Below are 57,128 nucleotides of genomic sequence, written 5' to 3'. Positions count from 1 at the left end.
GCTGCGCATTCTTTGTTATTACTAATTTCGTCAATATAACCGGATGACTGTAGTGCCGGGCGACCCTCTGGTTTCCAAGTGGCGACTCGATGTGGCGCATCGTGGCGGTAACCGCGGAGGTGCGGCACGGGGGAAGATCGGTGTAGGCGGGGAGCGGAGAATCATCCGTCTAGCCGGGCTCTCTGAGACTTTAGTGGCGTCCCTGCGGATTGGATGTGGACGTATTCCTCGTTGTGAGGTGAACCGTTCGGCTACTTCGGTGGCCAGGGCCCGTCGAGGAGCTTCTTTGCTTCGTCGACAATCAGCTGACCTATTTGGTGTCGGTCAATGGTCCAAGATGGTGTCCAATCGTCCCACTCGCTTACTTGGCCGACGAGTGGTCTGAGTGATTCGGGATATCCGAGTTCGTCCCACCCCTCCCACCAGATGAGGCGACCCGCATACTCGGGCTTAAGGTCCCCGTCTACCAGCGCCTGGCACAGCCATCTGACCAAGTTCCAGCGTTCGGGCGCCGTCTTCGCGGGCGTTGGCGGTGCGATGTTCAACTCGTTTACGACTGCGTTGAATAGATCATGCGCGTCGCCTTCCTCCCGTCGCGTAAGGCCAGCTAGGAGCGGCAGCGATGGAGAATCTACGCCATCCAACAGAGCGTTTAGAGCTGTTGCAATCAGCACGTCGGCGCCCACAATTTCCTCGTAAAGGGCTTCCCGGATGGCAAGCACGCGGAGATCGTTTCTATGCGTCATAGGACGAGTTTCGCAGAGGGCACGACGGCGTCGATCTTCGTCAGTGCGGACGTCTCCATGCTGGAGAATATCCCATGTGGATAGAACGAAAATGGTCGAGTCGGCCTGCGCTGGCGCTTTCAAGTTGCGCGGGTTCCGGAAACGGGGTCGGAACTGGTTCCGAACGACATCAGCCGGCGAGTATCAGGTGGTTAACCTTCAAAAGTCCCCGTGGGGGAGCGGAGACTACTATCTGAACCTTGGTTGGGACCCATCGGTCCCTAGTGGGGAGTTCCGTTCAGAAAACTTCTGCCTTCTGAGCCTTCGAGCCGAATCAACTGGCGTAATCCCTACGATCGATTTTGCTCGACCTGATGGCTTGGTCGCACGAGACCTTCCGGGAACCATCCTGCTCGACGCCGAAATGGGTGGTCGCATCCCCGAGGATTCGTTCCTCAAGCAGCTCACTGACGTTGTCATCAACCCGGTCGCAGACTTTATGGACAGTACCCCGTCCGTGGTCGATCTGGTTCCGCTGCTTTCTGCCAAGCCCCAGTTCGCTTTCGTTCCCGTGCGGGAAGAACTTAGCCGCCGAGGATGTGAGCGGCCCCAGCGCTAGGACACGGCGGGATTCATGGCAACCAGAAATCGTGGTCGTCCACAACCCGATTATCGGCGAGAGCCGTGGTGCCAGAGGCCTAGACCCTCAGCAGGGGCAGCGGCACGACGTAGTATTCCTTTGCTTTCCTGTTTGTTACGAAGGTGCGGCACCGGGACTGGGCTTCCTCTTCGGAATTGAACCGTAGTGCCTGGTTTTCTCTGGGGGTCCATTCGTCGCCGGGCCGGTTGGGATGCAGGTAGTAATAGAACGTCTGTCCCGTGTCCAAGCGCACGACTATGCCCCAAGCGGCGGGTTTACGCTTTCCCATTCCGGTCCTTTCGCTTGTTGTCTCTCAGCTTTTCCGGAGTGTGGTTCGTCCGCCGGCTGACGTAGCGGGTCCATGCGTCGCCGGCGTTGTCGGCGTGGATGAATGCTACTTGGTGGCTGTAGCCCAGGGCGTCGGCGACCAGCGGTGGCGGTGTGATCGTGAGGAGCTCATCGAGGGCGGTGTTTCGGGCGCCACGCAGGTCGATGCCGAGGCTCCGGAGTCTGTCCATGATGGTGTTCGGGTGAAGGTGTTGTCCTGCCCTGGTGCCTGGGAAAAGCCATGGGCTTTGGGTGTTTGATCCGGTTCTGAGGTTGGGCCGGCTTGCCAGGTGCTGGCGGATCAAGTCTGCTACGGGGGTGGGGACGGGCACTGGGTGAAGGCCCAGGGTGATTCTTATGTTGCCGGTGGTTTCGTTGGTCTCTATGGCGTCGGTCCGGAGTCTGGCGACTTTCACGAGCGGTTGGGCGTAGAGAAGCAGAAGGGCGCCGGCGACTCGGTAGGGCAGGGATTCGCTGGTGCCGGTGAGCAGTTCCCGCAGCCAGGCCAGGCGCTGGTCCTGGGTGATTGTTGGTCGTGTTTTCGGGGTGTAGTAGCCCAGTTCGACGCGGTGGTTTGTGCCGGTGTTCTTGATGAAGACGATGAACGTGCGGATTTGTTTTCTGGTTGTGGGTCCGGCGGCGAGCCAGGCTTCGATGTCTTGCTGGGTGCAGGTCGCTCCTGTTCGTTGGTGCGTTTCCCAGAGCCAGAGAAGGAATTTGATGGTTTCGGTGATCTCTTGTTTGGCAGAGTGCACCGGGCCGCGGGCGTTCTTCTCCGGTGTTGTGGTGGTCCGGATGCGTCGGAGGTGGTGCCAGGTCGCGAAGTGCTCGACTGGTTTAGCCACCTGCTCGGGCAGGGGGTCGAGTTTGGCTTTGATCCAGGCTTCGAACCGGGCCAGGTATGGGTCCTGGTAGGGGAGCAGGCCGTGGTGGACGAGCAGGGCGCGTAGGTGGTTTGTTGCTCGTTCGGCCGTTTCGGCGTAGGTATCGAGGCCTTCGTGGGTCAGGGGTGTTGTCCCGTTGGTGAGGGATCTCAGGAGGGCTTGGACTGTGGCGGAGCGTTTCCAGGTGATGATGCTCTCGGGGCGCTCGGCTTGGCAGAGAATGTCGATAAGCCGGGCAGCTGTTGCAGGTTCAGCGGGGTTTGTGGGGAGTAGCTGGGTGAGGTCGTCGCGGAGGGCGCAGCGGGCGCAGATGCCCGTTCGGTAGAACTCGCCTTCGTGGTTGCAGCGGGTGCAGTGGAAGTCGTGGGTGATTCCGGCGCAGGGTGCGCATCGTGGTCCGCCGCTGGTTTCGGGTGGGCCTGGCAGGAGCCTCTGTTGTCCGCAGTCGGGACAGGTCCCGTGGGTTCGGGTTGCAGTGGTGAAGCAGGGGCCGCAGATTTTCCCTTCGGGCCAAGTGGCGCGTGTTCGTCCGGCGCTGCGGCTGCAGCGGGCGCAGGTGGCGGTGCCGGTGGTGCGTGGCCTGCCGCGGGTGGTGTTGCGGGCAGTCAGGCCGGTGGGTTGGTCAGTTGTCATCGTCGATGATGCGGGCCCGGCGTGGGCGGACGGTACGGTTCAGGTCGACGACGTTGGGGGAGTTGGTGCCGGTTTTGCGGGCGCGGATGTCTGCGGCTGTGACGGTGATGAGGTCCTCGGGTCCGCAGGAGAAGATGTCGCAGATCGCTGCGATGACCTGTAAGGCGACGCGTTCGGGTTTCTGGTTGACCAGCCGATAGACCTGGGGCCGTGACAAGGTGATGCCGCGTTCGGCGAGCAGGGGGATGAGGTCGGTGGTGTTGTGCAGTCCCCGTGCTGCCATGAGCTCGGCGAGCCGCCATCTGTACTGGACTTCCCGTTTCACCATTGGCCTCGCATCTGCATGCCGAGGACGTCGTTCATGGTGCCGTCCAAGGCTGCCCGGAGGGCGGTGTTGCGGAAGTCGTCGCTGACGAACTGGTAGATCCCGGTGGTGGAGGCGTGTTCGTGGCCCATTTGATATTGCACGAATCTAGAATCCCACCCATCCTCGAGCAAGTGCGTCGCATAGGAGCGTCTGAGCGAGTGAAGGTCCAGCCCGTCCATCGGCATACCCAGTTCTTTCAGGTAGCGCCGCAGCCGTCGCAGCAGGGTCGATTCGCAGATCACTCCGCCCCGCTCACTGTGAAACAGGTCGAGGGTGTCGAGGGTTCCGCGGCCGTTGGCGAGCCAGTCGTCGATGACGCCGGAGGTCCAATCGAAAACTGTCAGGACGCTGCGGGATTTGAAGGTTGAGCCCTTGAGGGACTTACCGAAACGGACTTTGCAGATTCCTGTTTTCCCGAACCTTCGTGCTTGCGGGTTGGTCGCGAAATCGACAGTTTGCAGGTGTCGCAGCTCGTTGAACCGGAGTCCGTAGGAGTACGTGACTTTCAACATCACGGAGTCTCTGTAGGCTGCTTGCCAGCCCTTCTTGCCGGAGGCGGCGATGAGTTCAACCTGGTCATCTGCGTGGTCAAATAGCCGTTGCAGCTCAGCCCTGGTGAACGGCCTCTTCGAAGGCCGGCCTTCGTACTCCTGGGTGTGGGAAGCGGTATTCCAGTCGAAGAAAACCTGGGACGGGTGGGTGCCGAAACGTTCCTCGCAGACCCGGTCCCAGCCGTAGTCGGGGTTGGACACGTAGGAGCAGAACCGGCGAAGGGAGGACTGGTAACCGCGGATGGTCGACTGCTTCAACTGGTAGATCGAGCGCAGGTCACCGAAATACTCCTCGACATGCTCCGGCCCCCAGTTCCACGGAAACTCGTTCACATGTTTCACGAACCTCTTGACGCAGGCGATGCCCTTATCGATCGTGTCGAACTGCAGGTTCCTGGAGAGCTGCTGGTTGCGCCACCCGGTGAACATGTCCTCGAGCGTCTGCTCCTCGGGATGCAACAGGCGAACAGCACTCAGCTGCAGCACACGCCCGGAACCATCGACCGCCATTATTCGCCTCCAAAATCACCCGAGAAAACATGTCCAAAACTTGAATCAATGATTCATCAACTGCATCATCAAGACAAAACCGCAGTTCAGAGGCGCTTCTTGTGTCGTCATCCACGCGCAAAGCATCACGCCAGGTCACCAAAAGGATCTCAGGGTGAGAGCACGAGATCGCCTAGATTCAGCGGAACTACGGGGTGTTTGGGCAGATCCCGGCAGGATCAGGGGATAGGGCGAATTGATTCATCTGATGAGATACGCAGAGTACTACTTTACATAATGTAGATTATCGGCGTTCTAGACTATGGAGTAGGAGTAGCTTCGAGAACTCCGACTCTGGATGATTCCTAGTGCCTGCCTGCAACACAAACCCCGTCACTGCTGCACTAACTCTTCGGCGGTATCGCTGTGGTCACGTTGAGGAGATAAGTACGGTGGAAAGACAGCTGGTCAGAGACGCTCTGCGCATCGGGGTGTTGGTTCCCAGATGACTCGAGTTCTGGAATCAGGTCCACGAAGCGAACTACGCGTTCGGCTCAGTGAATCGGTGGGTGCATTGCTTTGGCTGTTGTGGCGGCCTTCTTCCATGACGATCCTCTTGGCATTGCTGGCGGTGCTGCTTCGCGTCTACGGCGTCCAGCAAGCCAATGACCTGTTCATTGACGAAGTAACGTATGCGGAAATGGCCAGGCAGATGGCGGAGGGCCAACTTCCGTCTATTCTGGGGTCTCCTTTCTTCCTTCATCCCCCGGGGCTGTTTGCGCTCGACGGAATGGTCATTGGAGTGTTGGGGCTAGGTGGCGGCCCCATGGACCTGGCCCTGCAGTTGCGGTGGGTCAACGCAATTGTGGGCGTCATGACGGTAGCCGTCTGCGTTCTGCTGGTGCGCCGGCTCGTCGGCCTGGTACCTGCAGTTTTCGCCGGTGCGATCCTGGCAAGTGACCCGTTTGTGCTGCGGATGGACGGCCGCTTGATGATGGAGACCCCAGCGGGACTGGCCGTACTTGCAGGTTGGCTGCTTGTCCTGATGGCTCTGGGTCAAGCGCCAGGTCGCCGGCGTGTGCTGCTGGAAGTTGCCGGCGGATTCGCTTTTGGACTGGCTTTGGTGACCAAGGACATGACTGTCATGTTCACGGTGGTTCCTCTCCTGTCTGCCGTGCTGTGGCGTCAAACGCTCCGAGCAATGACCGCCATGAGGATCTTTGCCTGTGCACTGGTCCCCTACCTGGTGTATCTCTGCGTGATTGCCTCTGCAGGTTTGCTTCCTGCGTTCGTGGACCAGAAGACAGTAGGTGTCCTCAGGATTACCGGTGTTATGCAAATGACCGGCTTCAATTCAGTGACGGGCACGGACCTTACCGGACGTCTCATGGAACTCGCCGGCCGGTTTGGCACCAGTTACATACTCCTTGGACTTTCGCTGGTGTCCGGCGCACTGGCGTCCTTGTCCCGGGTCCAAATTCGCCGCATCATCGGCGTGTACTCGTTCATCAGCGGCATCGTTGGCGCATATTCCGTCTTCTTCGGGGCTGCCGAGGAGCAGTTCGGCTATTGTGTGGTGCTTGCCTCCCTGATTTCCACTCCTGTCGCCGCGACCATGGTGCTCGAACGGCGACCCGCAGCCCGAACTTTTCTCGTTACTGCCGCGGCGCTGATGAGTGTCATCAGCCTTGCCCTCGGATTGCAGGCAAGGCTGACTGTTGATGACGGGCTGGTGCGCGCACGCGACTTTCTGACCACCCGGCTGCCTTCCGACTCACAGGTGGGCCTGACCACCGTGACTGAAGAATTCGCGCTGCTGCCACACAGTAACTGGGAGGTCCTGCCTTCCTTGAAGTCGCTAAGCGACCGGGGCGCTGAATATGTCCTGACCCAGGGCAGGCAATTGCGCGAGGGGTACGGCTACGCAGCTCCTGAGCTCGTGGAGTGGCTGAAGGCAAACGCTGAACCGGTCTACTCCTTTACCGGACCCACCTCGGGCGAGACTGTTGTCTGGCGCCTTGACCGATCGAAGCTGGACGCAGCAGTCGAAGCCGGGCACACGATCCCGCCTGCGACCGGCGGCTATCCGTAGAACGCCAGGTCAAACGACAGAGGTCATGCGCCTACGTAAGCGGCCAAGTGTTTGCCGGTCAGTGTTGCTTTTCCAGCCACAAGCTCAGCCGGCGTTCCTGCGAAAACTATCCTGCCGCCGTCGTGACCCGCACCAGGGCCAAGGTCGATGATCCAGTCGGCATGAGCCATGACCGCCTGATGGTGTTCGATCACAATGACGGATTTCCCGGACTCGACCAAGCGGTCCAACATGCCCAGCAGGTTTTGGACATCCGCCAGGTGCAAACCCGTGGTGGGCTCGTCGAGGATGTAGATGTCGCCCTTCTCGGACATCTGCGTGGCCAGTTTGAGCCGTTGCCGCTCACCACCTGACAACGTGGTCAATGGCTGGCCCAAGGTCAGATAGCCAAGCCCGACATCGGCGAGCCGGTCCAGGATCTTGTGGGCCGCAGGCGTCCGCGCTTCCCCCTCGCTGAAGAAGCCCTCAGCCTCGTTGACCGACATTGCAAGCACTTCTGCAATATTGCGCTCCCCCAGCTTGTACTCAAGAACGGAGGCCTGAAAGCGCTTTCCTTCACATTCCTCACAAGTCGATTCGACTGTCGCCATGACGCCGAGATCCGTATAGATGACGCCGGCGCCATTGCACGTTGGGCAGGCGCCCTCGGAGTTCGAACTGAAGAGGGCCGGCTTCACGCCGTTGGCCTTGGCAAAGGCCTTGCGGATGGGTTCGAGCAGGCCGGTGTAGGTCGCAGGATTGCTCCTTCGGGATCCTCGGATGGCACCTTGATCGATGACCAGTACGCCATCGCGCTTGGCCACCGATCCGTGGATCAGTGAACTCTTTCCGGATCCCGCAACCCCGGTCAGGACGCACAGGACACCAAGGGGAATATCCGCGTCCACGCTCTGAAGGTTGTTGGTTGAAGCGCCGCGGACTTCCAATTGTCCTTTGGCCTTACGGAACGTGGCCTTTATGGAGGCGCGGTCGTCAAGATGCCTCCCGGTAGTGGTGTCACTCCCCCGCAGCCCGTCCAGGTCGCCCTCGTAGCAGACCGTGCCGCCGCCGGTACCAGCCCCCGGACCAAGGTCGATGATGTGGTCCGCGATGGCGATGCTTTCCGGCTTGTGTTCGACCACCAGTACGGTGTTGCCCTTGTCCCGCAGTTGGAGCAGCAACTGGTTCATCCGCTCAATGTCGTGGGGGTGTAGTCCGATGGTTGGCTCGTCGAACACATAAGTGATGTCGGTCAGGGACGAACCCAGATGCCGGATCATCTTGGTGCGCTGGGCCTCACCCCCGGACAGGGTGCCGGCCGGCCGGTCCAGCGAAAGGTAACCCAGGCCGATGTCCGCGAAGGAGTCAAGGAGGTGCTGCAGTCCCTTGAGCAGGGGCGCGACTGAGGGCTCATCGAGCTGGCGGATCCACTCAGCGAGATCGGTGATCTGCATTGTGCACACGTCAGCGATGCTCTTGCCTTTGATCTTGGAAGACCTGGCCTCCGGACTCAGCCTGGTGCCCTCGCACTCAGGACAGGTGGTGAACGTGATGGCCCTCTCCACAAAGGCGCGGACGTGGGGCTGCAGAGCGTCAACGTCCTTGGAAAGCATCGACTTTTGGATCTTCGGGATCACGCCCTCGTAGGTGAGGTTGATTCCTTCCACCTTGACCTTGGTGGGCTCCCGGTAGAGAAGGTCGTGGAGTTCCTTTTTGGTGAATTTGGCGATCGGCTTGTCCATGTTGAAGTAGCCTGTACCGCTGAAGATGCGTCCGTACCAGCCGTCCATGCTGTAGCCGGGAATCGTGAGCGCGCCTTCGCTGAGCGATTTGCTCTCATCGTAAAGAGCAGTGAGGTCGAAGTCGTTGACCGAGCCCATGCCTTCGCAGCGTGAGCACATTCCACCGAGGCGGTTGAAGGAGGCTTTCTCCGTTTTGGTCTTGCCCTCGCCGCGATCCACAGTGATCGCCCCGCTCGCCTTTACCGTGGGGACATTGAAGGAATACGCGTTGGGAGATCCAATGTGGGGCTGTCCGAGGCGGCTGAAGAGAATGCGGAGCATGGCGTTGGCATCTGTGGCCGTGCCCACCGTTGAACGGGGGTTGGAGCCCATTCTCTCCTGGTCCACGATGATCGCCGTCGTCAGTCCTTCAAGCACGTCCACATCAGGTCGTGCCAAAGACGGCATGAAGCCCTGGACAAACGCGCTGTAGGTTTCATTGATCATGCGCTGCGATTCTGCAGCAATGGTGGCGAAAACCAGGGAGCTCTTGCCGGATCCCGAGACGCCGGTAAACACCGTCAGCCGTCGCTTCGGAATTTCGACGCTGACATCCTTCAGGTTGTTTTCGCGGGCGCCCTGGACCCTGATGAGGTCGTGGGTATCGGCAATGTTCATCGCGGGAGATTGCGTGTCCGAACCGGCAGCAATAGTCATGGTTTCTCCGTCCGTTGGGCGACACTGTCCAACAGTCCCCCGTCGGCGTCGCCTGGCTCTCCTTGACCGACCTCGGTCAATACGATTGATTCTGCCATTGTCTTCCCGGCTTTACTCACTAAGAATGAAGCATGCCGGTATACATGAGGTCCCTCGAAACCGCAGTTCCCCCTACGATTCTGGTCCAGGAGCAGGCGCGCGAGGTGTTTGCCGCCCAGCCGGGCCTGACGCGGCTGGGTACCCGGCTTGTCACCACATGCTTTGATTCGGCCGCTATCGACACCCGTTTCACCGCCGTTGAGGAGTTGAGCCTCGATGCCAACCCCGAAAATCCGAAGTTCTTCGATCCTGAAACCAACAGGGTCCTGAGCCCCAGCACCAAGGTCCGCAACGAAATCTTCGCCACCGAAGCAACCAAGCTGTTCGTCGAGGCCGGCAAGACAGCGGTCGCGCAGGCCCAGGGCATCGATCTGGATGACATCACGCACGTGATCACCGTGTCCTGTACCGGCTTCTTCAACCCTGGACCCGACTACAAGGTGGTCAGGGCGCTGGGCCTGAATCCGGCAGTTCAGCGCTACCACCTGGGCTTTATGGGCTGTTATGCCGCATTCCCCGCCATGAAGGCGGCAAAGCAGTTCTGCCTTGCTGACCCGGAGGCGGTTGTCCTGGTGATCTGTGTTGAACTCTGCTCGCTCCATGTCAGGACATCGAACGACCCGGACACCATCATGGGTTCGGCCATCTTCGGCGATGGCGCGGCAGCGGCGGTCATTTCCGCCAGGGAGCCGGAGGGCGAAGAGCCAGTGATCCGGCTGGACCACTTCGAAACGGTTCTGACGCCGGTCGGTGAGGAAGCCATGGCATGGAACATCGGAGACGAAGGTTTTGAGATGGTCCTGGGCTCCTATGTGCCCCACATCATCGAAGAACACATCACCGGCGCGCTGGAGCCCTTGCTGGCCAAGGAACCGGAACTGGCCGGTTCGCCCTACAGGGACATCACCCACTGGGCCATCCATCCCGGCGGGCGCAGCATCCTTGACAAGGTCGAGTCCAAACTGGAATTGACGCAAGAACAGTTGGTACCTGCACGGGAGACTCTCAGGGAATACGGCAACATGAGCAGTGCCACAGTGTTGTTCGTCCTGAAGTACATGATGGGACAGGCGGCCAGCCAACGCGAGGAGCGGATCTGCTCCATGGCGTTCGGCCCCGGCCTCACGGTGGAGACGGGCCTCTTCACGCTGGTCTCCCCCGCTCTGTGAGTCCCTGGGGGTCCCTCAGGGAAAGGGACCTGGACAGCATTGAGGACATGGACAGGCCGGACTGCGATCCGCTGCTGCTCAGCCGAACCTATGCCAGGTTTCCCGTCATCAACAGGCTGCTTTCAGGATGGCGCCGGACGTACAAGCGCCGCATCCGTCCGCTGCTGGCGGAGACGGGTCATGCATCCTTGCTGGACATAGGAAGCGGCAGCGGTGACGTGGCCCGCAGTCTGGCGCGATGGGCGCGCCAGGATGGATTCACGCTGGACGTGACTGCCGTCGATCCGGATCAACGGGCCCATGCTTTTGCGACGCACTTACCCGGGGACGAAAGGGTTACATATCGTCTGGCCCACAGTTCCGAGCTGGTTGCGGAGGGGCTGGCATTCGATGTCGTGATCTCCAACCACATCCTTCACCACCTGGATGCCCGGCAGTTCGCCGCGGTCCTGCACGATTCGGAACTGCTGTGCACGCGACTGGCGCTGCACAACGATCTGCAACGAAGCAACGTCGCCTACGTTTTGTTCCTGGCCGGATTTTGGCCTCTGGGCTGGGGCTCGTACATCGTCAGGGACGGCTTGCTGTCCATCAGGCGGAGCTACACGATGGCTGAATTGCAATCCGCCATCCCGCCCGCATGGACAGTCGAAAGCAACGGACCATGGCACAATATGCTGGTCCACCAGCACCAAGGATCGGGGAACCGCAACCGTGCTTGATGTGGTGATTGTCGGAGCGGGTCCGGTGGGCTTGTTTATGGGCCTGCGGCTGCTCCGGAGCGGCCACAGGATCCGTATCCTGGAACGCAGGAGTGCCGGAAGCGCACGTTCCCGCGCCATCGGGATCCATCCTCCGGCCCTGGCAGCGTTGGAGCGCGCGGGAGTCTCCGGGCAGCTGATGCAGGCCGGGGTCAGGATCAAACGGGGCGTTGCCTACAGCCGGGGTCGTAAAGTTGCCGAACTTCCCTTCACCGGGGACTCCGCGTTTCCTTTCATTCTGGCCGTTCCGCAGGCGACCACGGAGAAGGTGCTGGAGGATGCGGTGCTGGCAGCCGACCCGGCAGCGATCGTCCGAGGCATCGACGTCCGGGAAACCCGCGACGACGGAATTGCTGTTCGCGTCCTGGCCCACCCGACGCCGGGGAGCCGGGAGTACCGGGCCCGGCTGGTGATTGCTGCTGACGGCGCGCATTCATCACTCCGACGGCGTCTTGTCCCGGACATCGCACCACGGACTTATCCGGACTCGTACCTTATGGGAGACTTCCCTGACGCCACTGGGCATGGTGCTGATGCGGTGCTGTATCTCGAGCCGGAAGGGATCGTTGAATCATTCCCCCTGCCGGCAGGTGTCCGCAGATGGGTGGTGAGGCTCGGTGCGCCGGCAACGGATGCGACGGCGGCCGGGCTGGCTCGGTTGGTCGAAGCCAGGACGGGTGAGGTGCTGGAGGTAGCCGGCAATACGATGCTCAGCGCTTTTGACGTCCAGTCGCGCTTGGTCCGTCAGATGGTGCACGGGCGGGTGGTCCTCCTTGGAGACGCCGCCCACGAAATCAGCCCCATCGGCGGCCAGGGCATGAACCTAGGGTGGCTGGATGCTGCGGCCTTGGCTCCCATCGTCGATGCCGCATTGGCCGGAAACGGTGTCGGGAAGGCGCTGCAGGTCTTCGAAGGGGTCCGGAGGAAAGCCGCGGTCCGGGCGTCGCGGCAGGCCGGGCTCAACATGGCCTTGGGCCGGCCACTGCCACCAGCTGCCATGGCGGCGAGGAACAGGGTGTTTGCGGGTCTTTTGGAGATGCCCGGCGTGGCCGCGGTGGTGGAGCGGCGCTTCACCATGCGGTAACTATTCCGGTGCCGTGTAGTAGCAGTCGTAGGTGTCTTGGCTGATGATCAGGCCATCCCGTAGCTGGAAGATGGCCGTGCTCCTGGCGCGGATGGTGTCGCCGCGGTCCCAGTGCGGGAGATCCAGGAGCAGCGTTGCCGACCAATTCATCTCAAGGACGACACGGTCTTCCTCAGTGGTGGTGCGGACAATCTCGAAGCGCTGGTCCGCCACGATGTCCTGGCTGTGGTCAGCGCCGGAGAGGGTTTCCGCAAGGTTCCGTGTGGAACCTGTCTTGGACAGCGCGTGGGGCCATTCGGTGAGCTTGAAGTCCTCAGCCAGGAAAGGCCGCAACGCAGCTGAGCCACCGCCGGCTTCAACTGTTCGGACGAACCCGAGCACGTGTTCCAAAGGCGTGGGATTGGTCATTCTTCGAGCCTAGCCCACTGACAAAGACACCCACGGATATAGGCTCGTTCCATGACGCATCAACCCCATCCCGGAGCTTCAAGCCCCGCTGCAGATTTCAATCCCCTCCAGATCCGGGATGCCGTCCGACGGTTGCTCGATAGTGAGGAACTCCCCGCCATCGTCCAGGCGGGGCACCCGGTGTTGCGTCAGCATGCCGCGCCGTACGACGGCCAGCTCGACGACGTCGAACTGCTGGCGTTCATTGACCGGATGCGCGATGCCATGCATGCAGCCCCAGGGGTCGGCCTCGCCGCGCCCCAGGTGGGCATCCCTTTGCAGTTGGCGGTCCTGGAGGACAAATACGAGATTGATCCGGTGTCCGCCTCCGTGCGGCACAGGGAACCGCTGGAGTTCTTCGCCATTGTCAACCCGAAGTACCGTCCGTTGGGCACGGAAACCTCGGCATTTTACGAGGGATGCCTCTCAGTCCAGGGCTACCAGGCGGTTGTGGACCGACACAGCAATGTTGAGTTGTCCTTTGTGACCCCCGCCGGCGAGCCTGTGGAGGAATGGTTCTCCGGATGGCAGGCCCGCATTGTGCAGCACGAGACCGACCACCTTCATGGCGTCCTCTACCTGGACCGTGCCGAGATCCGCTCCCTGGCCAGCAACGCCGAACACACCGCGCGTTGGGCCTCGCCCGACATTGATGAGGCACGCCGGTCGCTCGGCTTCCTTCCCTGAAGCCTGGCGCCCCGCCGGTTCCCTACTCCGCAGCTTTGTTTCCGGCGGTCGGGAGGTACTTGGCCCACCAGCTGAGGATGTGCTCAAAGCGTTGTCGGCGGTGGTGCGGTGTACCCGAACGGGACAACTCGTGGTCCTCACCCGGAAAGACCAGCAGGGCGGTCTCAACCCCTTGCGCCTTCAACTGTGCATAGTAGCGCTGGCCTTGTTCGATAGGGCAGCGAAGGTCATTTTCGCTGTGCACCACCAGCGTCGGTGTTTGCACATCCGCGATGAAGGCCATGGGACTTTGGGCCAGCATCTGCTCCATTGACCCCCCGGTGTATTCCCTGCCAAAGAACCAACCAATGTCCGAAGAACCCGCAAAGCTGACCGGGTCCAGGAAACCCCGCTCCACGATCGCAGCCTTGAAGCGATGATGATGCGCGATGATCCACGCAGTCAGGTAACCGCCGTAGGAGCCGCCCATGATGCCCACATTCCCGGGGTCCAGGGATTTCCGCGATGCCAGGGCAGCGTCGAGGAAGGCCATCACATCCTGCATGTCCAGGGTGCCCATGCGCCCCTTGATGGCTCGCCCGTGCTCCTGGCCATAGCCGGACGACCCGCGGGGATTGCACATCACCACCGCGTATCCGGCCGCGGCATAAACCTGGGCCTCGTCGAAGAGCGCTCCCGTGTACTGGGCGAACGGTCCGCCGTGGATGTTCAGAAGGACCGGATGCGGTCCCGGGCCCTCCGGTATGACGAGCCAACCGTGGACAGCATGTCCGTCGCTGGATTCAGCCTCGAAATCCAGGGGCTCAATGACCGTGGAGTTGTTCCGAAGGGCTCCTGAGAAATCCGTCAGGAGGCGAAGCTCACCACGCTCCAGCGTTGCGACATCTCCAGCAGTGGACGCGTCGGAGAGGCTTACCGCGATTTCTCCGTTTGCGGCAACTGAAGCCCCGATGACAACCCGGGCGCCGTGCACCAGCGGGGTGATGTCGCCGTTCGCGATGACTTCAAGGAGTTCAACGCTGCCCAAAGCCGTGTTGAGGACCAGGACACGGTCCGGTCCGCTTGGTTCCAGGGGCCCGGAAACATCCAGGTGCTCCACATCAGTCAGGGCTACAGCCTCTCCCCCGGCCGACGGCATCACATAGAGCACGGAGTTCCGCGCCACAAAGTCCCGGCCGGTATCACCCAGTTCCTGGGCGATGTAGAACAACCACTTGCCGTCCGCGGAGGGGCGCACATCGGTGACGGTCTGCGGTGTCCGGTTGGCGGGTTCGACGACGACCGGCTCGCCGCCGGCAGCATCAACCCTGTAAACAGAGGTGACCAGATCGTCGTCGTGTCCTTCATGCAGTGCCGCTACGAAGTAGAGCCGGCCACCGTCCGCAGAAAACGCCGGCGATGTGTGGTCGGCGTCCCCAAAAGTGAGCTGCAGGGCGGCGGGCAGGCCGGGCAGCTCCAGAGTTGGCTGCTCGTGGGCCGCCCTGCCGCGCGGAAGGACTGCAGGTTCGCCGCCCAATTCGGGGACCTCGACGACAAACAGCTGTTGGCGCTGGTCGGCGGTGTATCCAACACCGTTCATCATGTAATGGTTTGCGGTGATGAGGCGGGCATCTTCGGCACCAGGGGCCACGTCGGCGACCGTTCCGTAGCGTCCCCGTTCGGGGACCCGCGCCAGGAAGGCGATTCGGTGCGAATCCGGCGCCCAAACGAAGCTGTCAACCCCCGCAGCTTGGTTCGTGATCCGCTGTGGTTCCCCGCCGGCCGATTCCACCACGAACAGCTGGGGTTTACCGCCGGGGTCGCTGCGCAGGAAGGCCAGGACCAGCCCATCCGGTGAGAATGACGGTGCAGTGTCGCGGAACCCCCGGGTGATGCGGCGCGGGTACTTGGCGTTGTCCAAAGGCACTGACCAAAGCTGGCCTACATAAGTGTCAGCGTCAAAATCCGGCCTCGTGACGGACACCACCGCCTTGGTCCCGTCGGGGTGGATCGCAGGGGCGGACACGGAGTTCAACAGGGGCAGCTGCTCGGGTTTCACGTTGGTGAGCCTAGCCCGGCGCCTCGTCCCGCGGCTCCAGACACTCCGTCCCACCGTAGGATTGAAGCCATGTTGTCCGACGCCGTCCCCGCCTTGCGCTGTCCCGTGTGCCAAGGACTTTTCGAGTTAAGGGAAGGTCGGCCGGCCACGCTTGCCTGCCGGAACGGACACCTGTTCGATGCCGCCAAGCAGGGCTACTTCAATTTCCTGACCGGGAAAGGCACCGTCTTCGAAGCCGATACGGCGGAGATGGTCGCTGCCAGGTTCCGGTTCCTGGAAGGCGGGCACTATGCGGGTCTGGCCACGGCGTTGGCCGGCATGGCGGCTGAGGCGCTTCAGGGGCCGGAGACACTGGTTCTCGACGCCGGAACGGGCACCGGACACTACTTGCGCAGCGTTATTGAAGCGACAGGCGCAACCGCCGTCGGCATGGATATTTCCAAATTCGCGCTTCGTCGTGCAGCCCGCCTCAACCCGCAAGCGGCCAATGTTGTATGGGACATCTGGCGTCCATTGCCCATGGCGGACAACTCGGTGGACGTGGTGACGGTTGTGTTCGCCCCGCGGAACCCTTCGGAGTTCGCGCGGGTGCTTCGGCCCGGAGGAAGCCTCCTGGTGGTGACTCCACGGCCCGGCCACCTGCAGGAGATCGCAGCCAGGACGGGAATGCTCAGCATCGAAGAAGGCAAGGAGGAACGGCTGGCGGAGTCGATGAGCGGGTATTTCGATTCTTCCGCGAGCCACTGCCTTGACTTGCCCTTGGTGCTGGATGGAAACGAGGTAGCCGACCTCGCCTTCATGGGCCCTGCCGGCCACCATTTGCAGCAGGAACAGTTGTCAGGGCTTGCAGCTTCCGAGGAGCCGGTGCCCGCCACCGCGAAGTTCCGGATCAGCGTGTTCACTGCGTCCTGACGCCCGACGACACGTCGGGCTAGGATGGAGGAACAGCGACTGTGATCCCGCTCGCGGGATCCGGGACCAAGGGGGAACGATGTTTGAATGGCTCGGCGAGAATTGGTGGGCTCTCTGGCTCACGGTCTTCCTCGCGTTCGCAGTGGTGGAGATGCTGACTCTCGACCTCTTCTTCATCATGCTGGGCGGCGGTGCGCTGGCAGGCCTGATAGCCGACTTCGCCGGCGCCGACTTCTGGCTGCAGATCGTCATTTTCTGCGTGGTTTCCCTTTTGATGATCGTTTTCGTGCGGCCAGTGGCTTTGAACCACCTGCGCAAGGGACCCACAGAACAGCTTTCCAACATAGACCGGCTCATCGGCCAGCCTGCCCTCGTCATTGAAGCCGTGAGCAGCACCAGCGGGCTGGTAAAAATCGGCGGCGACGTGTGGAGCGCGCGCAGCGCCGCCGGCGTCATTGACGCCGGGGCCACGGTCCAGGTCACCAAGATTGACGGAGCGACGGCGGTGGTTGCTTCGGCTGCCGACAACAGCTCCCGCTGACGCTTAGTCGCACTCGGAATTCAGGCCGTTGCCGGACCGGGGCAACCTGCCCGCGCACAGCCTCATCAAACCACGCAATTGGGGAACGAAGGAGATGTATGGACGGCTTAGGAGGAACAGCAGCGGCAATTGTGCTGATTGTTCTCGTTATTTTTGTCATCATCGTGTTGGTCCGTTCGGTAAGGATCATCCCGCAGGCACGTGCCGGCGTCGTTGAACGGCTCGGAAAGTACCAGCGCACGCTCAACCCGGGACTGACAATCCTGATTCCGTTTGTCGACCGGCTCCTGCCGCTGCTCGACCTGCGCGAACAGGTAGTCTCCTTCCCGCCGCAGCCGGTCATTACCGAGGACAACCTGGTGGTCTCGATTGACACCGTGGTCTACTTCCAGGTCACTGATCCCAGGGCCGCGACATATGAGATCGCCAACTACATCCAGGCCGTTGAACAGCTGACAACCACCACGCTTCGTAACGTGGTGGGTGGACTGAACCTTGAGGAAGCACTCACATCCCGCGACCAGATCAATGGTCAGCTGCGTGGCGTACTGGACGAAGCAACAGGCCGCTGGGGAATCCGGGTGTCCCGGGTGGAACTGAAGGCGATCGACCCGCCCCACTCCATCCAGGACTCGATGGAAAAGCAGATGCGTGCAGAGCGTGACCGCCGCGCGGCCATCCTGACCGCCGAAGGTACCAAGCAGTCGCAGATCCTCACCGCGGAAGGCCAGCGCCAGGCTGCCATCCTCGCAGCTGAGGGTGACGCCAAAGCCGCCATCCTCCGGGCAGACGGTGAAGCACAGGCCATCCAGAAGGTCTTCGATGCCATCCACAAGGGCAACCCGGACCAAAAGCTGCTCGCCTACCAGTACCTTCAGACGCTTCCGAAGATCGCAGAGGGCAGTTCGAACAAACTCTGGATCATCCCGAGCGAAGTTGGCGAGGCCCTCAAGGGCATCGGCGGTGCGCTTGGTGGGAACAGCCCCGACTCCCCTGTCGCGGGCCTCTTCGACGGAGGCTCGAAGACCCCGGAGCCGGTAGGGACAGTGGAACCACCACGTCCCGCCGAGTAGTTCCTGTCCCTTAGGGACAACGCGAGCGGCCAGCCATTCCGGCTGGCCGCTCGCGGCGTCTCCGGGCTTTTGAGTACTCAGCGAAGATCAGCGTATAATGGGATATTTGTCCGGCTGGTTCAGCGTGGACGGAACATTAAAGCTTGGCCAGGCGTTGCAATTAGTGATGCAAGGTGTGCAGAAGTAGTCCGTAGGGATCGTGAAAACGGCTTACGGCTAGCGCGGAGTTCCTGCTCCGCGAACAGACAGAGGGAGTAATCATGAGCGATCGCAGCCTGCGGGGTATGCGTCTTGGCGCCCAAAGCATGGAAACTGAATCCGGCGTTGAACCGGCACCGCGTCAGCGGGTCGAGTACCGTTGCGAGGATGGCGAGCAGGTCTTCGTAACCTTCTCCTCCGAAGCAGAGATCCCTCCCGTTTGGGTTTCCAAAACGGGGAAGGAAGCGCTCCTGGTCGATGGCGAGCGTCCCGTGGACGCCAACGAGAAAGCCGTCCGTACCCACTGGGACATGCTGCTGGAACGCCGCAGCCTTCCTGAGCTGGAGCAGATCCTCGAGGACCGCCTCAATATCCTTCGAGAGCGCCGTGGAGAACGCCGCTCCGCATAGCCGCTAAACGGCAAGCCTTTTGGGCATAGTCTCCAAGACAACAGCAAAGGCCGGGTCTGGTTCCTGATGGAACCGGACCCGGCCTTTCTTGTGCCTGCTACTTCGCGGCTTCGGGTGACTTGCGGGTGATTTTCGCCCAGCGTGCAGCCAGGCCCCACTTGGTGACGTTGATCATGGCTTCCACCACGATGTTGCCACTCATCTTCGAGGCTCCGAGCTCCCGTTCCACGAACGTAATGGGGCGCTCCTCGATGCGAAGGCCAAGCTTGGCCACTCGCCAAGCCAGGTCAACCTGAAAGCCGTAGCCTACTGACTCGACCTCGTCCAGGTTCAGTGCCTCGAGGGTGCTGCGGCGGAACGCCCGGTATCCACCGGTGACGTCCTTGATCTTGACGCCAAGCATGATGCGGGCGTAGGTGCTGCCGATGCGGGAGATGGCCTGGCGGTAGAGGGGCCAGTTCACGACACTTCCGCCAGGAACCCAGCGGGAACCCATGGCGAGATCCGCACCGTCCCGCACGGCGTCGAGGAGGAGGGGAAGCTGCTCGGGCTTGTGCGAACCATCCGCGTCCATTTCGACGAGGACGTCGTAACCGGCGGCCAGACCCCACTTGAAGCCTGCGATGTAGGCGGCCCCCAAGCCTTCCTTGCCCTTGCGGTGCAGGACATGAACCTGGCTGTCCTCAGCGGCGAAGTCGTCGGCAAGCTTTCCCGTGCCGTCAGGGCTGTTGTCGTCGACCACCAGGACGTCGGAGTCGGGTACCGCTGCGCGCAGCCGTCCCAGCGTCACGGGGAGCGATTCCAGCTCGTTGTAGGTGGGAATGATCGTCAGGACACGCAAGAAGAGGCCTTTCCTTGATGGAGCGGTCAGTGTGCCGGACCAGCCTGGCAGCTGGCGTTCTGGCGCAACTCTCCATTATAGGACGACGGCGGCCATGACTTTTGCGGCTGTGGTGCCGGCCACAGGGCACAGTGGCAGTCCCTGTTCTTGGCTTGCAGACGGAACGACTAGACACGAAGGGATTCGTGGGCGAACAGTTCATGTCCCTCACGGACAGTTTGGAGGCAGCGGGGGTCCGACCCTGTGTCGAGGGCGGGCAGGAGCGGTGTCCGTGCGCGGGGATCCGTGCTCCATGACTGTACCCGGCTGTCAGCAACCTGGACCATCAGCTCTTCCACTTCCCACACGGCGAAACTGGCCGGTGCGCCAGGTACGAGTTGCCCCATTAGGGGGTTCCTGTGCTTTGCCGCCCGCCATCCTGCGCGCGTGTGCCCCAGAAACGCCGCACGCGCCGAGATGCGTTGTTCCGGGTTGCTGTGCTCGAGGCAAGCGCGCACACTGGACCAGGGCCGGAGTGCAGTGACAGGGCTGTCGCTGCCAAAAGCAATCGGTACGCCACTGGAGTAGAAGGACGCGAACGGGTTCATGCCGGCGCTCCGGCTGCCAAGGCGTTGCTCGTACAAGCCACCAGCTGCGCCCCAGGCGGCGTCAAAGCCGGGTTGGACGCTGACTGTCACGGAGTACTTCGCCAGCCTGTCTATGGCGGACTGGTCAGCCAGCTCCACGTGTTCAAGCCTGTGCCCCGCTGCCCGGATGCGCTGCTCCCCCACTTCTGCCGCCGCGGCGTCCAGTGCATCCAGTACCGCCGCCAGGCCGGCGTCGCCGATCACATGGAATCCTGCCTGCACGCCCAGTGCCGACGTGGCGGCGAGATGTTTGCTTGCCTCCTCGACCGAAAGGTAGAGGCTGCCGCGTTGCCCGGCGGCATCGGAGTAGTCGTCCAACAGGGCGGCTGTGCGCGAACCGATGGAGCCGTCAATGTTGAGGTCCCCGGCGAGGCCAAGGACGTTGGTGCCCAAGCCGTCCAGAATGGATGTGGCGTGCTCCTGCGAGGACGCCAGCTCACCCCAGTAAGGGAGCACCTCCGGTTGGTCCCCGCCGTCGTTCCAGGACACGGCGGTCCTGAGGTCCTCGGGACCGCAAATATGTGGCGCGGACATCTCGGCCATGGCTACATAGCCGTGCGCAGCGGCTTCCCGCAGCGCTTGTTCCTGGTACCGGCGCCGTTCTTGCTCCGGGAAGTTCCGCGCAGTCAGGCGGGCCGCTGTATGCGCTGCCCGCACCACACGAGCAGTGCCTGTGAAGCCGTCGAGTCCTTCGAGTCCGGCGGCCGCGGCAAGTGAGGGTGAAACCAGTGCAGAGTGAACGTCGACGCGCGACAAATATACGTGCCGGTCACCTGCCGCCCGGGAAATTTGTTCAAGGCTGGGCAGTGTGGGGTTGTCCCACTTCGTCTCATCCCAACCATGGCCAAGGATGGTGCCCGTACCACCCGCGGTGGCAACGGCGTCGAGCAGTTCCACAGCGGAACGGACGGTGCCGAGCTGGAGGCCTGCGAGGGCCACTCCGGTTTCCGTCAAATGGACGTGGGAGTCCACAAACCCGGGGGCCAGCAGGGCGCCCCGAAGATCGATGATCTCCATGGACGAATCGGCAATGGAGGTCGCAGCTTGTTCGGAGCCCACCCAAGCCACGGTGTCTCCGTCCACCACCATGGCCGTTGCAAAGGGATCCGCCGCCGTATAGATAGAACCATTGCGGTACATGGTGACCTTGCGGCCGGATCCGTTGGGGTGCTGGCCGGCAGACGCGCCTGGCTGGTTCATGCTGTGGGCTCCTTGAGCGTTGTCAACAAATCAATCATGGGACGGCCGGCTAGGCCACAGTGGAGTATGCCACCACGCCGCGGCGGACCAAATCGATCGCCTCACGGCAAATCCTGGCCAAGCGGGGGTCGAGCTGCGGGATTTTGGCGAGCTGGTCCAGGAGGTCCACTACCTGCTTGGCCCAGCGGACGAAATCTCCGGCCGCCAGGTCTGTTCCGCTGAGCACCTCCTGGAGATGGCGGCCCTTGGCCCACTTGTACATGGGCCACATCAAACCGAGTTCCGGCTCGCCGGTCAGCGGGAGCCGGTGTTGCTCCTCGGTGTCCTCCAGTCGAGACCACTCACGGACAACCACGTCAACGGCCGTTTCCAGCGAGACGGTTGGCATCTTCGGGCGAAGCCCGCGGTCTTCACGCTTGGCCTGGTAGACCAGCGTGCTGGCGAAGGAAGCCAGTTCTGCCGCATCGAGGTCGTTGATGGCACCCTGCCGGATGGACTGGGAAATGAGCAGGTCTTTCTCCCCGTAGATCCGGCGAAGGCGCTGCCCGTCGGCACTGATGGTGACGTCGCCGGCGTCGTTTGTTTCCAGGTACCCGTAAACGGAGAGGACCTCACACACACGGTCGAAGGTTTTCGCGATGGTGTTGGTACGGCCTTGAATCTGGCGCACCAGCCCGTCGGTCTCCTTGCGGAGCTTCCACCAGCGCTCGGACCACCGCGCATGGTCCTCCCGCTCGCTGCAGCCATGGCAGGGGTGGGCCCGGAGTGCGCGCCGGAGATCCGCAATCTTCTTCTCCTGATCCGGCAGGCGGGCCCCCAGGCCGAAGTCCTCATGCCGGCTGTTCCGGTGGCGTTGGGGCGCGTCCTCACTGATGGCATGGCGCATGGACGAGGCGAGGTCGCGGCGGGACTTTGGCACCTTGGCATTGAACGACTTGGGAATGCGGATCCGGGTTACCGGTGACACGGGACCGTCGAGGTCGTGGACGCCGATCCGGCGGAGCTGGTTGTCCTGGGTCAGTACCGAGGGCCGTGGTTCGCGGGCGTTGGGGTCAACATCAAGGACCACCGCGTGCCCCGCGAGCCTGCCGCTGTAGACGCTGATGACGTCACCCGGGATCAGCCGTGCCAGCGAATCAGCGACGCGTGATTTGCGCGCACGTTGGTGGTCGCGGGCGGCATGGTTTTCCGCGTCGCTGAGTTCGCGCCGGAGCTTGGCGTACTCGGTGAAATCGCCCAGATGGCAGCTCATGGACTTGGCGTATCCCGCCAGTGACTCTTCCCGCCCACGGACCTGTCGGGCAAGGCCCACTACGGATCGGTCGGCCTGGAACTGCGCGAAGGAGGACTCCAGGATCTCCCGTGCCCTCACGCGTCCGAACTGGGCAATGAGGTTGATGCTCATGTTGTACGTGGGCCTGAAGCTGGAGTTCAGGGGGTAGGTGCGCCTGGATGCCAGGCCGGCTACTGCCGCGGGATCCGTCCCGGGTTGCCACAACACAACGGCATGGCCTTCGACGTCGATCCCCCGCCTTCCGGCGCGACCCGTCAGCTGGGTGTACTCACCCGCTGTGATGTTGACGTGAGCTTCGCCGTTGAACTTCTCAAGCTTTTCCAGGACCACGCACCGGGCGGGCATGTTGACCCCCAAAGCGAGCGTTTCCGTGGCGAAGACCGCTTTGACCAGGCCGTCGGCGAAGAGCTTTTCCACCACTTCCTTGAAAGTGGGGAGCATACCGGCATGGTGGGCGGCGAAGCCTCTGACCAACCCGTCACGCCAGCCCCAGAAGCCGAGGACATCGAGGTCGTCGGCAGGGATTTCGTGGCTCGCTTCGTCCACGCGCTGGGCGATGATCTGTTGCTCCCGCTCAGTGGTGAGCCACAGGCCGGACGCTGCGCACTGGGCCACGGCACCATCACAGCCTGCGCGGGAGAAGATGAAGGTGATGGCAGGCAGGAGGTCCTGCCGCCGGAGGCTTTCGATGACCTGCGGGCGGCTCGCCTTGCGTACAGGACTGCGTTGTTCGGACTGCTGGCGCTCGTCACGGTTCCGGTCCTGACGACGGCGGCTGCGGCCACCGTGGCCGAACCGTCCGTTCATGTTCATCCGGCTCTCTGAACGTGCCATGGCCAGGAGGTCAGGATTGACCTCGAATTCGGGTCCGGTCACTGCCTGGCGCACCTTCGTGGCGGACGTTTGCTTGGAAGAGACGCGGCGGCCATTGCTCGGTTCGCTGGATACCTCGCCGGCTTCCGAGAGATCGGGCGCGTCGGTTTCCTGGGCTCCCGGGGCAACCGGCGCGATTTCGTCGAAAGTGGTATCGCCAGCGAAGAGATCCACGATTTCCCGGCCCACCATGACGTGCTGCCACAGAGGCACGGGACGATGCTCGGACACGATCACGTCAGTATCGCCCCGCACAGTGTCCAGCCACGCACCGAACTCTTCGGCGTTGGATACGGTGGCACTCAGTGATGCCACCTGGACCTCGCTGGGCAGGTGGATGATCACCTCTTCCCAGACTGCACCGCGGAAGCGGTCGGCCAGGTAGTGGACTTCGTCCATCACGACGAAACCGAGGTCGCTGAGCGTCTCGGAATCCGCGTACAGCATGTTCCGGAGGACTTCGGTGGTCATCACCACTACCGGTGCTTCACCGTTGATGGTGGTGTCGCCTGTCAGCAGACCGACGTTGGCCGCACCGTACTTTTCTGCCAGTTCCGAGTACTTCTGGTTGCTCAGGGCCTTGATGGGAGTGGTATAGAAAGCCTTGAGCCCCCGCTGAAGGGCCAGGAAGATGGCGAATTCCCCGACGATCGTCTTGCCGGCACCGGTTGGGGCTGCCACCAATACTCCCCGGCCCTCCTGCAGGGACTTGCAGGCTTCGCGCTGGAAATCATCCAGCTCGAAGTTGAGCGAGCCGGCGAAAGCACCGAGATAGGTTTTAGCCTCGGCCGCCCTCTGGGCTGCAGCCTGGTAACGCTCTGATGGAGAAGGAGACCCGGGAAACGAAGACATGCATCAAGCCTAGTGGCCCAAGGTCTAGAGATTCTCCAGATCGGAGGCCGGGGTGGCGATATCCGCAGTGGCCTCCGTCTCGGCAGCCCGCTTGATGGCGCGGCGTTCACGACGGCGGTCGTTGAGGAGGCAAACCCCAATGGCTGCGAAAAACAGCAACAGCATGGGTGCTGCCAGGTAGAACATGCTCATGGCATCCGCGCCCGGGGCGGCCATGGCGGCGAACAAGCACACCAGGAAAATGGTGATGCGCCAGCTCTTGACGAGCTGCTTTCCTTTGACGATGCCGGCCAGGTTCAGACCAACAAGCACCACCGGAACCAGGAAGGCAATGCCGAACGCCAACAGGAGCCGGAGGACGAACGCAAGGTAAATTTCGGCGCTGATGAAGTTTGAACCGCCAATGGGGGTGAAATCCGTCAGGACCCGCACGGCGTTGGGCAGGACAAGCCAGGCAAGAAGAACGCCACCGATAAACAACGGGACCGCCGCAGCCACGAATGACAACGCGAGTCGACGTTCTTTCTTGTGCAGGCCGGGCACAATGAAAGCCCAGAGTTGATAGATCCATACCGGGCTCGAAAGCAGCACGCCGAGGAATACCGAGACCTGGACCATGAGGTCGAACGAACTGGCTACGCCATCGAAGTTCAGTGTCGCAGCGCGACCCTCTTTTTCATTGAGGTCTTTGATCGGCTTGATCAGCGCCTCCAGGAGCGGCTGGTAGACAATGAAGCCCACCACTGTCCCGAGGATGACGCCGATTGCAGCCTTGAAGAGCCGGTTCTTCAGCTCCTTGAGATGGTCAAGAAGCGCCATCCGGGCTTCGGGGTTGGCCTTGCGCCCCTTCGTCTCTACCACTTCTCTTTAGACGCGGTTGGAGGGCGGAACGTCGGTCTCGCCGGTGTTCTGTGCCTTCACGTTCTGTGTCTTGGCGTCCGGGTGGCCCACGACCTTGCCTTCAACGGCGTCGGAACCGTCCTGGGAGTCCTTCGCCTCTGAAGAACCGTCCTTCTTCATTTCCCGGACTTCAGACTTGAAAATACGCATCGACTGCCCAATGCTGCGCGCCATGGACGGCAGCTTCGGTGCGGCAAAAAGCACCAGAGCCAGGACGATGATGATGATGAGATGCCAGCCTTCGAGCCTCATGTGGGGAGGTCCTTTCCTTTTGGATACATCCTACGTCTATCTGAATTCAATGTCGTGCAGGGATTGCGGCTGACCCCGCTCCGCTTTGCGTTGGACACGCTTTTGGCGGCGAACTTCCTGCCGGAAGGCTTTGGCCGTCAGGTAATCATGACGCATCTGATCCGGGGAGGCAAAAATTGCGGATCCCGGTGCGGCGCGGTCTTCGGCGACCTCCACATCGGAGGTTTCCGCGGCAGGAGAAAGGTTGCTGAAACGTTTCCCGGCGTCGCCCAAATCATGAACAGTGGCCATGAATTTCCTGAACAAGCGATAACCCAAGGTCAAGTGAAGGAGCAGGGCAAGAGCTACGAGTGCGATCCACAACAGGATCCAGAACCACCAAGGCATCTGAGTAGTCTAGCCAGCCTGGGCGTCGGAAGCAGAGTCGTACTGCGCCAGGGCAGCCCTCACCCAGGCGAGGGCCTTGTCTTGCAGGGCCTTTGGCTGGAGGATCCGTACCGTTCCACCATGCTGTGCCACGAACATGGGCAACCACCCTGCGTCACCGAACCGTACCTCGGCGAGCAGGCCGCCGTCGGGCAGTTGGGCGGTGCGTTCCGCGTAGTAGTCATCGGCAAGCCCGGCACCCTGGCGGGTCAGCTGGAGCACCACCTGGAGGTCGTCGTCGCTGGGGGTAAACAGCCGCGCGGGGAAGTCCTGGCCGGTCGGTGCGGGGCCCGCCACGGCCCGGCCATTCGGTTCCAGCGACTCCACCCTGTCCAACCTGAAATTCCTGATTCCGGCCTTGCTGTGGCAGTAGGCCTCGAAATACCAGGTGTTGTCCATCGAATAGAGCCGCAAAGGGTCGACGTCCCGCTCGGTTACCTCATCGCGCTGCAGCGACAAATACCGCAGACGCAGCTGTTGCCCGTCCCTGATCGCCTGCGTGATGGTGGCAAAGGCCTCGGACTGTTCCGGTGCCACCGACTGGCCGGCCACTGAACCGGCCAAGCGGCCGGCCTGCCCTGCAGCGCCGGTCAGCTTGATGGTGACAGATTCCAGTGCACTGCCGGCTTCGTCGCCGGCCACGCCAGCCAGTACGGGCAGATCCCCCAGCATGGCCAGGCCGGTCAGCAACGCGGCGGCCTCGTCCTCACTGAAACGGACCGGCCTGTTCAGGTCCAGATGCTCCGAGATATACACATGATCGTTTTCCCACTGTATGTCCAGCAGATCATCCGGGTAACCCTCGGGAAGGCCCGAACAGATGAGGATTTTGAGGTCATCGATCAGATCCTTGCGGGAGACGCCGAAACGGTCAGCGACCTCCTGGATATGCAGGCCCTGGTGATGGACCAGGAACGGCACCAACTGCAGCATCCTTGCCAACTGGTCTTCCGAAGTGCGCTTCCGGGCGCGCGGTGCGCGTCCCGCTTCGGGGAACCCCACCTCCACTGCCGGTGCGGCGCCAAAGTCCTCTGCAGCCTTCAGGCGTCGGACGACGGCGGTGCGCAAGTCGGCCGGTTCTGACACCTTCACCTGCGGGCCGTAGGACGCCAGCTCCTCGGCGAGTTGTTCGGGATCCCTGAAATCAACCTGGATCCGGTCACGGACTCCCCCGTCAGCGGACTGTCCAGTGGCGATTGCCCTCTTGCGCAGCGCCAGCAAGCGGTCTTTGTCCACATCCAGGATGGCCTTTTGAAGTGGCAGCTCGTTGAGCGCAGCGAGCTCAGCCTTGGCGTTGAAGCCTGCCGGAGGTTCAAAACTGCTGCCCGCCACCAAGGTCAGTGCGGTGGTCATCCGCGAGAGCCGGAAGATTCTCTTTGCGCCTCTCCCCCTGTCGAAGCCCACCAGGTACCACTGGCCGAAGCGGCTGCCGAGCCCCCATGGCTCCACCTCGCGGGTTTCCTCGCGGCCGGTGCTGATGGCGAGGTAGCCGAAACGGACGGGATGCCTGCCATGCATGGCGGCAACGACGTCGTCGAAAGCCTGTCCGGCCGGTTTGATCCGCGGCTGAACCCCCGCAGGAAGTTCGACGTCGGTGAATCCGCCGGCGGCCTGCAACTTACGGACGGCATTGGCGGCAGCATTTCCCAGGGCAGCGCGCTCCCACAGTTGGGCGGCCAGCAGGAGGACCGTGCACTCTGCCGGAGTCAGCTTCACTTCCGGCAGCCTGTTGGAGTCCTTACCGATCCTGTAGCGCGCTGAGGCAGGGTCATCGGCGCCGAAGCTGCTGGGGTCCATCAATGTCTCTACCTCGAAGCCGAACTGCTTGAGGTCGGCCTTGTCACGCTCAAACATGCGCCCAAAGGAGACATCGTTTCCGGCGGTATCGTGGTAGACCTTTTCGCGCAGCACGGAGCGTGAGAGCCCCACCTTGGTGTTGAGCAAAGCAAGGAGAAGGTTCAGGAGTCGTTCAGTGCGGGATGCGGACACGGTTGCTACGTTACTAAAGTCCAGCGGGAAAACAGCAAGGCGCGTCACCTGCCGGTTGAACCGGGAGATGACGCGCCCTGCAGAACAGCTGGTTCCTAGCGGACAGCTACGAGGTCAACCACGAAGATCAGTGCTTCGTTCGGCTTGATGGCCCCACTGGCGCCGCGGGAGCCGTAGGCCAGCTCCGAGGGGATTTCCAGGCGACGGCGGCCGCCAACCTTCATGCCCAGGAGGCCCTGGTCCCAGCCCTGGATGACCTGGCCGACTCCGACGCGGAAGTCAAGGGGAGCTCCACGGCCCCAGGAAGCGTCGAACTCTTCGCCGGTGGACCAGGCAACGCCAACATAGTGGGTGGACACGGTGTCTCCGGCCTTGGCTTCAGGACCCGTGCCCTCGATGAGGTCCGTGATGACGAGGTCCGTGGGGACGTCGCCTTCGGGGAAATCGATCTCCGGCTTGGTGCGGTCGAAGTCACGCTGACCAAATGACATGGGTACTCCTTGGTGTCAGTGATGAATTGGTGTCAGGAACCAGCCTAAGCCAGTGCCTGCATTTTCCGCTGGGGTTACTTAACGCCCAGGATGTCCACGACGAAGACGAGGTCGCCCTTGGCTTCGCCCTGGCCGGCTGCGCCGTAGGCGAGGTCCTGCGGAATCACCAAGAGCACTCGGGAGCCGACAGTCTTGCCCTCCAGCCCCTGGGTCCAGCCCTTGATTACGCCGGTGAGCGGGAAACTGGTGGACTTTCCGCGGTCGTAACTGGAATCGAACTTGGTACCGCCCACGAGGTTCACGCCTACGTAGTTCACGGTCAAGGTGTCGGTTGCCTTGACGACTGCACCCTTGCCCTTGATGAGATCCTGGGCAATAAGTTCCTTGGGCGCAGCAACACCGTCAACGGAGATCTGCGGGATTCCCTTGTCGTCTTCCTTCACCGTCGGCAGACCGGCGGGAGGAGTGACAGTATCGCCTTCGGGCTTGTCCAGCACGGGGGCCGGATCCTTGGCCGAGAGCAGCTTGAAGACGACCAGCTGCGTAGAGGCGGCCGGTGAAGCCGAGGCGTTGCCGGGAGCTGCGAAGGCAATCTGTGAGCCGATCTTGGCTCCGACGATTGCGTTGTAGATCTGCTGGTTGCCGGACTTCAGTTCGTCCGTCAAGTCGATCGGCTGAGGCCCGTTGGTGTAGGCGTCTTCCACCGTCTTGCCGTCGTTGCCGTCGACGGCCACGTAGACAAGCTCAGCCGTCTGGCCGGCCTTTACGCGCTCTCCGTCACCTTCGACAACCACCTTGACGGTGGGCTCGGTGACGCTCAGCGGCTTCGAGAACTCAACGCCGGGGGCCTTGTCGTTACCGTTATCCGTCACTTTCACGGAGTCGAGCTTGGAGGGGTCACCGGCGGACTGGCTGGTGGGCTCGGCGGCCGGGTTGCTTCCGCCGCACGCGGTAATGAGCAGCAGGGCAGGAAGGAGAATTGCTAGGAGTCGGCGCACAAAAAAGACACTTTCGTCGGGGCAAGGGACACTCGGAACAGCGCAAGGCGCCTCCAAGCAGGTTGTCTCCTGGAAAGAGACCACTATCCAGAATAGCCCGGAAAGCTGGGAGCCAGCTTATAGGGACGTTCAGCCCATGGAGTCCAGGAGGGCGTCCACCCGCTCATCTTCGCTCCGGAAGGGATCCTTGCAGAGGATGGTCTGGTGTGCGCGGTCGTTGAGCTTCAGGTGGACCCAGTCGACGGTGTAGTCTCGGCCGAGCTCTTGTGCCCGACGGACAAAATCCCCGCGCAACTTTGCACGGGTGGTCTGCGGTGGTGCGTCCACGGCGTCCTTGACGTCGGTCTCCGTGACCAGCCTGCGCGCAGCTCCCCTGGACTGGAGCAGGAAGAACAGTCCCCGCTGCCTTGAGATGTCATGGTAGGTCAGGTCCAGTTGCGCGATCCGCGGCGAATCCAGGCTGAGTCCATGCCGCCGCATATAGCTGTCCATGAGCTTCTTCTTGATGGCCCAGTCAACCTCGGTGTCGATGGTGCTGGTGTCACCGGACTCGATGGCGTCCAGCGTTCGCTTCCACAAGTCAAGGATGAGCGGAACATGCTGATTGTGGGCGCCGTTGGCCGCCACGAACTCCGTGACTTTGGTCAGGTACTCGCGCTGGATATCAAGGGCCGTGAGTTGCCTGCCGTTGGCGAGCCGGACGAGCGCCCGGCCTGTGAGGTCGTGGGAGATCTCGCGGATGCTGCGGATGGGGTTTTCCATGCGCATGTCCCGCATGATGACACCGGACTCGATCATGCGGAGGATCAGGTCGACGGTGCCGACCTTGAGCAGAGCCGAGGTTTCGGACATGTTTGAGTCCCCCACGATCACGTGAAGGCGGCGGTAGAACTCGGCATCCGCATGGGGCTCGTCGCGCGTGTTGATGATGGGACGTGATCGGGTGGTTGCCGATGACACGCCTTCCCAGATGTGGTCGGCGCGTTGGGAGAAGGCAAAGGTGGCTCCGTGCGGAGTCTTCAGGACCTTGCCCGCCCCTGCGATCAACTGACGGGTGACCAGGAACGGAATCAGGATCTCCGCCAAGCGGGAGAATTCCCCGCGGCGCGGAATCAGGTAGTTCTCATGGCTGCCGTAGGAGTTGCCGGCCGAATCCGTATTGTTCTTGAAGAGATAGACGGTTCCGTTGAATCCCTCTGCGGCGAGCCTTGTCTGGGCTTCGTCCACGAGGTCGTCGAGAATGAGCTCGCCGGCCCGGTCGTGCGCGATGAGCTGGGCAAGGTCATCGCACTCGGCTGTGGCATATTCCGGGTGCGAGCCTACGTCCAGGTAAAGCCGCGAGCCGTTCGTCAGGAAGACGTTCGAAGACCTTCCCCAGCTGACGACCTTCCTGAAGAGGTACCGGGCCACTTCCTCAGGCGCCAGCGGGCGTGAATCCGGGCTGGAATAGGAAATCCCGAACTCTGTTTCGATGCCGAATATTCGTTTGTCCATCTCAGGCCTCCTCGTTGAGCAACCGGGTCATGTCCTCGGGCAGCAGGCGCCGGAACGCCCTGCGTGATCCGCGGTGGCTCTCCGACGCGCGGTAGAGGACTGCCGCCTCGACGGCGGTGGCCGGAAGGGCTTCCACTTCCTTGTCGACTGCCAGCGCGCGCAGGGCCAGACGCATGGCGCCGGCCAAACTGAGCTCGGACTCCCAAGCCCCGCGGACGACGTCGGAAATTTGGTCTGCCAGGCCGCCCATGACCACGAAACCGTTCTCATCGGCGATGGAACCGTCGAAGGTCAGCCGGTAGAGGTGGTCCTGCTCCTGTGCCGCACCGACCTCCGCCACCGCCAATTCCACCTCGAAAGGCTTTTGTTCTGCAGTGAACACAGCTCCCAGGCTTTGTGCGTACACGCTGGCCAGCCCGCGGGCCGTGACGTCTTCGCGGTCGTAGGAGTAACCGCGGACGTCGGCATAGCGGACCCCGGCTTGCCGCAGGCTCTCGAACTCGTTGTACTTGCCCACCGCTGCGAAGGCAATTTTGTCGTAGATCTCCCCGATCTTATGCAGGGATGGTGACGGGTTCTCCGCGATCAGGGCGATGCCGTCGGCGCAGCTGATGACCACTACGGACCGGCCACGGGCGATGCCCTTCCGGGCAAAGTCCGCGCGGTCCTTCATCAGTTGTTCCGGAGAAACATAGAACTGCTGCGTCATGTCAGGCCTCCCGTCCGGCGATGGCGCGCGATTCAACGATTGCTCCGGCGATTGCTGCGAGGTCGCGCTCCGGGACCCTTCGGTTACCGGCTCTGTTCACGGTATAGACCACCGGCCAAAGTTGGCGGACAGGGTCCGGACCGCCGGTCGCGGAATCGTCGTCCGCGGCGTCGTACAGGGCTTCGACTGCAACAGCGACCGCGTCTTCCTCGGAGAGGTTGGGCTTCCACAGCTTCTTCAGGGCGCCCCTGGCAAACACCGATCCTGAGCCTACTGAGTGGTGTTCCTGTTCTTCATAGCGGCCGCCCGTGACGTCGTAGGAGAACAGCCGGCCAATACCGCTGACGTGGTCGAATCCGGCGAACAGCGGGATAACGGCCATCCCCTGCATCGCCATCGGGAGATTTCCGCGGATCATGGCCCCCAGGCGGTTGGCCTTGCCCACCAGGCTCAGGAGCGTTCCCTCTATTTTTTCGTAATGCTCCAGCTCCACTTGGAACAGCCTGGTGATGTCGATGGCCAGGCCGGCCGTGCCGGCGATGCCCAGCACCGAATATTCATCGGCCGGAAAAACTTTCTCGATGTGCCGGCTGGCGATGACATTGCCCATCGTGGCGCGGCGATCGCCCGCCATCAGCACGCCGCCCGCATACGTCAGTGCGACGATCGTGGTGGCGTGCGGCGATGACGGCACGGTGCCGGCGGGAAGCGCCTGGCTGAAGGGAAGGAGTTCAGGACGAGAGCGTTGGAGATGCTCGGTAAATGAAGACGTTGCCTGGGTGGCCAGGGGGCCGTTTGATGGGTCCTGCATTGCTGCACTCCTTCGACTCTGCGTTCCGGTGCCCGGCGGCCTCACGCCGTCCGGGTTGTGAATCCTTGTACGGGCCGGTTACTGGCCGCCCTTTTGGACGAAAGCCCTGACGAATTCTTCGGCATTGGATTCCAGCACGCCGTCGATTTCGTCGAGGAGATCATCCACGCCCTGTGTTGCCTCGGATGCCTGGGCTTCGGGCGCTGCAGGCGGAGCCTCCGGGACGTCCACTTCTGCTTCGGTTTCCCGTGACTGTGGTTGTTGCTGTTCCTGAGCTGCCATTTTCTTTCTCCCTACTGTCAGTCCCCTGAAATTGGGGACTTCCTACTGCCATATTGCCACGCTGCGGGCCGCTTCGTACGGCTTTGGACAAGTACGAATGTTGCTGTGCCGGACACGTTCTCAGGCCCTTGCCGCCGGCGGATTCTGGCCCAGCAATTCGGCCAGGAACGCACCGGCATCCTGGTGGCGGTCGAACAGTGCGCCGGTCAGGGCCTGCGTCCCCCGCAAGGGCTCGCGGGTTGGTACCCGTTGGAGCTTTCCCAGCCCTGGAACGTCGAAAATGACCGAGTCCCAGCTGGCGCCGACAACGTCCCGGCCGAACCTCGAAACGCACCGGCCGCGGAAATATGCGCGGGTGTCCGACGGCGGCTCCGTCACCGCCCGGGCGATGTCGGCGTCGTCCACCACGCGCGTCATGCGGTTGTTGGACAGCAGCCGGTAGTACAGCCCTTTCTCGGGCCGGATATCGGACCACTGCAGGTCCACCAGGCCAAGCCTGGCATCGTCCCAGCCCAGTCCGTCCCTGTTCCGGTACCCTTCCAGGATCGATTTCTTGGCCACCCACTCCACGGAAGACGCCGCAGATCCGACATCGGATCCCAGAGCAGTCAAAGTGGATTCCCAGCGCAGGAGGACGTCGTGGGTGTGGCCGTCTCCGGTCACCGAATCAGCCACGCCGGTTTCCTGGGCAAGCTTTGCCGCGGCCTCGTAGTACATCCATTGAAGGTCCAGGGCCGTCACCCTGCGTCCATCCAGCAGCCGGACTGTAGCAGCAAGCGTTGTGTCATGGCTGACGGCCTGAAGCGCCTGGACGGGCTCGTGGACCTCGATTTTGGGCGCCTGACCGGCTTCAATGAGGCTCAGGACCATGGCTGTGGTCCCGAACTTGAGGTAGTTGGAGGCCTGGCTGAGGTTCGCGTCCCCGATGATGACGTGCAAGCGGCGATACTTGTCCGCCGTGGCGTGCGGTTCGTCCCGGGTGTTGATGATGGGACGGCGGATCGTGGTCTCCAGCCCCACCTCCGCTTCGAAGAAATCGGCCCGTTGGCTGATCTGGTAACCGGGGGTGGAACTGTCCTGCCCCAAGCCAACGCGACCAGCACCGCAGGTCACCTGCCGGGACACGAAGAACGGCGTCAGGCCCCGGATGATGTCACCGAATGGAACCGAACGTGGCATGAGGTAGTTCTCGTGTGAGCCATAGGAGACCGACTTGTTGTCGGTGTTGTTCTTGTAGAGGTTTATGGCAGGCAGGCTGGTATCAGCAGCAACCTTCCGGACTGTGGCAAGCGCTACGACGTCGCCGGCTGCATCCCAGGTCACGGCATCCCTGGGGTTGGTGACCTCCGGGCTGGAATACTCCGGGTGCGCATGGTCCACGTAGAGACGCGCACCGTTGCCCAGGACCATGTTCATCAGCAGCGAACCGGATTCATCCGCGCCATCCAGTTCCAGTTCCTGCCGGCCGTACGCCAAGGCGACGGCTTCGGCGTCGAGAACCGGTGGCTGGTCGGTGAGCTGGCTGGGGTCGGCAGCCGCGCGGTCCACGGTCCAGCCCCGGGCGTCGTGCAGCGGCTCTTCGTCGGTGTAGTCCCAACGCGTCTCCGCTCCTCCTGCCGCCCGTTGCCGGGTCACAGCGGCGTAGGCCTGGATGATCCTGGCGGACATCATGGTGGCGTTCGCGCCGGGTGCCGACGGCGCGTGGATACCGTATTCCGTTTCCGAGCCCATGACACGCATGGCACCGCCTGCAGGCAAGCTTCCGGCCTGTGTACCTTCGGGTCTTGCTGTCACAGGTACTGGCCCGTGTTGGCTGTGGTTTCGATGGACTTGCCCGGTTCCTGACCGGCCTTGCCCTGGACGATGGTACGGATGTAAGTGATCCGTTCACCCTTCTTGCCCGAAATCCGTGCCCAGTCATCCGGGTTCGTGGTGTTCGGCATGTCCTCGTGCTCGCGGAACTCATCCACCACCGCGCGCAGCAGGTGCTCGATCCGAAGACCCTTCTGGTTGTTGGTCAGAAGGTCCTTAATGGCGTACTTCTTGGCTCTGTCCACCACGTTCTGGACGACGGCGCCCGAATTGAAGTCCTTGAAGTAGAGCATCTCGGTGTCACCGTTGGCGTACGTGACCTCGAGGTATTCATTGGACTTCTCGGTGGAATACATGGCTTCCACGGTGCGCTGGACCATGGCATCCACTGTGGCCTGGACGTCTCCCCCGTACTCGGCGAGGTCCTGGGCATGGAACGGCAGGTCCGTGGTGATGTACTTGCCGAAAATGTCCGCCGCTGCTTCGGCATCAGGCCGCTGGATCTTTACTTTTACGTCCAGCCGTCCCGGACGGAGGATGGCTGGATCGATCATGTCCTCGCGGTTGGAGGCGCCAATGACGATCACGTTGTCCAAACGCTCCACGCCGTCGATTTCGCTGAGCAGCTGCGGCACGATGGTGGTTTCGACGTCGGATGAGACCCCGGTGCCGCGGGTGCGGAAGAGGGAGTCCATCTCATCGAAGAAAACTACGACGGGGCTGCCGTCCGAGGCCTTTTCGCGGGCCCGCGCAAAAATCAGGCGGATGTGGCGCTCAGTCTCGCCCACGTACTTGTCCAGGAGCTCGGGGCCCTTGATGTTCAGGAAGTAGCTCTTGAGGTCGGTGTTGCCGGCGCGTTCTGCCGCGCGGGCCGCAAGGGAGTTTGCCACCGCTTTGGCGATGAGGGTCTTGCCGCAACCCGGAGGGCCGTAGAGCAGGATTCCCTTGGGGGCCTTCAGGCCATGTTCGCGGTAAAGGTCCGGATGCAGGAACGGCAGTTCGACGGCGTCGCGGATCTGTTCGATCTGGGGACCAAGTCCGCCGATGTCCTGGTAGGTGATGTCCGGGACTTCCTCCAGGACCAGGTTCTCCACTTCGGCGCGCGGGACCTTCTCCAAGGCGTAACCCGTCCGCGAGTCCAGTGACAAGGCGTCGCCGACCTTCAAGTGAAGTTCCTGGAGGGCACCGGAGAGCCGGACCACCCGTTCTTCGTCGGCGCGGCCGACCACCAAGGCGCGGTCCTTGCCCAGCATTTCCTTCAGGGTGACCAGCTCGCCGGCCCGCTCGTATCCGAGCCCTGCCACGATAAGGAGCGCCTCATTGAGCAGGACTTCCTGGCCGACAGCCAGCTGGTTGAGGTTCACCAGCGGGCTGACGCCCACCCGCATCTTTCGGCCCGCATTGAAGATGTCCACTGACTCTTCGGTGGCCGCCTGCCCGGAGTTACCGGGGGCCGGCTGCTTCCGGGGGTTGATCTGGAGCACCGTGCCGAAGCTGTAGGGCGGCTGTCCTTCTTGCTCCAGTGCCCCTTTGAGACGAAGTATTTCGGCCTTGGCAGTTTCCAGCATGCTGACAAGCTTGCTGTTGTTCTGCGTGGCGGCAGCCAGCTGGCGGTCAATGTGGCGGAGTTTGTCCCGAAGGATGTTGATCTGCCGTTCGGCAACAGTCAGGTCCGTCGAAGGTTCCTGCGGTTGAACCGGGGCGGGACCCCGGTCCGCCCTCTCCTCTGCCGCTGTGTTTGCATCCTCCGGCGTCGGCCGTCCAAGGTCGTTGTTTGGCGTATCCACGATTCATCAGCCCCTTCCTGCGCTTAACAAGACCTTAGTCCCGAAAAGCGCAGGGTGCTGGGTGACATCCGGAATACGGACCCTATTGTGACCTTTTCAGTTTGTGACCGTGGGGTCGTCCTGGACGTTGGTGCCGGCGATGGCGTCACGGGCGGCCCGGCGGAGCTTTTTGTCCGATACGGAGCGTTCCCCGACTGCGCCGGGGGTCCAGGCGTTGAGGTCCTCTTCGCTGAATTCGGTCTTGGAAGGACGACGCTTCACGGAAATCCCGGTTACGCCATCAGCCAGCCGGCGGGTGACGAGCAGGAAGCCGGTGTGGGCCACCATGCGGTGGTCGGGACGGACGGCCAGGCCTTCGAGGTGCCAGCCGCGGACCATGGACTCCCAGGCGTCAGGCTCGGTAAAGCGTCCATCAGCGCGGATGGCCTCAGCTGTGCGGGACAACTGGGTGACAGTGGCTACGTAGTTGATCCAGACGCCGCCAGGGGCCAGGACCGTTGCCACCGCGTCCAAGCACTCCCACGGGGCAAGCATGTCCAGGACGACCCGGTCCACGGACCCGGGTGCTTCGGCCTTGACGACTTCCTCCTGGAAATCACCGAGGGAAATCTGCCACGCGGGGTGGGGGCCGCCGAAGATTGTCTCGACGTTGCCCCTGGCAATGTCCGCGAATTCTTCGCGGCGTTCGAAGGAGTGCAGGTAGCCACCATCGCCAACTGCACGGAGCAGGGAAATGGACAGCGCGCCGGATCCAACGCCTGCTTCCACAACCCGTGCGCCGGGGAAGATATCGGCCATGGTGACAATCTGGCCGGCGTCTTTGGGGTAGACAACTGCGGCCCCACGCGGCATGGACAAGACGAAGTCGGACAACAGCGGGCGCAGAGTCTGGTACTGCTGGCCGACGTTGTTGCTGACCACGGAACCGTCCACTTTGCCGATGATTTCATCGTGGTTCAGGAAACCGCGGTGGGTGTGGAACGCCCCGCCGACTTCCAGGGTGATGGTGTTCATGCGGCCGCGTTCGTCAGTGAGCTGGACCCGCTCGCCCACACGGAACGGCCCGCGACGCCGCGCAGCGCCCGTCGGCTGCGGGGCGGAGCCTGTGGCTGCCTCGTCAGGGCCTGCGCTGGCCTCGGGGGCGGCGGTTTCGCTGCTCATGTGGTTTTCCTCGCTCTTGTACGGCTGGGCCGCGACGTGTTGCTGGCTGGTGGCGCCAGGCAGAATGGGTTCTTTGCTTTGACGACCGGCATGTAACTCTACCGGGCGCATGGTCAGGGGCGACCGCTCCTGCGGGCTTCCTTACCTGTTATGGCTGTCACTACGGCCTCCTGGCGGAGAAGGCCGGTGACGATTCCGTTATGGTCCACCACAGCGTATTCGCCGCCCTCCAGGCGAGCCAAGTACTGGATCAGTTCCTGCCCCTTTGACCATTCCGGGACGTAAGCCCCTGCTGCCAGGGCGTGGGCAACCGCGGTGACGGGCGTCGTCGTCGTGGCTTCCGGCGGGACGCTGGCGGTGGCACCGCTGTCCACCACTCCTTGCGGCCTGCCATCGGGGCCGCAGATCACGACGGCGGGACTCCCTGCGGGTGCGATGGCCAGGACATCAGCCACGGTAGCCGTGTTCGGCACGCCGACAGCGGGCTCTGCCAGACCGGCGGCACTGACCAGATACAGCCTGCTGCGCAGCTTCGCGTGATGGATGGAGCTCGAAGCGCTCATCCACAGGAAACCGCAGACGAGGACAGTAATAACCGTGTACATCAGGTTGGGCAGCTGCCCTTGCAGGAAGGGCACAACGATGAACCAGATGACCAGGGCAACCACGATGATCCGACCCGACCAGCCGGCTGCAATGGTTCCCTTGTCCTGGCTGCCGGTGGCTTTCCATACAGCGGATTCCACCAGCCGGCCGCCGTCCAGCGGCATACCGGGCAGGACGTTGAAGATACCGATCACCAGGTTTGCCAGTCGCAGGATGTCCGCGAGCATGGCGGGTACGCCGGTCAGGGTGTCCGTTGACAGAATCGCCCACATCACTCCGGCGATGACGAAGTTTGAAGCCGGTCCCGCCAGGGCAACGGTGACGGAGCGGCCCGGGGAAGCCGTGAAGTTCTCGAACTGCGTGTGCCCGCCCCAGAGATTGAGGACGATTTTCTCGCTGGGCCACCCGAACGCCCGGGCGCTCAGCGCGTGTGCCAGTTCGTGGATCAGCACCGACACAGCAAGCAGCAATGCGATGGCCAGCCCAACCAGGTATCCCCAGTTGCCAATGCCCGGGAACAAGTCGATGACAACCGGGCCGTAGAAGACAACGGTGATGGCGGCGATAACGAACCACGAATATGCCAGGTACACAGGAACGCCGGCGATCCTGCCCAGTGGGATGCCTTCCCGCTTTGTCACAACATGGTGCGGAGTGGTGGGACTGCTCACCTAGTTGGCCCCTTCAACGAGGTTGACTGACGGGAAGCGGTCGAAAACCAGCTGCTCGACGTCCGAGGTGGTCCGGCCCGCGAGAGTGGGCCACGTGATCATGCGGGGGTCCTCCGGCAGGGGTACCTGATGTGGAATTCCCACCGTTACTACGCCTGAAGCGATGGCGGCAGTAGCGCCGGGTACGGAATCTTCCAAGGCCACGCAATGGTGGATGGTCAGGGAGGGGTCGTCCAGCCTAAGGCGTTCAACCGCCGTCAGGTAGGCCTCCGGGTGCGGCTTGCCGTTGGTGACGGTGTCGCCTGTGACCATGAACTCGAAGTAGGGCTTGGGTAGGCTCTCCACCACCACGCCGGCGAGGGGGCCTTCCGACATGGTCACCAGCGCGCAACGGATGCCCGCGGTGTGAAGCTCATCCAGCAGTTCACGCGCGCCTGGCCGCCACGGGACTTCCCGGCGAACCTCGGCGATGACTTGCGCGCTGAGGGTGTCCACGATTTCACGGGCCTCAAGCCCGACACCGGCGGCCTGCAGAACGGCAGCCGAATGAAGCAGGGACTGTCCCACCAGCTGCATGGCCTGCTGGTGCGACCAGGTGCCGCCATACGACTCCACCAAGGCTCGTTCGGCAGCGATCCAATAGGGTTCGGTATCCACGAGTGTGCCATCCATATCCCAGAGCACGGCTTTGAGGAGGGGCTGGCTGGGTAACGAATGCATGGTTTCCAGTCTACGTGGAACCTGGTGGTCGACAGTCCTGGCGTTGTGCTGTGGGCGAATATGGGACACGCGTTGACACGAAATGCCATGCAACCATCAGGGTCTTCGACGTAGGGTGAGTGGATGAACAGTGTGGACGGGACCCCCGAAGGGCAGGACATCACCGCGGAGCCCGAGCGTTTCCTGAAGGAACCCGCGGAAGGCCAGCGTGTCACCGTAATGATCGCTGCATTTGAGGGCTGGAACGACGCCGGTGAAGCTGCCAGCGATGCCCTGCACTACCTGAACAAACTATGGGACGGCAAGAAGGTTGCCACCGTGGACGCCGAGGAATATTACGATTTCCAGTTCACCAGGCCCACCGTGCGGCGCACTTCTTCAGGTGCCCGCAAAGTTAAATGGCCATCGACCCGGATCTATAAGGCAGCCGTTCCCGACAGCAACGTGGACGTCGTTTTTGTCCTCGGAACTGAGCCTTCCTACCGGTGGCGCGCCTACACAACCGAACTTTTGGTGCACGCTGAAGCGCTGAAGGTGGACGCCGTCATCCTGGTGGGCGCGTTGCTTGCGGACGTTCCGCACAGCCGGCCCATTCCGGTCAGCACCACCACCGAAGACAACTCCTTGCGGGAACGCCTCAACCTGGAAGCATCACAGTACGAGGGTCCCGTAGGCATCGTGGGGGTCCTTGCCGAATTCGCCTTGCTGGCGGGCCTGCCGACGGTATCCCTTTGGGCCGCAGTCCCGCACTACGTTGCGCAGCCGCCCTCCCCCAAAGCCCAGCTTGCTATCCTGCACCGGATCGAGGATCTGCTCCAGGTACCGCTGGACAGCCATGCACTCGCCGAGGAGTCTGAGGCATGGGAACGCGGGGTGGATGAACTTGCAACGGAAGACCCTGAAATTGCCGCGTATGTGCGCCAGTTGGAGGAAGCGAAGGACACAGCAGACCTTCCGGAAGCCTCCGGTGAGTCCATTGCCCGGGAATTCGAGCGTTACCTTAAGCGACGCGGTAAAGAGCGCCCGTAAGGACCCCGTACCGCAAAAGGAACGGCCCCGACACTCGTCGGGGCCGTTCTTTTTGCCGGGGTTCGGGACTTAGAGTTCCACCCCGAGTAAAGCGTCGATGGCGTCGGAAACCAGTGCCGCGTCCTGGGCGGACGCTTCCGCCCCGTTGCTTACGGCGTCCTTGGCCCACTGGTCGACGGCGGCCAGCGCGCCGGGGGCGTTGAGGTCGTTGGCCAGTTCCTCCCGCATGGCGGAAACGAGGTTGCCTGCCGAACCGGCCGTGGCCTGTTCCAGGGCTGCCCGCCAGAGTGCGAGCCTGTCCTTGGCTGCAGCAAAACCCTCATTGGTCCAGGACCAGTCGGAGCGGTAGTGGTTGGCAAGGATTGCCAGGCGGATGGCGGCAGGTTCTTCACCGGCTGCGCGGAGTTTGGAAACGAGCACCAGGTTTCCCTTTGACTTGCTCATCTTCTCGCCGTCCAGACCCACCATGCCGGCGTGGCAGTAGTGGCGGGCCAGCGGAAGGCCGGAGAGTGAATAGGCGTGGCCGGCTCCCATTTCGTGGTGGGGGAAAATCAGGTCCGATCCCCCACCCTGCACTGTGAATGGCGCAGGGAGGTACTTCTGCGCGATCACGGTACATTCGATGTGCCATCCGGGCCTGCCGGCTCCGAGACCTGCTCCCGGCCAGCTGGGCTCACCGTCACGGGCGACCCGCCACAGCAGGGGGTCCAGCGCGTTTCGCTTGCCTGGCCGGGTGGGGTCTCCCCCGCGCTCGGCGAACAACGTGAGCATTTCGGTTTCGCCCAGGCCGGAGATCTCACCCAGCTTCCAGGCGTCAGTGGCGCTGGAGCGCTTTCCGGCGGTTTCGACGTCGTAGTAGACGTCGCCGTCGGGCTCGCCGTCGCTGCCCTGGACGCGATAGGCGACACCGTCGGCGATGAGTTTCTCGATGGCGGGCACGATGTCGGGGATGGCCTCGACGGCACCGATGTAGTGATTTGGTGCGAGAACGTTCAGGGCGTCCATGTCGGTTTGGAACAGGTCGATCTGGCTTTGTGCCAGATCACGCCAGTCAACGCCAGTTGCGGTGGCCCGCTCCAGGAGGGGGTCGTCGACGTCAGTAACGTTCTGGACGTAGGAGACCCGGACGCCCGCGTCGCGCCACGCCCGGTTCAGCAGATCGAACGACACATAGCTTGCAGCATGGCCCATGTGCGTAGCGTCGTAGGGCGTGATGCCACAGACGTACATGGATTGTTCCGCCTGCCGCTCCACCTCCACGACACGGCCGACGGCGGTGTCGTACAGCCGGATGGGCGGCATGCTGCCGGGCAGCTCAGGTACAGGGCGGGAGATCCACGATTTCACGACTCAACCTTAGTGCTAGGCACTGATCACACCGAAACCGAGCAAGACATACAAGGCCAGCCCGAGAAGGATGCGGTACCAAACGAAGAGCCGGTAACTCCGCGTGGACACGAATTTCAGGAACCAGCCAATGATGACGTAACCCACAACGAAGGCAATGACGGTGGCCAGGGCCGTTTCGGGCAGGCCGTAAGGTCCAGCCAAACCTTCATTCGAGACTGTCTTGTACAGCTGGTAGAGCCCACTGCCGAACACGGCCGGTATGGCGAGCAGGAAGGAATAGCGTGCTGCTGCTTCACGGGTATAGCCCATGAGCAGGCCGGCGGTGATCGTGCCGCCGGAGCGTGAGACGCCCGGGATCAGGGCCATGGCCTGCGCGAAGCCATAGAGAATGCCGTGCTTGTAGCTCAATTGCGTCAGGTCGCGCTCCTGCCGCCCCACGGCGTCGGCGACGGCCAGAATCATGCCGAAGACAATCAGCATGGTGGCCACAATCCACATGCTGCGGAGCACAGACTCGATCTGGTCCTGGAACAACAATCCAAGAACGATGATGGGCAGGCTGCCAAGAATGACCAGCCAACCCATGCGGGCATCGGGGTCGTTTCTTTCCACCTTGCCCGTCAGCGAGCCAAACCAGGCCCGCACAATACGGACGATGTCGCGCCAGAAATAGACGATCACGGCGGTCTCGGTTCCCAACTGCGTAATGGCAGTAAATGCCGCCCCGGGATCGGCTGCATTCGGAAGGAATGAGCCGACGATCCGCAGATGCGCGCTCGAGGAAATCGGGAGGAATTCGGTGAGGCCCTGCACAAGGCCCAGCAAGGCTGCTTCTATCCAGTTCACGTGAATAGACCCTACGTCATGAAGACTGGTAACTGCCCGTAAGCTAGCAGCTATGCAGCAGCGTTATGTCGGGAACAGTGGGTTCCGCGTGTCCTCCTTGTCCCTCGGAACCATGTCATGGGCCCAGGAGACCGATGAGCAAGACGCTGCCGAATTGCTCCTCGCATTCGTTGCCGCCGGAGGGACGGTTGTGGATACGGCAGCTTCCTACGCGCAGGGCCAGGCCGAGGCAATGCTGGGTTCCATGCTCGGCGATGTTGTAGCCCGTTCCGAGGTGGTGATCTCCACGAAGGCCGGCGTGTCGTCATCAGAAAAACGCCGCAGCATCAACGCTTCCCGGGGCGCGTTGCTTTCTGCCCTGGATGCGAGCCTGGCGAGGCTCGGAACGGACTATATCGACATCTGGTTCGCCCAGGAATGGGACCCGAACGTGCCCCTGGAGGAGACCCTCTCCGCCCTGGAATTGGCCCAGCGGAGCGGGCGGGCGCGCTACGTGGGCATTTCCAACTACAACGGCTGGCAGACGGCCAAGGCAGCGGCCGTGGCCGGATTCACGCTGGTGGCCAACCAGTCCGAATACTCACTGGTCAACCGCAAAGCCGAAGAAGAACTGATCCCTGCCGTGGAGGACGCAGGCCTTGGCTTGATGGCCTGGGCCCCGCTGGGACGTGGTGTGCTCAGCGGAAAGTACCGCGGACAGATTCCCGCTGATTCCCGCGCAGCGCAGGGCAGGCTTGCCGGTTACGTTGAGCCTTATCTGGAACCCCGGGAGTCCCGGGTCGTGGAAGCGGTGTCAATGGCCGCACGTGGTCTGGGCCGGTCACCGCTGGATGTCTCATTGAGCTGGCTGCTTTCCCGGCCGGGGGTTTCCTCCGCGGTCGTGGGACCCAGGAACGCTGTCCAGCTCAAGGAATTGCTGGACGCGCAATTGTCCGTGCTCCCAACGGAGATTGCCAGGGCCCTGGAGGACGTTTCGGCAGCCTAGCGCTGTCAGCGCCGGTCCAGGATGTCCAACAGGTAGCTGCCGTAGCCGCTTTTGGCCAGTTTCGCGGCTTGCCGGCGCAGTTCGTCGTCGGTCAGGTATCCCATCCGCCACGCCACCTCTTCCGGGGCCCCGATTTTCAAGCCCTGCCTGTTCTCGGTGGTCCGGACGTAGTTGGATGCATCGTTGAGGTCGCTGAAGGTTCCCGTGTCCAGCCAAGCTGTACCCCTCGGGAACTTCTGCACATGCAACCGTCCAAGTTCCATGTACTTGCGGTTGATGTCAGTGATTTCCAGCTCTCCGCGCGGAGACGGCTGAAGGTCTTTTGCCATGGCCACCACATTGTTGTCATAAAAGTAAAGGCCGGGAACCGCGTAGTTGCTTTTGGGCACGGCAGGCTTCTCTTCAATGGAAACAGCCAGGCCGTCGTCGTCGAATTCCACCACGCCGTAAGCGGACGGGTCCTTGACCCAATAGCCGAAAATTGCACCGCCGTCGACATCGGCATAATGCCGGAGCTGGTTGCCCATGCCGGGGCCATTGAAGATATTGTCGCCGAGGATGAGCGCCACTTTGCCGCTGCCGATGTGTTCCTCGCCCAGGATGAACGCCTGGGCGAGTCCATCGGGAGTGGGCTGACGGGCGTAACTCAGATTTACGCCGAATTGCGAGCCATCCCCCAGGAGATTTTCGAATTGATGGCCGTCGGCAGGCGTAGTGATGATCAGGATGTCCCGGATTCCCGCCAGCATCAGGGTGCACAGCGGGTAGTAAATCATCGGTTTATCAAAAACCGGAACCAATTGTTTACTGATGGCGAGCGTAATCGGATGAAGCCGGGATCCTGTGCCACCGGCAAGAATAATTCCGCGCATCTAGCTGTCCTCTCCCGCTGCACATCACCGTCCATGACGGTTACGCTATGGCCATGCAGAGAATCCTTGTCACCGGCGGGGCCGGATTCATCGGATGCAATTTTGTTCACTTCATCATGGAGCACACCGGCCTCCATGTCACGGTCCTGGACAAATTGACCTACGCCGGCAACATGGAATCCCTGTCGGGGCTGCCGTCCGGCCGTTTCGATTTTCAAAAAGGCGATATCTGCGATGCCGGCGTTGTGGACGCGCTGACATCCTCGGTGGACGCCGTCGTCCACTTCGCTGCAGAATCGCACAACGACAACTCCCTGGCGGATCCACGTCCGTTCATGGATACCAACCTGGCGGGAACCTTTACTCTCATCGAGGCTGCCCGCCGGCATGGAACACGCTTCCATCACATCTCCACGGATGAAGTGTATGGAGACCTGGCCTTGGACGAACGCCGCAAGTTCACTGAAGACTCCGTTTACCGCCCGACGAGCCCCTACTCGGCCACCAAGGCAGGCTCGGATATGTTGGTGCGGGCATGGGTGCGTTCGTTCGGCCTGAAGGCGACCATCAGCAATTGCTCCAACAATTACGGTCCCTATCAGCATGTTGAGAAGTTCATTCCGCGGCAGATCACGAACATCCTGGACGGCGTGCGCCCGCGGTTGTACGGCCAAGGATTGAACGTCCGGGACTGGATCCATGTGGAAGACCATTCCTCCGCGGTTTTGACCATCCTTGAACGTGGCCGGGTGGGTGAAACCTACCTGGTCGGGGCAGATGGCGAGCGATCGAACCGCGAGGTAGTGGAAATGCTCCTCGCCCTCGATGGACAACAACCTGACGCCTACGACCTCGTCAAGGACCGGCCCGGGCACGATCTGCGTTACGCCATCGACTCCACCAAGCTGCGCAGGGAACTCGGCTGGACGCCCCGGTTCTCCGACTTTGCCTCCGGCCTGGCAGAGACCGTGCAGTGGTACAGAAGCAACGAAGACTGGTGGCGTCCTCAGAAAGCGGTCACGGAGTCAAAATATGCAGGTCAAGGGCACTAGGCCGTGGACCCGCGGGAACTGGCTTCCACTCCGACTCCGATCCCGGGGTTGGTGCTTTTCGAACTCCCGGTCCATACCGACAGCCGCGGTTGGTTCAAGGAGAACTGGCACCGCAGGAAAATGCTGGCTGCCGGACTGCCGGACTTCGGGCCCGTGCAGAACAACATATCCTTCAACGCCGTACGCGGCACTACGCGGGGCATCCATGCCGAGCCGTGGGATAAGTTCGTCTCCTTGGCCTCCGGTCGTATTTTCGGGGCCTGGGTGGACCTCCGGAAAGGACCGACTTTCGGTGTCCTGTTCACGGCGGAGTTGACGCCTGGCCAAGCCGTGTTCGTGCCCCGTGGCGTGGGCAACGCCTTCCAGACCCTGGACGCCGACACCGCCTACACCTATCTCGTGAACGACCATTGGAGCCCTGAGGCCCAGCAGAACTACACCTTCCTGAATCTTGCCGACGAACAGGTCGCTGTTCCCTGGCCGATACCCCTCAGCGAGGCCATCCTTTCGGACCAGGACAAGAACCACCCGCGGCTGGCCGGCGTCAGTCCGATGGAGAAGCGGCGCACGCTCGTGCTGGGGGCCGGCGGCCAATTGGGCACCGCGCTCCGGCAAGCATTCGACGGCGACACCACCGTGGACTTCGCCGGCCGCCGGGACTTTGACATCACCAGCGAGGATTCCTACCGGTCAGTGAACTGGCGCGATTACTCCACGATCATCAACGCCGCGGCATTTACCGCGGTTGACGCTGCCGAAAGCCCTGAAGGCCGTGCAGCTGCCTGGACAATCAACGCAGCCGCCGTATCCCGGTTGGCGGCCACCGCCGTCGACCATTCTCTAACCCTGGTCCATGTATCCAGCGATTACGTCTTTGACGGGACCGTCAAGCCTCACCGGGAGGACGAACCCTTCTCACCTTTGGGTGTGTACGGACAGAGCAAGGCCGCCGGTGACATCGCCGCGGGTACCGTGCCGCGGCACTACATCGTCAGGACCAGTTGGGTGGTCGGCGACGGAAAGAACTTTGTTCGGACCATGGCCGGCCTTGCTGCAAAAGGTGCATCACCTGCAGTGGTCGATGACCAGTTCGGACGCTTGAGCTTTGCCGAGGACCTCGCCGCAGGGATCCGGCACCTGCTCGACTCCCGGGCCCCGCATGGAACCTACAACCTCAGCAACAGCGGCGGCAATCAGAGCTGGGCAGATGTTGCTGCGGACGTCTACCGGCTGTGCGGAGCGGACCCGCGCCTGGTGCGCCCGATCAGTACAGCCGAGTACAACAAACCGGAGATGGCACCGCGGCCGGCCAACAGTGTCCTGGACCTCGGCAAAATTTCGGCAGTGGGCTTCGCTCCCCCGGACGCCTCACAGCGGCTGGCCGATTATCTCCAACACACGACTCGGCAAAGGCCCTCCTGAACGCGGCCCGCACCAGGAGCAATTGACGACGGCGGGTTACGGATTCGCGAAGCTGGTGCCATCCTTTGAGGTACTCATCATTGGGTTGCGGAAGAAGATGACGCTATGCGGGTTCGCTACTTCACCACGATGGCCTTGACGTTTGGCCTGCTGTTCTGGGCGAGCACGATACCTGGCACCGTACCCAGGACAGCTGCTCTTCCGCAGCCGGACCCCACGGCAGCCCCCGTGGAAGCAGCGGACGCTCTCCACGAGCTGCCCAGGATTCCATGGGAAGGCGGACCGGCGTACTGGCGACAGTTTGCCAAGGCAACCGCAGCCGGCTGGAGCGATCCGTCCTTCTTTCCCATCGCGATCTGGTACGGGTCCCCTGGCAGCGATGCGCAACTGGCCTACGACAAATCGCTGGGCATCAACACTTACGTCCAAGGGAACCCGGACGCGTCCAGTGCAGCCATCTCCGCGCACGGCATGTTCACTCTTTTCGCGACCAAGGACGCACCGGCCGGCTGGGACCGGCAGGTGGGGAGCGTCCTGGACGACGAAGTGGACGGCAGGTATGACCCCGTAGCCGGGCTCGCCCACATGAAGCAGTTGGCAGCCCAGCATGATCCCGCAGCCACGGGCAGGTTCACCTACGCGAACTGGACCTCGGGGATCATCACCTATGACGTGCCCATGCAGTTGTCGATGGACTACTTCAGCACTGCGAACGTGAACTCCGTGGACCAGTACTTCTACGCCGTCCCTCAATGCGATTGGGGCGACGGGACGCTCAGGTGGCGGACGCCCAAGGAACAGAATCCCATCGCCCCGGTGATCTGCCGCACGGCCTCGAGCTACGGCAAAATCATGCAGCTCCAGCAGGAAATCAATGCCGCGCGGGGCGTACAGGCCCCGCTCTGGGCTCTGCCCACTGTGATCAGCACCGGCGGTTCCACAGGCGGTTACAAGCAGTTGGGCCCCGAGCAAGTCCAAGCCCAGGTGTGGGCGTCGATCATCCATGAGGCCCGGGGCATCGTGTGGTTCAGCCAGTCCCCGGACCAGCAAAACGTCAACGATTGCATCAGCGGCGACGCTTTCCAGGACGCCCGGATACACAGCGCTGCCTGCTTGAAGGACCAAGTGGCTGCAGCGGGGGTCGTGAACCATGCCATCACTTCATTGGCGCCAGTCATCAACACCCAGTCCTACGTTTGGGATTTTGGCGAGGGGACCGACACGATGCTCAAAGCCAAGGACGGAAGTGCCTATATCTTCGCGATGACGGACGACGGGCTCACCGGAAGCAGGACCTTCACGCTCCCGGGCGGGATCACCGGGTCCACCGTGGAGGTGTTGGGCGAGAACCGGTCGATTCACATCCAGGGCGGGAAATTCACGGATGCTTTCCCGAACGAATACACGCACCACGTCTACCGCATCGCGCTTTAAGGCGCGTACTGTCCCGGCAAAGGCCGCCCAGGGCTCTGGCGGACTCCGGAAAATCGTCCTAAAGTAGCCCTACGGCAGCCTCTGGCAGGAGGCCGGGAGACAACTCAAGTGAACATGTCGATGTGGCGGCGTTTGTCCGCCATCCACGATCCTGGCAGTGCAGCAGCCACGGATCGTGGGCCACATGGTTATGCCTTGAGCTTGACCCGAGCCTGGAGCCAAGAATGCTGCTACCCAAAGTCCTGCCCACCCGAAGTGCCCTCCACGGTGCAGTCCGCCACCGCCCCCTGACAAGCGGGCTCAGTGGCCGCAGCCTCCTGCTACAGAGGCCGATGGACGACGGCGGGACGCCCGCCGCCACGTCCCCGGAGCGCTGGGTCAATCTTGGCGGCGTCCCCGTAAAGCTCATGGAGTTCGACCCGGCAATTCAGGAGATCCTGGGCAGGGCTGGCGATACCGGCGCACGGCCCCTGGGAGTGTGCTCAGCCAATTTGGACCACATACGTCATTTCGGCTCCGGGAGCCGGTGGGAGGAGACCCTGGAACGGTCCCGGTCCCTGGAGTGGTTGACGCTTATCGACGGCGCCCCGCTGGCTACCGAGGCCCGGCGCCTCACCGCACGGACATGGCCGAGGCTGGCGGGCAGCGATCTCGTGGACCCTTTGTTGGATGAGGCAGAACGAAGGGGCCTCAGTATCGGGTTCCTTGGCGGGTCGGTTCAGACCCAGGAACGGATACGGGCCAAATTCGAGGTGGAACGGCCAAAGCTTGCGGTCACTGGATGGTGGGCACCGCCACGGAGCACTCTTGGGGATGACCACGCTTCCCGGGAGCTGGCAGCAATGATCGCGTTGACAGCCCCTGACATCCTGATCGTCGGCTTGGGAAAACCCCGGCAGGAACTTTGGATATCAGAGTACGGAGCCCTGACCGGAGCCAAGGTACTGCTGGCTTTCGGAGCGGTGGTGGACTTTCTGGCAGGCCACATCCGGCGGGCCCCTTCATGGGTGAGTTCCAACAGCCTTGAGTGGGCTTGGCGGCTTGCGTTGGAACCACGCCGGCTTGCCCGGCGGTACCTCGTGGAAGGCCCGGAAGCCTATGTGCGGTTGCGCAGGGACAGCGGCTTATCCCTGCCGTCCAACAGGTCCTTGCCTTCCAGGGATGTCCCGGAGCGTGCGCCCAGCCGCGCTCCGGGGTCTTTCCTCCCTGCCAGGGCTGCAGCCGATGTCGCCGTCGTCGTCGTCACTTACAACAACGAGGACGATATCGGGCCCTTGGTCCGGGGCCTGCGGAAGGAGGCCTTGGGCCAGTCGATCAAGGTGGTGGTGGCCGACAACTCCCCCAACGACCACACGCTTGAGGCGCTGGCACAATTTCCCGACGTCATTGCCATAAAAACCGGAGGGAACCTCGGATACGCCGGGGGCATCAACGCCGCACTTTCAGAAGCCGGAGAAGCGGCCACCTACCTCATCCTCAATCCCGATCTCCGTATCGAGGAGGGTGCCATCAGTGCAATGCGCAGACGCATGGTACGGTCCGGCGCCGGGATGGTGGTGCCTGTCCTGCTGGACGACGACGGGAGCGTCTACCCTTCGCTGCGCCGTGAGCCGGGAATCCTGCGAGCGCTGGGTGACGCCGCGCTGGGCAGCCATGTGAGGAAACGCCCTGGGTGGTTGTCCGAGATGGACTTTGATGAAGAGAGCTATTTGCACGGGCATCGGGTTGAGTGGGCAACGGGTGCGGCGCTTTTGCTGGATGCCGGTGCGGCTAAGGCCGTGGGAGCCTGGGATGAACGGTTTTTCCTGTATTCGGAAGAGACGGACTACTGCCACCGTATGCGGGAGGCGGGGTATTCCATCTGGTTTGAGCCTTCCGCGCGGATGTGGCATCAACGCGGTGGGTCCGGGGCTTCGCCGCAGTTGACTGCCTTGATGTCTGTGAACAGGGTCCGTTATGCGGAGAAGTATCTTGGGCCGGGTCGGGTCATGGCGTTTCGCGGTGCCGTTCTCGCCGCTGAGGTGGCCCGGTTGGGAAAGCCGGGTCATCTGGAAGCTGCCTGGGCAGTGGCCAGCCGACGGCGGTGGGATCGCCTGCCGCATGCCGTACGCAATGTTGGCGGGGTCCTCTGATGGTGGGGGCTTTCCCCTCGGGCGCTGTGATTATCCCCGCCCATAATGAGGCTGCCGTCATCGGGCGTACCCTTGGGTCGCTGCGGGAGGTCATTGGGTGGGGCACGGTGGATGTTGTGGTGGCCTGCAACGGCTGTAGCGATGGGACGGAGGCGATCGCGTCCCAGTGGCAGGGGGTTTCGGTACTTCAGGTGCCGGAGGCGTCAAAGACGGCAGCGCTCAATGCCGGCGACCAATGCACCCGGTTGTGGCCCCGCCTCTATCTGGACGCGGACATTGAGGTCAGCGCCACGGCCCTTGCTGAGGTATTTGCAGCGTTGCAGGATGGGACCTTGTTGGCTGCCCGGCCGGCCTTCCGATACGACACACAGGGCGCTTCTGCGCCTGTCCGGGCTTACTACCGTGCCCGCAGCAGGATCCCGGGCAATGTGCAGGGTCTGTGGGGTGCTGGTGCCTATGCCCTGAGCCGCTCAGGGCATCTCCGTATGGGGGTCTTTCCTGCGCTCACGGGTGATGACTATTTCGTGGACAGGCTCTTTGATGAGCAGGAGAAGGCGGTTCTTGCTACGGAGCCGGTGGTCGTCCGGACGCCCAGGACCTCTGGCGCCTTGTTGGCTGTCCTGCGGCGAACGTATCGGGGAAATGCCGAGCAGGATGTGGTGACTGGTGGGGCGTCGTTGTCACGGACCGTGCGGCAGTTGCTTGCCTCGGTGCGTGGACCGCGGACGGCTTTCGATGCGGCCGTCTATGCGGTGTTCGCGGTGGCGGGTCGTCGTCGTGCCGGGGTCTCCGGCACCTCTGCTCCTGTGTGGGAGCGGGATGAGAGCCGCCGATAGACGGTTGCCCTGCCTTGAACCTGTCCCAGCTGTCTCCTGTCTCAGCTGTCCCCTGAGGTTGCGGCTTTCTCCTGGATCTGTGCCTCCGTTGTTTCCCTGCGCGATATGCGCCATAGCGCCCCGGAGATGCCCAGCATAAGGAACAGGAGGCTGGCTGCCATGGGGAAGGCGAAGGCGTCGAAGAATCCGAAGGCCAATGCGGCTGCGGCGACGCTTGCAAGGACTGACTGGCTCGTTTGGCGCAGTTCGTTGTCCCTGGCCGACTTCCTGGCCTGCCAGGCGCAGAGGATGCCGGCAAAGACCAGCAGCAGGAAGGCGATCAGGCCTGCTACGCCGAGTTCGACCAGGAGCCCCAGGTATTGGTTGTCAACGATGACGTACGCGGGGAGGAAGGTGCCGAAGCCACGGCCCAACAGCAAGTTCTGGCTCGCCATTCCGAAGGCGGTGGAGTAGCCGTTGGTTCTTGAACTGATGCTGGGGTCGTCGGTCCCTATGGTGAAAAGGCCCAAGAGTGTTCCGATCATGCCTGGCGTCACTACGTAGATCACTGCCACCAGGAGGGCTGAAACCATCACGGCCTTCCGCCGGAGCTGTTTGGGCCATACCGGCAGGAGGATGAGGAAAGCCAACGCCATGCAGATCAGTGCGGCCCGGGAGACGGAGAGCATGGCAGCTACGGATATCAGGCCAACGGGGAGCCACCACAGCAGCCGGCGCTTGGTGGTGTCGTTGAGGGCGAGGGTGATTGCTATCGGCAGCGAGGTGGAGAGGACTACCCCGTATTCAAGGGGATGCAACGACATGCCGGCCGCGCGGACAAAGCCTCCCCGGGAATCGATGTTTGCCAGCTCCGAGCTGACGCTGAGGCCCGGTATCCTGATCCATTCGATGAGGGACGAGCCGGTGGCGAACTGGAGCAGGCCCAGCAATGCTGTCAGTCCCCCGGCCAGGGCGATCCTGCGGAGCAGCGTCCTGACGCTTTCGCGGGTTGTCAGGCCGTCAGTTGCTATGAGCAGGATCCCGGCCCATCCTGCGAGCCGTAGGAGGCCCGCGTCTGCGGGGCTGGCTTCGCTTTCCGGCAATCCCCTGACCATGGCGTAGGCGTAACTGGATGCTGCGACGAGGAGGAAGGCTGCCAGTGCCACCCGCAAGGGATGCCACCGCCTGATTGATGGTGTCGTGCGGCGCAGCTGGTGCAGGATCCACCACGCGAGGGCCAGGAGGGCGAAGAGCGTGCTTGGCCGGCCGATGGACCCCAGGGACGCTATCACCATGTTTGACGGCAGCGCACATGTGAGCACCAGGTAGATGGTGAGGAACAGGGGCGCATCGGACTTCCGGGCCACCCCCTGGATGCCGTCTCGATGTAGTAACCCGTTAGCCCGGTACACGGGAGGTCACCTTTGCGTGCGGGATGTCGGGACGTTGGACGCTTGAGCCGCCCTTGTGCAGGATTCTGCGGCGACGGGGCCGTGAATCAACAATGACTGCGGCCAGGATGGAAAGTGTGGCGGCTAGGCCAACCCAGAATACTGCGCCTTTGACGCGGTTGAGTTGGGTGCCTCCGCCGAACACGATCTCAGGGCTGGACGGCGACGTGAGGGTGGTGATGAGGGCTTGTTGGACACCTGCCTCCTGCTGGAGGGCCAGGGAAGCGTCATTGATGCCGTCGACAACGTTTTGGAGCACGTCCTTCACCTTTTGTGCGCTGGAGTCGACCACCTGCACGGATAGGACCGGCCATCGGAAGCTCTTGGCCCATTGGCCGCCGCTGTTGAGCAGGGTCACTGAGTAGCCGTGCCGGACCCCGGCACCATAAAGGGTTCCGCTGGAGAGCGTGAGATCCACAGATGCTGAGTCGTAGTTGACACGTCGCTCCACCATGGCCGCGAAGTCCACCAGCGACGCGTAGTCGTCACCGGGTATCCAGTAGGCCGGTTCGCGGTCCGGAGCGACGAACGTGACTTCCGCCTTGGTCCAGTAGACAGGCTCAGCGGACCGGACCGCGCCCAGGGACGCCAGTCCGATGGCTATCCCGATGGCGACGATGTACCAGCGCCTGCCCAGGATACGGAGAAGGATGGCTGCGGTCATGGTTATCCCGGCCTGTAAGAACTGGGTACGACACTGGCAGTTTCACCCGCGAGGTGTGCCGGTTCGTCCGTTGTGGGCCGGTTGCTTGAAAACCGTTCCGTCGAGGAAGGTTTCCTTTGCCTGGTAGCCGGCGGCGTGGGCGGTTTGGATCCGGCGGGCTTGTCGGTGGGTTCTGTGCTCTTGCGGTGTTTCCGGGACAGGAGCAACCCGTCGATGAGTACGGTAAGCATGATGCTGAACGCCACGCCGCCGGCAGCGGTGACCAGGAGCAGTTGCGTCCGGGCTTTGACCTCGGGAACTGCTTTGCTGTCCTCAAGCAGTTTCATCGTGGAAATGCGGGAAGTTGTTGGCACGTTGAGGACGTCCTGCAGCTCGGTCAGGGCCACGGGTGCCTGGTTCATCACAGTATCCAGGATCTTGAGGGCCTGGCCGGAGTCGGGTGAGGAGGCTGTGATGAGGAGGATGGCCCCGCTTGTTCCTTTGTCGGCTTCAGCTGTGAAGGTGCTGGCCCCGCTTTGTTCACGGATGGTCTCCTTGAACTCCTCGGAGGACATCTTGCGGGTGAGGATATCCAGGGCCTCGCTCATGCCGCCCAGCCCCAGATATGGATTGCCGGCTTCTCCGACGCTCTTGGTGGAGGGCAGGAGGACCAGGCTCGCCTGAGCTTTGTAGTTGTCGGGCGCGTTCTGCTGGAGGAAGAAGCAGGCGCCTGCGGTCACGGCAAGACCCAACACGACGATGAACCATCGGCGTATCAGGCTTTTCAGTATCTTTTGTACCTGCATGTCCTGCTCTTACCTTTCGTTGAGTGTCTTTGGGTTTGGACCAGTCGTACGGCTCAGGTCCTGGACACTGTGCTTCTCCGGTTGGCAAGCAGCGTCTTGACGCGATCGATGCCCTGGGTTCCAAGCAGCGCGATGGTCACGGCCTTGGCAGCCTTCCGGGCGAGCTCCCGCAACGCCCGGAGGGGAGACTCAAAGACCCGATCCACGAAGATGGAACTTGCAGTGGGGATGGGAGCATCCGCCAGAAGGGCCGGGAAAAGTGCCCTGTAAGGCTTGGGGGAAACGCGCCGGCCGCGGATTCTGTTGCTGACATTGTGGTCGTGGACCAGCTGCAACCACCCAGGTGCACCGCGCAGCGATGTGACCTTCATGGATTGGCCCAGCCGGTTGTGCCATGCAGCCCAGCACGTCACAGGAGCGGACCAGGGGGCGCTGACGGAGCAAAACGCGTTATGGGGGTCGTTCCTTAGGAAAACAGAACCCTTTCCCATCACCAGGCCGGATACGAGGTAGATCGCTGAGTTTCCAGCATCGTGGGCCGCTTTTTGCACCCGGTCCACGAAATCGATGGCCAACCCGTCGTCGTTGTCCAAGTTGGTGGTGAGCAGTGTGCCACGTCCGCCCCCTGTGACTGTCCTGATGTCCTCAAGCAGTTCGGACGGGCTGACTTCTGTCCTGAACAGGGCCACGAAGGTCCCTTCACGGTTCAGCCCAAGCACGCGGTCCAGCAGCCAGGCCGGACTCTCCGGATCAAAGTAGATGATCCACCGGAAGTCCCGGTTGGTCTGCGCCTTCACGGAGGGTAGACAGTAGCGCTCGAACAAAGCAATCCGGTCCCTCAGCCAGCCTTCCTGGGCCCGGACCAGGCTCTCAAAGCCCCGGGAAGGAAGATTGAACCTAGTGAGCAACACGTGGTCAATACCCGACGGCGGGTTCCCCGGCTTATCAACGTTCACGGCTTGCTCCTCGAACGGATTGAACTGTGGTGCGCAACTTGGTGTTGCGCCCGCCTCCCGGTTGCCGGCACAGATCCCTGATACTGGCGGCCCGTACGTCCCAGGAGTTCGCCTCCGCGACGCGCCGCATCTCTTCACGTTGCTCCCGGTCCGGAGGCTCCTGCAGGGCAGCCCTGACCAGATCCACGAATGCCGCACGGCTGCTTGCCACAGCTAAAGCGCTGCACCGCAGCGATCGCACGGAAGGCAGGTCCGTGGCGACCACGGGCAAGCCCGACGACAGGTACTCCAACGTTTTCAGGGGGAAGCTGGATCTATTGAATTCCGTGTCGGCATAAGGGGTGATCCCGACGGCTGCGGTCTGAAGCAGCCGCCGTACGTCATCAGGGGCCAGAGGTCCACGCCAATCCACGTTGCTTCGCTCCAGAAAGGCGTCCAGCCTCTGCCTGGTTACGGGGTTGGACTCAGTCCGCGGACCAACGACCAGAAGGCTGAGCCCGGCGTCGGCCAACGACTCCAGCACGTCAAGGTCCAATCGTTCGTTGAGTTGTCCCACCAGGACCGCGACCGGCCTCCGGTTCTCGTCTGTGGACGGGCCGGCCGGTGGACGGCACCCATTGGGAAGAACCTGCACGGGCCGTCCCGAGAAATGGGACATCTTGGCGGCCAGGCCTGCTGAGACAGCGGTGATGACATCGGCCGTCCCGATGTTGCGTTCCAGGGAGCACCTCAGATAGCCGGAGGGAAATCCGATCAATTCAGCTGCGGCCAGCCAGTCATCCGTCAGATGCAGCAGCCGCACGCCGCTGCCACGGTCAGGGAACGCTACAACCGGGGAGGCATTGACGACCGCCGACACTGGACCGCCTGCGGTCTTCATGGCGTTGTCCATGCAGTGACGTGCAATGGCTTCGGTCAGGGGACGGCCAAGCGCGCTGCTGAAGAACGGCGGAGCAGGAAGCCGCAAGCGCGACAAATGCGGTGTCATGGTCTCCGGGATCCCGCGGAGACTCCTCACCGTGTGGTTCCGGACATCTGCGAACCGGAAGACAGGGGCGGGCTGGTCAACCCAGAGGACCGGGCCTGTCTCTGCCAAGGACTCAGCCAGCAGCCGATCAGTTCCGGGCAGGCCATCCCATTGGCCACCGGAGATGTACATGATCGTGTCCATCACGCCTCCCCTGAGACGAGTTGCCCGGCCGCGGCAGCACGGACGGCGACAGGACGGGCGTTGAAGTCTTCTGCGGGCTGGTGGCCACGGAGGCGCTGATAACGTCGGCGAACCACATAGGAGGAGTACTGCACCCCGGCGATGGTTTCAGCCCACAAACGGGACCACGTCGCGGGAGCACCGGCCAGGAAGCGCTGGTACAACTCGGTTTGGTGTTGCGCCGCGGAAGTCAGTGAAAACCTGTCTTCCACCACCGATCGGCCGAAAGAGCCCAACGACTTCCTCAGCAGCTCGTCCGTGCGGAGAGCCCTCAAGATGGTTACCAGCGCGTCGGTCCCGGTACCGGTCGAACCCGGACCGGAACCATACCAGCCCTGCCAAAGGAACACCGGCAGGGACTCTGGAGTGAGAAGTTCCCAGAAGCCTCCTTCGCCCTGGACAACGAGCGGTTTGGCGAACGATAGCCCCCGGAGGGCGGAGCCGCCCATGCCCAGGACGACGTCGGCAGCAGCGTAGGCCGGCCTGGGGTCAGCAAGTTCACCGGTGAGAATAACCGTGTTTTCCCCTGTCGCCGCGTTGACGCGTTCGGCCTGGGCTCTGACCACGGATTCCGCCGGGCCTGAACCTGTGACCAGCAGATGCACCTGGAGATCCCGGGCGAGTTGTCCCGCGGCATCAATCGCCGACAGGATGCCTTCAAGCTTGAGTTCCTTGGCCAAGCGGGAGACGCAAACCATCGTGAAAAAGTCGCCATGCAGTCCCCACCGTGCGCGAAACCCTTCCAGGTCCGCGTCATCGACCACGCGGTTAGCCATGATGTCCACG

Annotated in this window: 52 protein-coding genes and 1 pseudogene (1 of these 53 running past the window's edge); 18 read left to right on the top strand and 35 right to left on the bottom strand. The window is 62.4% G+C overall.

Going from position 1 to position 57,128, the window contains the following annotated elements; translation table 11 throughout:
- Window positions 1–251: 251 nt before the first annotated feature.
- Window positions 252–746: a hypothetical protein gene (locus tag HMI60_RS03460; RefSeq protein WP_193590571.1), complete on the bottom strand. Its 495-nt coding sequence runs from the start codon at window positions 744–746 to the stop codon at window positions 252–254.
- On the opposite strand from HMI60_RS03460, the pseudogene HMI60_RS21245 reads away from it, so the two are divergent.
- Together HMI60_RS21245 and HMI60_RS20985 are read left to right on the top strand one after the other, a co-directional pair.
- A pseudogene (locus HMI60_RS21245) lies at window positions 712–978 on the top strand (DUF4304 domain-containing protein); the annotation flags it as partial. The gene HMI60_RS03460 and the pseudogene HMI60_RS21245 sit on opposite strands and share 35 nt — an antisense overlap.
- 126 nt (window positions 979–1,104) lie before the next feature.
- A complete protein-coding gene (locus tag HMI60_RS20985; RefSeq protein ID WP_227453742.1) occupies window positions 1,105–1,344 on the top strand; it encodes a hypothetical protein in 240 nt (79 codons plus the stop codon).
- Between the two features lie 79 nt (window positions 1,345–1,423).
- On the opposite strand, the gene HMI60_RS03450 is transcribed toward HMI60_RS20985, so the two are convergent.
- The 4 genes from HMI60_RS03450 to HMI60_RS03435 are packed head-to-tail and all read right to left on the bottom strand — an operon-like array spanning window position 1,424 to window position 4,637.
- Window positions 1,424–1,654, bottom strand: coding sequence for a hypothetical protein (locus tag HMI60_RS03450; protein ID WP_193590569.1), 231 nt, complete (start codon window positions 1,652–1,654; stop codon window positions 1,424–1,426).
- Window positions 1,641–3,209: a recombinase XerD gene (locus HMI60_RS03445; RefSeq protein ID WP_193590568.1), complete on the bottom strand. Its 1,569-nt coding sequence runs from the start codon at window positions 3,207–3,209 to the stop codon at window positions 1,641–1,643. The genes HMI60_RS03450 and HMI60_RS03445 overlap by 14 nt, the downstream gene beginning before the upstream one ends.
- Window positions 3,199–3,537 (bottom strand): helix-turn-helix transcriptional regulator, encoded by a 339-nt coding sequence (locus tag HMI60_RS03440; RefSeq protein WP_227453645.1) that lies wholly within the window; start codon window positions 3,535–3,537, stop codon window positions 3,199–3,201. The genes HMI60_RS03445 and HMI60_RS03440 overlap by 11 nt, the downstream gene beginning before the upstream one ends.
- Window positions 3,531–4,637 carry a site-specific integrase gene (locus HMI60_RS03435; protein ID WP_193590567.1) on the bottom strand — a complete coding sequence of 369 codons (1,107 nt, stop codon included), beginning with the start codon at window positions 4,635–4,637 and terminating at the stop codon, window positions 3,531–3,533. Before HMI60_RS03435 ends, HMI60_RS03440 begins: the two co-directional genes overlap by 7 nt.
- 583 nt (window positions 4,638–5,220) lie before the next feature.
- Between HMI60_RS03435 and HMI60_RS03430 the strand changes: the two genes are divergently transcribed.
- Entirely contained in the window at window positions 5,221–6,708 is a 1,488-nt protein-coding gene (locus tag HMI60_RS03430) for a glycosyltransferase family 39 protein (RefSeq protein ID WP_227453644.1), read from the top strand.
- 23 nt (window positions 6,709–6,731) lie between these two features.
- Here HMI60_RS03430 and HMI60_RS03425 read toward each other — a convergent pair whose 3' ends face one another.
- Window positions 6,732–9,125 (bottom strand): excinuclease ABC subunit UvrA, encoded by a 2,394-nt coding sequence (locus HMI60_RS03425; protein ID WP_193590566.1) that lies wholly within the window; start codon window positions 9,123–9,125, stop codon window positions 6,732–6,734.
- 131 nt (window positions 9,126–9,256) lie between these two features.
- Here HMI60_RS03425 and HMI60_RS03420 point away from each other — a divergent pair, with 131 nt between their 5' ends.
- From HMI60_RS03420 to HMI60_RS03410, 3 genes are read left to right on the top strand one after another with little or no spacing between them, the layout of a single operon-like run.
- Complete coding sequence (locus HMI60_RS03420; RefSeq protein ID WP_018777667.1) at window positions 9,257–10,393, top strand: type III polyketide synthase; 1,137 nt, start codon at window positions 9,257–9,259, stop codon at window positions 10,391–10,393.
- Window positions 10,390–11,115: a class I SAM-dependent methyltransferase gene (locus HMI60_RS03415; RefSeq protein ID WP_110504666.1), complete on the top strand. Its 726-nt coding sequence runs from the start codon at window positions 10,390–10,392 to the stop codon at window positions 11,113–11,115. Before HMI60_RS03420 ends, HMI60_RS03415 begins: the two co-directional genes overlap by 4 nt.
- A complete protein-coding gene (locus HMI60_RS03410) occupies window positions 11,108–12,238 on the top strand; it encodes an NAD(P)/FAD-dependent oxidoreductase (protein ID WP_193590565.1) in 1,131 nt (376 codons plus the stop codon). Before HMI60_RS03415 ends, HMI60_RS03410 begins: the two co-directional genes overlap by 8 nt.
- On the opposite strand, the gene HMI60_RS03405 is transcribed toward HMI60_RS03410, so the two are convergent.
- Window positions 12,239–12,646, bottom strand: coding sequence for a nuclear transport factor 2 family protein (locus HMI60_RS03405; RefSeq protein WP_018777664.1), 408 nt, complete (start codon window positions 12,644–12,646; stop codon window positions 12,239–12,241).
- A gap of 51 nt (window positions 12,647–12,697) precedes the next feature.
- Here HMI60_RS03405 and HMI60_RS03400 point away from each other — a divergent pair, with 51 nt between their 5' ends.
- The gene (locus HMI60_RS03400) at window positions 12,698–13,372 is read left to right on the top strand and encodes a peptide deformylase (protein WP_018777663.1); all 675 of its coding nucleotides are present in this window, start codon (window positions 12,698–12,700) and stop codon (window positions 13,370–13,372) included.
- A 22-nt stretch (window positions 13,373–13,394) separates the two neighbouring features.
- Here the strand turns inward: HMI60_RS03400 and HMI60_RS03395 are convergent, their stop codons facing one another.
- The gene (locus HMI60_RS03395; RefSeq protein WP_193590564.1) at window positions 13,395–15,410 is read right to left on the bottom strand and encodes a S9 family peptidase; all 2,016 of its coding nucleotides are present in this window, start codon (window positions 15,408–15,410) and stop codon (window positions 13,395–13,397) included.
- Between the two features lie 69 nt (window positions 15,411–15,479).
- Here HMI60_RS03395 and HMI60_RS03390 point away from each other — a divergent pair, with 69 nt between their 5' ends.
- The 4 genes from HMI60_RS03390 (at window position 15,480) to HMI60_RS03375 (ending at window position 18,544) form a co-directional block, all read left to right on the top strand.
- On the top strand, window positions 15,480–16,322 hold the full coding sequence (locus HMI60_RS03390; protein ID WP_193590563.1) for a methyltransferase domain-containing protein: 843 nt from the start codon (window positions 15,480–15,482) through the stop codon (window positions 16,320–16,322).
- 79 nt (window positions 16,323–16,401) lie between these two features.
- Window positions 16,402–16,863 (top strand): NfeD family protein, encoded by a 462-nt coding sequence (locus HMI60_RS03385; RefSeq protein ID WP_018777660.1) that lies wholly within the window; start codon window positions 16,402–16,404, stop codon window positions 16,861–16,863.
- A gap of 98 nt (window positions 16,864–16,961) precedes the next feature.
- Window positions 16,962–17,936, top strand: coding sequence for an SPFH domain-containing protein (locus HMI60_RS03380; protein WP_018777659.1), 975 nt, complete (start codon window positions 16,962–16,964; stop codon window positions 17,934–17,936).
- A 260-nt stretch (window positions 17,937–18,196) separates the two neighbouring features.
- Entirely contained in the window at window positions 18,197–18,544 is a 348-nt protein-coding gene (locus HMI60_RS03375) for an RNA polymerase-binding protein RbpA (protein WP_011774875.1), read from the top strand.
- 97 nt (window positions 18,545–18,641) lie between these two features.
- On the opposite strand, the gene HMI60_RS03370 is transcribed toward HMI60_RS03375, so the two are convergent.
- The 18 genes from HMI60_RS03370 to HMI60_RS03285 all read right to left on the bottom strand — a co-directional run bounded on the left by HMI60_RS03370 (window position 18,642) and on the right by HMI60_RS03285 (window position 39,432).
- Window positions 18,642–19,385: a polyprenol monophosphomannose synthase gene (locus HMI60_RS03370; RefSeq protein WP_193590562.1), complete on the bottom strand. Its 744-nt coding sequence runs from the start codon at window positions 19,383–19,385 to the stop codon at window positions 18,642–18,644.
- Between the two features lie 167 nt (window positions 19,386–19,552).
- Window positions 19,553–21,211 carry an amidohydrolase gene (locus tag HMI60_RS03365; RefSeq protein WP_193590561.1) on the bottom strand — a complete coding sequence of 553 codons (1,659 nt, stop codon included), beginning with the start codon at window positions 21,209–21,211 and terminating at the stop codon, window positions 19,553–19,555.
- A 49-nt stretch (window positions 21,212–21,260) separates the two neighbouring features.
- Window positions 21,261–24,230, bottom strand: a complete 2,970-nt coding sequence (locus HMI60_RS03360) for an RNA helicase (RefSeq protein WP_079581423.1) — start codon at window positions 24,228–24,230, stop codon at window positions 21,261–21,263.
- Window positions 24,231–24,254: 24 nt separating this feature from the next.
- Window positions 24,255–25,091 carry a twin-arginine translocase subunit TatC gene (gene tatC / locus HMI60_RS03355; protein ID WP_018777654.1) on the bottom strand — a complete coding sequence of 279 codons (837 nt, stop codon included), beginning with the start codon at window positions 25,089–25,091 and terminating at the stop codon, window positions 24,255–24,257.
- Between the two features lie 6 nt (window positions 25,092–25,097).
- Window positions 25,098–25,382 (bottom strand): Sec-independent protein translocase subunit TatA, encoded by a 285-nt coding sequence (gene tatA, locus HMI60_RS03350; RefSeq protein ID WP_018777653.1) that lies wholly within the window; start codon window positions 25,380–25,382, stop codon window positions 25,098–25,100.
- A 36-nt stretch (window positions 25,383–25,418) separates the two neighbouring features.
- Window positions 25,419–25,769 (bottom strand): hypothetical protein, encoded by a 351-nt coding sequence (locus tag HMI60_RS03345; RefSeq protein WP_064722161.1) that lies wholly within the window; start codon window positions 25,767–25,769, stop codon window positions 25,419–25,421.
- 9 nt (window positions 25,770–25,778) lie between these two features.
- Entirely contained in the window at window positions 25,779–27,797 is a 2,019-nt protein-coding gene (locus HMI60_RS03340; RefSeq protein WP_189075550.1) for a YafY family protein, read from the bottom strand.
- 95 nt (window positions 27,798–27,892) lie between these two features.
- A complete protein-coding gene (locus tag HMI60_RS03335; RefSeq protein WP_193590560.1) occupies window positions 27,893–28,288 on the bottom strand; it encodes an FKBP-type peptidyl-prolyl cis-trans isomerase in 396 nt (131 codons plus the stop codon).
- A 74-nt stretch (window positions 28,289–28,362) separates the two neighbouring features.
- Entirely contained in the window at window positions 28,363–29,286 is a 924-nt protein-coding gene (locus HMI60_RS03330; protein ID WP_193590559.1) for an FKBP-type peptidyl-prolyl cis-trans isomerase, read from the bottom strand.
- Between the two features lie 129 nt (window positions 29,287–29,415).
- The gene (gene pafA, locus HMI60_RS03325) at window positions 29,416–30,780 is read right to left on the bottom strand and encodes a Pup--protein ligase (RefSeq protein ID WP_018777649.1); all 1,365 of its coding nucleotides are present in this window, start codon (window positions 30,778–30,780) and stop codon (window positions 29,416–29,418) included.
- Window position 30,781: 1 nt separating this feature from the next.
- A complete protein-coding gene (prcA, locus tag HMI60_RS03320) occupies window positions 30,782–31,489 on the bottom strand; it encodes a proteasome subunit alpha (RefSeq protein WP_018777648.1) in 708 nt (235 codons plus the stop codon).
- 1 nt (window position 31,490) lies between these two features.
- Window positions 31,491–32,300, bottom strand: a complete 810-nt coding sequence (gene prcB / locus HMI60_RS03315) for a proteasome subunit beta (RefSeq protein WP_018777647.1) — start codon at window positions 32,298–32,300, stop codon at window positions 31,491–31,493.
- 78 nt (window positions 32,301–32,378) lie between these two features.
- Window positions 32,379–32,582 carry a ubiquitin-like protein Pup gene (locus tag HMI60_RS03310; protein WP_018777646.1) on the bottom strand — a complete coding sequence of 68 codons (204 nt, stop codon included), beginning with the start codon at window positions 32,580–32,582 and terminating at the stop codon, window positions 32,379–32,381.
- A gap of 120 nt (window positions 32,583–32,702) precedes the next feature.
- Window positions 32,703–34,322 (bottom strand): depupylase/deamidase Dop, encoded by a 1,620-nt coding sequence (dop, locus tag HMI60_RS03305; RefSeq protein WP_193590558.1) that lies wholly within the window; start codon window positions 34,320–34,322, stop codon window positions 32,703–32,705.
- 50 nt (window positions 34,323–34,372) lie between these two features.
- A complete protein-coding gene (gene arc, locus HMI60_RS03300) occupies window positions 34,373–36,181 on the bottom strand; it encodes a proteasome ATPase (RefSeq protein ID WP_018777644.1) in 1,809 nt (602 codons plus the stop codon).
- A gap of 96 nt (window positions 36,182–36,277) precedes the next feature.
- Window positions 36,278–37,342 (bottom strand): tRNA (adenine-N1)-methyltransferase, encoded by a 1,065-nt coding sequence (locus HMI60_RS03295; protein WP_026267150.1) that lies wholly within the window; start codon window positions 37,340–37,342, stop codon window positions 36,278–36,280.
- A 113-nt stretch (window positions 37,343–37,455) separates the two neighbouring features.
- Entirely contained in the window at window positions 37,456–38,619 is a 1,164-nt protein-coding gene (locus tag HMI60_RS03290) for a site-2 protease family protein (protein ID WP_018777642.1), read from the bottom strand.
- Window positions 38,620–39,432: an HAD family phosphatase gene (locus HMI60_RS03285; protein ID WP_079581426.1), complete on the bottom strand. Its 813-nt coding sequence runs from the start codon at window positions 39,430–39,432 to the stop codon at window positions 38,620–38,622.
- A 30-nt stretch (window positions 39,433–39,462) separates the two neighbouring features.
- Here HMI60_RS03285 and HMI60_RS03280 point away from each other — a divergent pair, with 30 nt between their 5' ends.
- On the top strand, window positions 39,463–40,368 hold the full coding sequence (locus tag HMI60_RS03280) for a PAC2 family protein (protein ID WP_018777640.1): 906 nt from the start codon (window positions 39,463–39,465) through the stop codon (window positions 40,366–40,368).
- 69 nt (window positions 40,369–40,437) lie between these two features.
- Here HMI60_RS03280 and mshC read toward each other — a convergent pair whose 3' ends face one another.
- Entirely contained in the window at window positions 40,438–41,715 is a 1,278-nt protein-coding gene (gene mshC / locus HMI60_RS03275; protein ID WP_193590557.1) for a cysteine--1-D-myo-inosityl 2-amino-2-deoxy-alpha-D-glucopyranoside ligase, read from the bottom strand.
- A gap of 15 nt (window positions 41,716–41,730) precedes the next feature.
- On the bottom strand, window positions 41,731–42,564 hold the full coding sequence (locus HMI60_RS03270) for an undecaprenyl-diphosphate phosphatase (protein ID WP_039241297.1): 834 nt from the start codon (window positions 42,562–42,564) through the stop codon (window positions 41,731–41,733).
- A gap of 52 nt (window positions 42,565–42,616) precedes the next feature.
- Here HMI60_RS03270 and HMI60_RS03265 point away from each other — a divergent pair, with 52 nt between their 5' ends.
- Window positions 42,617–43,549, top strand: a complete 933-nt coding sequence (locus HMI60_RS03265; RefSeq protein WP_193590556.1) for an aldo/keto reductase — start codon at window positions 42,617–42,619, stop codon at window positions 43,547–43,549.
- 5 nt (window positions 43,550–43,554) lie between these two features.
- On the opposite strand, the gene rfbA is transcribed toward HMI60_RS03265, so the two are convergent.
- Window positions 43,555–44,421: a glucose-1-phosphate thymidylyltransferase RfbA gene (rfbA, locus tag HMI60_RS03260; protein ID WP_026267147.1), complete on the bottom strand. Its 867-nt coding sequence runs from the start codon at window positions 44,419–44,421 to the stop codon at window positions 43,555–43,557.
- Between the two features lie 47 nt (window positions 44,422–44,468).
- Here rfbA and rfbB point away from each other — a divergent pair, with 47 nt between their 5' ends.
- The 5 genes from rfbB to HMI60_RS03235 all read left to right on the top strand — a co-directional run bounded on the left by rfbB (window position 44,469) and on the right by HMI60_RS03235 (window position 51,297).
- Entirely contained in the window at window positions 44,469–45,473 is a 1,005-nt protein-coding gene (gene rfbB, locus HMI60_RS03255) for a dTDP-glucose 4,6-dehydratase (RefSeq protein ID WP_179128358.1), read from the top strand.
- A gap of 3 nt (window positions 45,474–45,476) precedes the next feature.
- On the top strand, window positions 45,477–46,895 hold the full coding sequence (locus HMI60_RS03250) for a bifunctional dTDP-4-dehydrorhamnose 3,5-epimerase family protein/NAD(P)-dependent oxidoreductase (RefSeq protein WP_193590555.1): 1,419 nt from the start codon (window positions 45,477–45,479) through the stop codon (window positions 46,893–46,895).
- Between the two features lie 105 nt (window positions 46,896–47,000).
- Window positions 47,001–48,329: a hypothetical protein gene (locus HMI60_RS03245; RefSeq protein WP_193590554.1), complete on the top strand. Its 1,329-nt coding sequence runs from the start codon at window positions 47,001–47,003 to the stop codon at window positions 48,327–48,329.
- A 224-nt stretch (window positions 48,330–48,553) separates the two neighbouring features.
- A complete protein-coding gene (locus tag HMI60_RS03240) occupies window positions 48,554–50,461 on the top strand; it encodes a WecB/TagA/CpsF family glycosyltransferase (RefSeq protein WP_193590553.1) in 1,908 nt (635 codons plus the stop codon).
- The gene (locus tag HMI60_RS03235) at window positions 50,461–51,297 is read left to right on the top strand and encodes a glycosyltransferase (RefSeq protein WP_110504648.1); all 837 of its coding nucleotides are present in this window, start codon (window positions 50,461–50,463) and stop codon (window positions 51,295–51,297) included. The genes HMI60_RS03240 and HMI60_RS03235 overlap by 1 nt, the downstream gene beginning before the upstream one ends.
- A gap of 41 nt (window positions 51,298–51,338) precedes the next feature.
- On the opposite strand, the gene HMI60_RS03230 is transcribed toward HMI60_RS03235, so the two are convergent.
- The 6 genes in view from HMI60_RS03230 to HMI60_RS03205 are tightly spaced (at most 53 nt apart) and all read right to left on the bottom strand, a layout consistent with a single transcriptional unit that may run on beyond the window.
- A complete protein-coding gene (locus HMI60_RS03230) occupies window positions 51,339–52,643 on the bottom strand; it encodes an O-antigen ligase (protein WP_110504647.1) in 1,305 nt (434 codons plus the stop codon).
- Between the two features lie 31 nt (window positions 52,644–52,674).
- A complete protein-coding gene (locus tag HMI60_RS03225; RefSeq protein ID WP_018777629.1) occupies window positions 52,675–53,391 on the bottom strand; it encodes a hypothetical protein in 717 nt (238 codons plus the stop codon).
- A gap of 2 nt (window positions 53,392–53,393) precedes the next feature.
- A complete protein-coding gene (locus HMI60_RS03220) occupies window positions 53,394–54,176 on the bottom strand; it encodes a hypothetical protein (protein ID WP_018777628.1) in 783 nt (260 codons plus the stop codon).
- 53 nt (window positions 54,177–54,229) lie between these two features.
- Window positions 54,230–55,132, bottom strand: a complete 903-nt coding sequence (locus tag HMI60_RS03215) for a glycosyltransferase (RefSeq protein ID WP_193590552.1) — start codon at window positions 55,130–55,132, stop codon at window positions 54,230–54,232.
- Window positions 55,122–56,303, bottom strand: coding sequence for a glycosyltransferase (locus HMI60_RS03210; protein WP_193590551.1), 1,182 nt, complete (start codon window positions 56,301–56,303; stop codon window positions 55,122–55,124). Before HMI60_RS03210 ends, HMI60_RS03215 begins: the two co-directional genes overlap by 11 nt.
- A protein-coding gene (locus HMI60_RS03205) for a glycosyltransferase (RefSeq protein ID WP_193590550.1) crosses the window boundary here: on the bottom strand, window positions 56,303–57,128 show its 3' portion. It continues 449 nt past the right edge of the window; the window shows 826 of its 1,275 coding nt (coding positions 450–1,275); its start codon lies beyond the right edge, outside the window; the stop codon is at window positions 56,303–56,305. The genes HMI60_RS03210 and HMI60_RS03205 overlap by 1 nt, the downstream gene beginning before the upstream one ends.

The sequence above is a fragment of the Paenarthrobacter sp. YJN-D genome (assembly GCF_015040335.1).
Classification (GTDB): Bacteria; Actinomycetota; Actinomycetes; order Actinomycetales; family Micrococcaceae; genus Arthrobacter; species Arthrobacter nicotinovorans.
This window is presented reverse-complemented; position numbering and strand designations above follow the sequence as displayed.

What these genes read in the sequence shown, in the direction of transcription:
- HMI60_RS03460 (WP_193590571.1), bottom strand. Translation starts at nt 746, where the DNA reads ATGACGCATAGAAACGATCTCCGCGTGCTTGCCATCCGGGAAGCCCTT.
- HMI60_RS03450 (WP_193590569.1), bottom strand. Translation starts at nt 1,654, where the DNA reads ATGGGAAAGCGTAAACCCGCCGCTTGGGGCATAGTCGTGCGCTTGGAC.
- HMI60_RS03445 (WP_193590568.1), bottom strand. Translation starts at nt 3,209, where the DNA reads ATGACAACTGACCAACCCACCGGCCTGACTGCCCGCAACACCACCCGC.
- HMI60_RS03440 (WP_227453645.1), bottom strand. Translation starts at nt 3,537, where the DNA reads ATGGTGAAACGGGAAGTCCAGTACAGATGGCGGCTCGCCGAGCTCATG.
- HMI60_RS03435 (WP_193590567.1), bottom strand. Translation starts at nt 4,637, where the DNA reads ATGGCGGTCGATGGTTCCGGGCGTGTGCTGCAGCTGAGTGCTGTTCGC.
- HMI60_RS03430 (WP_227453644.1), top strand. Translation starts at nt 5,221, where the DNA reads ATGACGATCCTCTTGGCATTGCTGGCGGTGCTGCTTCGCGTCTACGGC.
- HMI60_RS03425 (WP_193590566.1), bottom strand. Translation starts at nt 9,125, where the DNA reads ATGACTATTGCTGCCGGTTCGGACACGCAATCTCCCGCGATGAACATT.
- HMI60_RS03420 (WP_018777667.1), top strand. Translation starts at nt 9,257, where the DNA reads ATGCCGGTATACATGAGGTCCCTCGAAACCGCAGTTCCCCCTACGATT.
- HMI60_RS03405 (WP_018777664.1), bottom strand. Translation starts at nt 12,646, where the DNA reads ATGACCAATCCCACGCCTTTGGAACACGTGCTCGGGTTCGTCCGAACA.
- HMI60_RS03400 (WP_018777663.1), top strand. Translation starts at nt 12,698, where the DNA reads ATGACGCATCAACCCCATCCCGGAGCTTCAAGCCCCGCTGCAGATTTC.
- HMI60_RS03390 (WP_193590563.1), top strand. Translation starts at nt 15,480, where the DNA reads ATGTTGTCCGACGCCGTCCCCGCCTTGCGCTGTCCCGTGTGCCAAGGA.
- HMI60_RS03385 (WP_018777660.1), top strand. Translation starts at nt 16,402, where the DNA reads ATGTTTGAATGGCTCGGCGAGAATTGGTGGGCTCTCTGGCTCACGGTC.
- HMI60_RS03380 (WP_018777659.1), top strand. Translation starts at nt 16,962, where the DNA reads ATGGACGGCTTAGGAGGAACAGCAGCGGCAATTGTGCTGATTGTTCTC.
- HMI60_RS03375 (WP_011774875.1), top strand. Translation starts at nt 18,197, where the DNA reads ATGAGCGATCGCAGCCTGCGGGGTATGCGTCTTGGCGCCCAAAGCATG.
- HMI60_RS03365 (WP_193590561.1), bottom strand. Translation starts at nt 21,211, where the DNA reads ATGAACCAGCCAGGCGCGTCTGCCGGCCAGCACCCCAACGGATCCGGC.
- HMI60_RS03360 (WP_079581423.1), bottom strand. Translation starts at nt 24,230, where the DNA reads ATGTCTTCGTTTCCCGGGTCTCCTTCTCCATCAGAGCGTTACCAGGCT.
- tatA (WP_018777653.1), bottom strand. Translation starts at nt 25,382, where the DNA reads ATGAGGCTCGAAGGCTGGCATCTCATCATCATCATCGTCCTGGCTCTG.
- HMI60_RS03345 (WP_064722161.1), bottom strand. Translation starts at nt 25,769, where the DNA reads ATGCCTTGGTGGTTCTGGATCCTGTTGTGGATCGCACTCGTAGCTCTT.
- HMI60_RS03335 (WP_193590560.1), bottom strand. Translation starts at nt 28,288, where the DNA reads ATGTCATTTGGTCAGCGTGACTTCGACCGCACCAAGCCGGAGATCGAT.
- pafA (WP_018777649.1), bottom strand. Translation starts at nt 30,780, where the DNA reads ATGGACAAACGAATATTCGGCATCGAAACAGAGTTCGGGATTTCCTAT.
- prcA (WP_018777648.1), bottom strand. Translation starts at nt 31,489, where the DNA reads ATGACGCAGCAGTTCTATGTTTCTCCGGAACAACTGATGAAGGACCGC.
- prcB (WP_018777647.1), bottom strand. Translation starts at nt 32,300, where the DNA reads ATGCAGGACCCATCAAACGGCCCCCTGGCCACCCAGGCAACGTCTTCA.
- HMI60_RS03310 (WP_018777646.1), bottom strand. Translation starts at nt 32,582, where the DNA reads ATGGCAGCTCAGGAACAGCAACAACCACAGTCACGGGAAACCGAAGCA.
- dop (WP_193590558.1), bottom strand. Translation starts at nt 34,322, where the DNA reads ATGCGTGTCATGGGCTCGGAAACGGAATACGGTATCCACGCGCCGTCG.
- HMI60_RS03295 (WP_026267150.1), bottom strand. Translation starts at nt 37,342, where the DNA reads ATGAGCAGCGAAACCGCCGCCCCCGAGGCCAGCGCAGGCCCTGACGAG.
- HMI60_RS03280 (WP_018777640.1), top strand. Translation starts at nt 39,463, where the DNA reads ATGAACAGTGTGGACGGGACCCCCGAAGGGCAGGACATCACCGCGGAG.
- HMI60_RS03265 (WP_193590556.1), top strand. Translation starts at nt 42,617, where the DNA reads ATGCAGCAGCGTTATGTCGGGAACAGTGGGTTCCGCGTGTCCTCCTTG.
- rfbA (WP_026267147.1), bottom strand. Translation starts at nt 44,421, where the DNA reads ATGCGCGGAATTATTCTTGCCGGTGGCACAGGATCCCGGCTTCATCCG.
- rfbB (WP_179128358.1), top strand. Translation starts at nt 44,469, where the DNA reads ATGGCCATGCAGAGAATCCTTGTCACCGGCGGGGCCGGATTCATCGGA.
- HMI60_RS03245 (WP_193590554.1), top strand. Translation starts at nt 47,001, where the DNA reads ATGCGGGTTCGCTACTTCACCACGATGGCCTTGACGTTTGGCCTGCTG.
- HMI60_RS03240 (WP_193590553.1), top strand. Translation starts at nt 48,554, where the DNA reads ATGCTGCTACCCAAAGTCCTGCCCACCCGAAGTGCCCTCCACGGTGCA.
- HMI60_RS03235 (WP_110504648.1), top strand. Translation starts at nt 50,461, where the DNA reads ATGGTGGGGGCTTTCCCCTCGGGCGCTGTGATTATCCCCGCCCATAAT.
- HMI60_RS03225 (WP_018777629.1), bottom strand. Translation starts at nt 53,391, where the DNA reads ATGACCGCAGCCATCCTTCTCCGTATCCTGGGCAGGCGCTGGTACATC.
- HMI60_RS03220 (WP_018777628.1), bottom strand. Translation starts at nt 54,176, where the DNA reads ATGCAGGTACAAAAGATACTGAAAAGCCTGATACGCCGATGGTTCATC.
- HMI60_RS03210 (WP_193590551.1), bottom strand. Translation starts at nt 56,303, where the DNA reads ATGGACACGATCATGTACATCTCCGGTGGCCAATGGGATGGCCTGCCC.